Origin of the sequence: Cupriavidus sp. UGS-1 (genome assembly GCF_021213615.1) — a bacterium.
GTDB lineage: Bacteria > Pseudomonadota > Gammaproteobacteria > Burkholderiales > Burkholderiaceae > Cupriavidus.
Genome location: NZ_JAJQJF010000003.1, coordinates 223990 through 281660 on the forward strand (window position 1 = coordinate 223990; position 57671 = coordinate 281660).

45 protein-coding genes and 2 pseudogenes (2 of these 47 only partly in view) are annotated in these 57671 nt (G+C 68.0%); 21 read left to right on the top strand and 26 right to left on the bottom strand.

Annotated elements, in window-relative coordinates:
- The 5 genes from LRR16_RS05905 to LRR16_RS05925 all read right to left on the bottom strand — a co-directional run.
- Positions 1–453 carry the 5' portion of an MFS transporter gene (locus LRR16_RS05905; protein ID WP_232205151.1) on the bottom strand. It extends 1176 nt beyond the left edge of the window, so 453 of the gene's 1629 nt are visible here — the first part of the coding sequence; it begins with the start codon at positions 451–453; its stop codon lies beyond the left edge, outside the window.
- On the bottom strand, positions 450–881 hold the full coding sequence (locus LRR16_RS05910; protein WP_232205279.1) for a DoxX family protein: 432 nt from the start codon (positions 879–881) through the stop codon (positions 450–452). The genes LRR16_RS05905 and LRR16_RS05910 overlap by 4 nt, the downstream gene beginning before the upstream one ends.
- Positions 882–948: 67 nt before the next feature.
- Positions 949–2895 (bottom strand): amidohydrolase, encoded by a 1947-nt coding sequence (locus LRR16_RS05915; protein WP_370646759.1) that lies wholly within the window; start codon positions 2893–2895, stop codon positions 949–951.
- Positions 2896–2912: 17 nt separating this feature from the next.
- Positions 2913–3734 (bottom strand): alpha/beta fold hydrolase, encoded by an 822-nt coding sequence (locus LRR16_RS05920; RefSeq protein WP_232205152.1) that lies wholly within the window; start codon positions 3732–3734, stop codon positions 2913–2915.
- Positions 3735–3781: 47 nt separating this feature from the next.
- Positions 3782–4468: a hydrolase gene (locus LRR16_RS05925; RefSeq protein WP_006577525.1), complete on the bottom strand. Its 687-nt coding sequence runs from the start codon at positions 4466–4468 to the stop codon at positions 3782–3784.
- A gap of 460 nt (positions 4469–4928) precedes the next feature.
- Between LRR16_RS05925 and LRR16_RS05930 the strand changes: the two genes are divergently transcribed.
- From LRR16_RS05930 to LRR16_RS05940, 3 genes are all read left to right on the top strand, one after another.
- Positions 4929–5543, top strand: coding sequence for a response regulator transcription factor (locus tag LRR16_RS05930; RefSeq protein WP_023264666.1), 615 nt, complete (start codon positions 4929–4931; stop codon positions 5541–5543).
- 190 nt (positions 5544–5733) lie between these two features.
- Positions 5734–6117 carry a hypothetical protein gene (locus LRR16_RS05935; protein WP_232205153.1) on the top strand — a complete coding sequence of 128 codons (384 nt, stop codon included), beginning with the start codon at positions 5734–5736 and terminating at the stop codon, positions 6115–6117.
- A gap of 163 nt (positions 6118–6280) precedes the next feature.
- Positions 6281–11632, top strand: a complete 5352-nt coding sequence (locus LRR16_RS05940; RefSeq protein ID WP_232205154.1) for an ATP-binding sensor histidine kinase — start codon at positions 6281–6283, stop codon at positions 11630–11632.
- 97 nt (positions 11633–11729) lie between these two features.
- Here LRR16_RS05940 and LRR16_RS05945 read toward each other — a convergent pair whose 3' ends face one another.
- The 8 genes and pseudogenes from LRR16_RS05945 to LRR16_RS05980 all read right to left on the bottom strand — a co-directional run bounded on the left by LRR16_RS05945 (position 11730) and on the right by LRR16_RS05980 (position 22091).
- Positions 11730–14039 (bottom strand): xanthine dehydrogenase family protein molybdopterin-binding subunit, encoded by a 2310-nt coding sequence (locus tag LRR16_RS05945; protein ID WP_232205155.1) that lies wholly within the window; start codon positions 14037–14039, stop codon positions 11730–11732.
- 20 nt (positions 14040–14059) lie between these two features.
- Positions 14060–14530 carry a (2Fe-2S)-binding protein gene (locus LRR16_RS05950; protein ID WP_232205281.1) on the bottom strand — a complete coding sequence of 157 codons (471 nt, stop codon included), beginning with the start codon at positions 14528–14530 and terminating at the stop codon, positions 14060–14062.
- 442 nt (positions 14531–14972) lie between these two features.
- Positions 14973–15434, bottom strand: a complete 462-nt coding sequence (locus LRR16_RS05955) for a RidA family protein (RefSeq protein ID WP_232205156.1) — start codon at positions 15432–15434, stop codon at positions 14973–14975.
- 33 nt (positions 15435–15467) lie between these two features.
- The gene (locus tag LRR16_RS05960; RefSeq protein WP_232205157.1) at positions 15468–16919 is read right to left on the bottom strand and encodes an aminotransferase class V-fold PLP-dependent enzyme; all 1452 of its coding nucleotides are present in this window, start codon (positions 16917–16919) and stop codon (positions 15468–15470) included.
- 304 nt (positions 16920–17223) lie between these two features.
- Entirely contained in the window at positions 17224–17895 is a 672-nt protein-coding gene (locus LRR16_RS05965; RefSeq protein WP_053823934.1) for a response regulator transcription factor, read from the bottom strand.
- Positions 17861–19408, bottom strand: a complete 1548-nt coding sequence (locus LRR16_RS05970; protein ID WP_232205158.1) for a cache domain-containing protein — start codon at positions 19406–19408, stop codon at positions 17861–17863. Before LRR16_RS05970 ends, LRR16_RS05965 begins: the two co-directional genes overlap by 35 nt.
- Before the next feature lie 471 nt (positions 19409–19879).
- Positions 19880–20887 (bottom strand): tripartite tricarboxylate transporter substrate binding protein, encoded by a 1008-nt coding sequence (locus LRR16_RS05975; RefSeq protein ID WP_232205159.1) that lies wholly within the window; start codon positions 20885–20887, stop codon positions 19880–19882.
- Between the two features lie 23 nt (positions 20888–20910).
- A pseudogene (locus tag LRR16_RS05980) lies at positions 20911–22091 on the bottom strand (M20 aminoacylase family protein).
- Between the two features lie 164 nt (positions 22092–22255).
- Here LRR16_RS05980 and LRR16_RS05985 point away from each other — a divergent pair.
- From LRR16_RS05985 to LRR16_RS24490, 3 genes and pseudogenes are all read left to right on the top strand, one after another.
- Positions 22256–23164 carry a LysR family transcriptional regulator gene (locus tag LRR16_RS05985; RefSeq protein WP_023264301.1) on the top strand — a complete coding sequence of 303 codons (909 nt, stop codon included), beginning with the start codon at positions 22256–22258 and terminating at the stop codon, positions 23162–23164.
- 151 nt (positions 23165–23315) lie between these two features.
- Complete coding sequence (locus LRR16_RS05990; RefSeq protein WP_232205160.1) at positions 23316–23981, top strand: response regulator transcription factor; 666 nt, start codon at positions 23316–23318, stop codon at positions 23979–23981.
- A gap of 536 nt (positions 23982–24517) precedes the next feature.
- Positions 24518–25324, top strand: a pseudogene (locus tag LRR16_RS24490) (sensor histidine kinase); the annotation flags it as partial.
- 69 nt (positions 25325–25393) lie between these two features.
- Here LRR16_RS24490 and LRR16_RS06000 read toward each other — a convergent pair.
- Complete coding sequence (locus tag LRR16_RS06000) at positions 25394–26191, bottom strand: MipA/OmpV family protein (protein WP_232205161.1); 798 nt, start codon at positions 26189–26191, stop codon at positions 25394–25396.
- Positions 26192–26612: 421 nt separating this feature from the next.
- On the opposite strand from LRR16_RS06000, the gene LRR16_RS06005 reads away from it, so the two are divergent.
- Complete coding sequence (locus LRR16_RS06005) at positions 26613–27872, top strand: phosphatidylserine decarboxylase family protein (protein WP_232205162.1); 1260 nt, start codon at positions 26613–26615, stop codon at positions 27870–27872.
- Here the strand turns inward: LRR16_RS06005 and LRR16_RS06010 are convergent.
- A complete protein-coding gene (locus LRR16_RS06010) occupies positions 27844–28065 on the bottom strand; it encodes a hypothetical protein (protein WP_174780218.1) in 222 nt (73 codons plus the stop codon). The two genes, LRR16_RS06005 and LRR16_RS06010, sit on opposite strands and share 29 nt — an antisense overlap.
- Before the next feature lie 282 nt (positions 28066–28347).
- Between LRR16_RS06010 and LRR16_RS06015 the strand changes: the two genes are divergently transcribed.
- Positions 28348–29022: a heavy metal response regulator transcription factor gene (locus LRR16_RS06015; protein WP_006576095.1), complete on the top strand. Its 675-nt coding sequence runs from the start codon at positions 28348–28350 to the stop codon at positions 29020–29022.
- Between the two features lie 4 nt (positions 29023–29026).
- Positions 29027–30457: a heavy metal sensor histidine kinase gene (locus LRR16_RS06020; protein WP_232205163.1), complete on the top strand. Its 1431-nt coding sequence runs from the start codon at positions 29027–29029 to the stop codon at positions 30455–30457.
- Positions 30458–30578: 121 nt separating this feature from the next.
- On the opposite strand, the gene LRR16_RS06025 is transcribed toward LRR16_RS06020, so the two are convergent.
- The 3 genes from LRR16_RS06025 to LRR16_RS06035 all read right to left on the bottom strand — a co-directional run bounded on the left by LRR16_RS06025 (position 30579) and on the right by LRR16_RS06035 (position 33621).
- Positions 30579–31277 carry a ProQ/FinO family protein gene (locus tag LRR16_RS06025; RefSeq protein WP_064575238.1) on the bottom strand — a complete coding sequence of 233 codons (699 nt, stop codon included), beginning with the start codon at positions 31275–31277 and terminating at the stop codon, positions 30579–30581.
- Positions 31278–31361: 84 nt separating this feature from the next.
- Positions 31362–32360, bottom strand: a complete 999-nt coding sequence (locus tag LRR16_RS06030) for a tripartite tricarboxylate transporter substrate binding protein (protein WP_232205164.1) — start codon at positions 32358–32360, stop codon at positions 31362–31364.
- 46 nt (positions 32361–32406) lie between these two features.
- Positions 32407–33621: a CaiB/BaiF CoA-transferase family protein gene (locus tag LRR16_RS06035; protein ID WP_232205165.1), complete on the bottom strand. Its 1215-nt coding sequence runs from the start codon at positions 33619–33621 to the stop codon at positions 32407–32409.
- Between the two features lie 120 nt (positions 33622–33741).
- Between LRR16_RS06035 and LRR16_RS06040 the strand changes: the two genes are divergently transcribed.
- The gene (locus LRR16_RS06040) at positions 33742–34653 is read left to right on the top strand and encodes a LysR family transcriptional regulator (protein ID WP_064575243.1); all 912 of its coding nucleotides are present in this window, start codon (positions 33742–33744) and stop codon (positions 34651–34653) included.
- On the opposite strand, the gene LRR16_RS06045 is transcribed toward LRR16_RS06040, so the two are convergent.
- Together LRR16_RS06045 and LRR16_RS06050 are read right to left on the bottom strand one after the other, a co-directional pair.
- On the bottom strand, positions 34598–36172 hold the full coding sequence (locus LRR16_RS06045; RefSeq protein ID WP_232205166.1) for a UdgX family uracil-DNA binding protein: 1575 nt from the start codon (positions 36170–36172) through the stop codon (positions 34598–34600). The two genes, LRR16_RS06040 and LRR16_RS06045, sit on opposite strands and share 56 nt — an antisense overlap.
- The gene (locus tag LRR16_RS06050) at positions 36169–37380 is read right to left on the bottom strand and encodes a putative DNA modification/repair radical SAM protein (protein ID WP_232205167.1); all 1212 of its coding nucleotides are present in this window, start codon (positions 37378–37380) and stop codon (positions 36169–36171) included. Before LRR16_RS06050 ends, LRR16_RS06045 begins: the two co-directional genes overlap by 4 nt.
- A gap of 128 nt (positions 37381–37508) precedes the next feature.
- Here LRR16_RS06050 and LRR16_RS06055 point away from each other — a divergent pair, with 128 nt between their 5' ends.
- A complete protein-coding gene (locus tag LRR16_RS06055) occupies positions 37509–38492 on the top strand; it encodes an SOS response-associated peptidase family protein (protein ID WP_232205168.1) in 984 nt (327 codons plus the stop codon).
- 42 nt (positions 38493–38534) lie between these two features.
- Here LRR16_RS06055 and LRR16_RS06060 read toward each other — a convergent pair whose 3' ends face one another.
- Complete coding sequence (locus LRR16_RS06060; protein WP_232205169.1) at positions 38535–40061, bottom strand: Fic family protein; 1527 nt, start codon at positions 40059–40061, stop codon at positions 38535–38537.
- Positions 40062–40311: 250 nt separating this feature from the next.
- On the bottom strand, positions 40312–41391 hold the full coding sequence (locus LRR16_RS06065) for a VWA domain-containing protein (protein WP_232205170.1): 1080 nt from the start codon (positions 41389–41391) through the stop codon (positions 40312–40314).
- Positions 41392–41460: 69 nt separating this feature from the next.
- Here LRR16_RS06065 and LRR16_RS06070 point away from each other — a divergent pair, with 69 nt between their 5' ends.
- From LRR16_RS06070 to LRR16_RS06085, 4 genes are read left to right on the top strand one after another with little or no spacing between them, the layout of a single operon-like run.
- Positions 41461–42420: a S1C family serine protease gene (locus LRR16_RS06070; RefSeq protein ID WP_232205171.1), complete on the top strand. Its 960-nt coding sequence runs from the start codon at positions 41461–41463 to the stop codon at positions 42418–42420.
- Positions 42421–42454: 34 nt separating this feature from the next.
- Positions 42455–43468 carry a MoxR family ATPase gene (locus LRR16_RS06075; RefSeq protein ID WP_023264310.1) on the top strand — a complete coding sequence of 338 codons (1014 nt, stop codon included), beginning with the start codon at positions 42455–42457 and terminating at the stop codon, positions 43466–43468.
- On the top strand, positions 43446–44501 hold the full coding sequence (locus LRR16_RS06080) for a DUF58 domain-containing protein (RefSeq protein WP_232205172.1): 1056 nt from the start codon (positions 43446–43448) through the stop codon (positions 44499–44501). The genes LRR16_RS06075 and LRR16_RS06080 overlap by 23 nt, the downstream gene beginning before the upstream one ends.
- On the top strand, positions 44489–45607 hold the full coding sequence (locus LRR16_RS06085) for a VWA domain-containing protein (protein WP_064575256.1): 1119 nt from the start codon (positions 44489–44491) through the stop codon (positions 45605–45607). The genes LRR16_RS06080 and LRR16_RS06085 overlap by 13 nt, the downstream gene beginning before the upstream one ends.
- Positions 45608–45634: 27 nt before the next feature.
- On the opposite strand, the gene LRR16_RS06090 is transcribed toward LRR16_RS06085, so the two are convergent.
- Positions 45635–46303 (bottom strand): GntR family transcriptional regulator, encoded by a 669-nt coding sequence (locus tag LRR16_RS06090; RefSeq protein ID WP_006578164.1) that lies wholly within the window; start codon positions 46301–46303, stop codon positions 45635–45637.
- Positions 46304–46695: 392 nt separating this feature from the next.
- Here LRR16_RS06090 and LRR16_RS06095 point away from each other — a divergent pair, with 392 nt between their 5' ends.
- Genes LRR16_RS06095 through LRR16_RS06110 form a run of 4 tightly spaced genes read left to right on the top strand, consistent with a single transcriptional unit; the run spans position 46696 to position 52136 of the window.
- Complete coding sequence (locus LRR16_RS06095; protein ID WP_232205173.1) at positions 46696–47943, top strand: MFS transporter; 1248 nt, start codon at positions 46696–46698, stop codon at positions 47941–47943.
- Positions 47944–47954: 11 nt separating this feature from the next.
- Entirely contained in the window at positions 47955–48710 is a 756-nt protein-coding gene (locus LRR16_RS06100) for a LamB/YcsF family protein (RefSeq protein WP_232205174.1), read from the top strand.
- Positions 48711–48735: 25 nt separating this feature from the next.
- Positions 48736–50373, top strand: coding sequence for an urea amidolyase family protein (locus LRR16_RS06105; RefSeq protein WP_232205175.1), 1638 nt, complete (start codon positions 48736–48738; stop codon positions 50371–50373).
- A 26-nt stretch (positions 50374–50399) separates the two neighbouring features.
- Positions 50400–52136: a biotin carboxylase N-terminal domain-containing protein gene (locus LRR16_RS06110; RefSeq protein WP_232205176.1), complete on the top strand. Its 1737-nt coding sequence runs from the start codon at positions 50400–50402 to the stop codon at positions 52134–52136.
- A 30-nt stretch (positions 52137–52166) separates the two neighbouring features.
- Here LRR16_RS06110 and LRR16_RS06115 read toward each other — a convergent pair whose 3' ends face one another.
- Positions 52167–53120 carry a TIGR03571 family LLM class oxidoreductase gene (locus LRR16_RS06115; RefSeq protein WP_232205177.1) on the bottom strand — a complete coding sequence of 318 codons (954 nt, stop codon included), beginning with the start codon at positions 53118–53120 and terminating at the stop codon, positions 52167–52169.
- 64 nt (positions 53121–53184) lie between these two features.
- The gene (locus LRR16_RS06120) at positions 53185–54318 is read right to left on the bottom strand and encodes an alkene reductase (protein WP_232205178.1); all 1134 of its coding nucleotides are present in this window, start codon (positions 54316–54318) and stop codon (positions 53185–53187) included.
- Positions 54319–54561: 243 nt separating this feature from the next.
- Here LRR16_RS06120 and LRR16_RS06125 point away from each other — a divergent pair, with 243 nt between their 5' ends.
- Positions 54562–56304, top strand: coding sequence for an ABC transporter ATP-binding protein (locus LRR16_RS06125; protein ID WP_232205179.1), 1743 nt, complete (start codon positions 54562–54564; stop codon positions 56302–56304).
- A gap of 6 nt (positions 56305–56310) precedes the next feature.
- Here LRR16_RS06125 and LRR16_RS06130 read toward each other — a convergent pair whose 3' ends face one another.
- Positions 56311–56835, bottom strand: coding sequence for a helix-turn-helix domain-containing protein (locus LRR16_RS06130; RefSeq protein WP_232205180.1), 525 nt, complete (start codon positions 56833–56835; stop codon positions 56311–56313).
- Between the two features lie 67 nt (positions 56836–56902).
- Between LRR16_RS06130 and LRR16_RS06135 the strand changes: the two genes are divergently transcribed.
- Positions 56903–57671, top strand: partial view of a class I SAM-dependent methyltransferase gene (locus tag LRR16_RS06135; protein WP_232205181.1) — the 5' portion only. 101 nt of this gene lie beyond the right edge of the window; 769 of the gene's 870 nt are visible here — the first part of the coding sequence; it begins with the start codon at positions 56903–56905; its stop codon lies off the right edge, out of view.

Below are 57671 nucleotides of genomic sequence, written 5' to 3' on the forward strand. Positions count from 1 at the left end.
GCTGGGCGGCACCAGCTCGGGGACGATCGACTGCCAGGTCGGGCCCATCATCGCCGCGCCGATGCCGCCGACGAAGGCGAGAGCGATCAGGATCTCGATGGTCAGCGCCTGCCGCCAGGCCAGCAGCATCAGCGTGCCGCTGACCAGCGCCAGGCCGATCTGGATCACGATCAGGAAGCGGCGGCGATCGAGGATGTCGGACAGCACGCCGGCGGGAATCGCCAACAGGAATACCGGCAGCGTGGCCGCGGCCTGGATCGTCGCGACGGCAGCGGGCGAACTCGACAGGTCGGTGGCCAGCCAGGCGCTGGCGACGTCGCGCATGAAGCTGCCGATATTGCCGAGGATGGTCGCGACCCACAGCACCGCGAAGGTCGGCTTGGCCAGCGGCGCGAAGGTGCCGGCCGGGGCCGGTGCGGCCGCTGTCGTGTCGGGTGGCACGCTGGTGCTCATGCCGGCCTCCGCGTACGCCAGTCGTGCCAGGCCACCAGCAGGAAGCCCCCGACCAGGCCCAGATGCTCGAAGAAGGCGTTGGCCATCATGAACTGCGCCTCGGGCGGGGCGCTCCAGAAGCGGTTGGCCAGGAACGTCGCGGCCAGCGTGAAGGCCGCCAGGGCCAGCGCGCCTAACCAGCGTCCAATACCGGTCAGGATCATCGCGGCGGCCACGAGTTCGAGCGCGATGGTGGCGACGGCCATCGGCACCGCCGGGCTCAGACCGAAATGCTGCATCTCGGCGACGGCGCCGGGGAAGTCGAACAGCTTGACCAGCCCGCCCTGCAGATACGCCGCGCACAGCAGCAACAGCGCGATCCAGCGCATCCAGCGCGGCAGCGTGCCCGCATCGTCATCGGCCGGGGAAGGCCGGGAGCTCGACAGCATCATGTTGGTTCTCCGGTTGGCAGCTTGCGGGCCGGCTTGCACGTCGGCTTGCAGGTGGGACTACCCATCAGAACGCCCAGCACGAGCACCCCAGCGCGCCCCAGAACCCGCTTTCATCGCTGGTCGGCACGTTGGACGTCCACGCCTTCGCGTGCGCGTGCCCATGCACGCCGCACGAGGACGCGCAGCCGCAGGCGGTGTTCAGCGCCAGCGTGCGAGCCTGCGCCTGCGGACGCGGCTGGTAGCGGCTGCCGTGGCGGGCAGGGGACCAGTCCGGCATCGGCGGCGGCAGCTCCGGCGCATGCCTGCCGAATTCGGCATCGCCGTAGACCACCTTGCCGCCGAGCACGGTCATCACCGACGTGATGTCCTGGATGTCGTCGCCGGGCACCGAGAAGTAGTCGGCCGACAGCACCGCCACGTCGGCAAGCTGGCCCACCTGGATCTGCCCTTTCTTGCCGACCTCGGACGAGAACCAGGTATTGGCCTCGGTCCACAGCCGCAATGCGGTCTCGCGGTCCAGCAGATTGGCCTGCGGATACATCGCCATGCCGCCGACGGTCTTGCCGGTGGTCAGCCAGTACAACGATACCCATGGGTTGTACGAGGCGACCCGCGTGGCGTCCGTACCGGCGCCGACCTTGACGCCGCGCTCGAGCATCTTCTTGACCGGCGGCGTGGCCTCGGCCGCCTTGGCGCCGTAGCGCTCGACGAAGTACTCGCCCTGGTAGGCCATGCGGTGCTGCACCGCGATGCCGCCGCCGAGCGCCGCGATGCGGTCGATATTGCGGTCCGAGATGGTCTCGGCGTGGTCGAAGAACCAGTTCAGGCCCTGGAACGACACGTCGCGCGCGACCTTCTCGTAGACGTCGAGTGCGCGCGTGATGGTCTCGTCGTAGGTCGCGTGCAGGCGCCACGGCCAGCGTTTCTCGGCCAGCAGGCGGATCACCGGCTCCAGATCGGCCTCCATCGACGGCGGCATGTCCGGGCGTTCGACGCGGAAGTCCTCGAAGTCGGCCGCGGTGTAGACCAGCATCTCGCCGGCGCCGTTGTGGCGATACAGATCGTCGCCCTGGCCCGGCCGCACCGACGAGGTCCAGTTCTGGAAGTCGCGCAGCTCTTCCTTGGGCTTCTGCGTGAACAGGTTGTAGGCCAGCCGCACGGTCAGATGGCCCTCGCGGTGCAGCTCCTCGATGATCTGGTAGTCATCCGGGTAATTCTGATAGCCGCCGCCGGCATCGATCACGCCGGTGACGCCGAGCCGATTGACCTCGCGCATGAAATGCCGCGTCGAATTCTTCTGGTACTCGGGCGGCAGCTTCGGGCCCTTGGCGAGCGTCGCATAGAGGATGGTGGCATTGGGCTTGGCCAGCAGCAGGCCGGTCGGATTGCCGCTGCCGTCGCGCACGATTTCGCCGCCCGGGGGATTGGGTGTGTCCTTGTTGTAGCCGACGGCGCGCAGCGCGGCGCCGTTCAGCATCGCGCGGTCGTACAGATGCAGGATGAACACCGGCGTGTCCGGTGCCACGGCGTTCAGCTCCTCGATGGTCGGCAGGCGCTTCTCGGCGAACTGGTGCTCGGTGAAGCCGCCGACCACGCGCACCCATTGCGGCGCCGGCGTGCGGTCGACCTGCGCCCTGAGCATGCGCATCGCGTCGGCCAGCGAGCGTACGCCATCCCAGCGCAGCTCCATGTTGTAGTTCAGGCCGCCGCGAATGATGTGCATATGGCTGTCGATCAGCCCGGGAATGGCCCGCCGGCCATTCAGGTCGATCACGCGGGTGCCCGATGCAGCGAGCTTCATCACGTCCTGGCGCTCGCCGACGGCAATGAAGCGGCCGTCCGCGATGGCAACGGCATCGGCTTGCGGATTGGCGCGATCGAGCGTGGCGAACTTGCCGTTGACGAGAATCAGGTCGGGTGTCGGGTTCGGTGACATGGCGAAGAGTTCCGAAGAGGCGGCCGCGCCGAGCGCGGCGGCCGAGGCGATGAATTGCCGGCGGGTGACTGACATGGGCTCGTGCGTCCGGATCAGGCGTTCAGGAAGGCCAGCAGGTCGGCATTGACCTCGTCGGCATTGATCACGCACATGCCATGCGACGCGCCCGGGTAGACCTTCAGCGTGGCGTTCGGCGCGATCTCGACGGACAGCCGCGCCGCGTTGTCGATCGGCACGATCTGGTCGTCGTCGCCATGCAGGATCAGCGTCGGCACCGTCATCTTCTTCAGGTCCTCGGTGTAGTCGACCTCCGAGAACTCCTTGATGCAGGCGTACTGACCGACAATGCCGCCGGCCATGCCCTGCGCCCAGAACGCGTCGATCGTGCCCTGCGAAACCTTGGCATTGGGCCGGTTGAAGCCGAAGAACGGCATCGCCAGGTCCTGGTAGAACTGCGACCGATTGTCGGCCACGCCCTTGCGGATGCCGTCGAACACCTCCAGCGGCAGGCCATTCGGATAGGCAGCGCTCCTGGCCATGGTCGGCGGCACCGCGCCGATCAGCACCGCCTTGGCGACGCGTTTGGTGCCATGGCGGCCGATGTAGTGCGCCACTTCGCCGCCGCCGGTGGAATGGCCGACCAGCGTGGCGCCCTGGATGTCGAGCGCGTCGAGCAGCGCGGCCAGGTCGTCCGCGTAGGTGTCCATGTCGTTGCCGTGGGCCGGCTGATCGGAGCGGCCGTGGCCGCGCCGGTCGTGCGCGATCACGCGAAAGCCCTTTTGCACCAGAAACAGCATCTGGGCATCCCAGGCGTCGGCGTTCAACGGCCAGCCATGCGAGAAGACGACCGGCCGGCCGGTGCCCCAGTCCTTGTAGAAGATGCGGGTACCATCCTTGGTGGTGATCGTGTTCATCGGTTCAATCCTCGAGTTGGGTGGGTGCGGAGCAAGGCGACGGGCGTTCAGCGTGCCGCGACCGGCGCGATCGACTGGTGCGGAGTGGCCGTGCGCTGCTCGGCCTTGTGCACCATCGTGTAGGCGTAGTCCACGCCCATGCCGTAGGCGCCGGAGTGTTCCTTGACCAGCTTCATCACCGCGTCATAGGTGTCGCGGTGCGCCCAGTCGCGCTGCCATTCGAGCAGTACCTGCTGCCAGGTCACCGGCACCACGCCGGCCTGCACCATGCGTTGCATCGCGTAGTCGTGCGCGTCCTTGCTGGTGCCGCCCGAGGCATCGGCCACCATGTAGATCTCGTAGTCGCCCTCGAGCATCGCGCACAGCGCGAACGTGGTATTGCAGACCTCGGTCCACAGGCCGGACACCACGACCTTCTTGCGGCCGTTGGCCTTCAGCGCGTCGCGCACCTTCTGGTCGTCCCAGGAATTCATCGAGGTGCGCTCGAGCGTCTTTGCCTCGGGGAACACGTCCAGGATCTCGGGGAAGGTGTAGCCCGAGAACGACTCGCTCTCGACCGTGGTGATGGTCGTGGGCACGTTGAAGATCTTCGCGGCCTTGGCCAGGCCGACGACGTTGTTCTTCAGCGTCTGCCGATCGATCGACTGCACGCCGAACGCCATCTGCGGCTGCTGGTCGATGATGATCAGCTGGCTGTTCTGCGGGGTCAGGACTTCTAGCTTCGGGTTGGCCATCGGAGGCTCCTTGGAAACGAGGTTAGGACGAAGTGGGACGAGCGGGACGAGTGGGACGAAAAAGGCGGTGCCCGCATTCGCGGTACGCGAAGCGGGGTGGGCGGCACCGAACCGGTGCGCGATCGGCGGGCGCCGGCGATGCAGCCGACAGAAGACTAGACGGCCCAGGCGATGGCCGCCATTGACCGATCGTATTAGTTGCCAGTGGCGCGATGGCGGCAGCGCAGTGCGCGTACCGCGGCCGTCTGCGCGTTCACGGGGACGATGGCGGCGGCACGGGGACCGGTCTGCGGCACTAACACAAAGGTATGGGTGGCCCGCCCGGCGCCGCTATGCTGAAATCGGCCGGTCCACGGGCCGCCTCAACGGCCCTGTCTATAATTCCCGAGATCTGTTCGAGCACACTGGAGGACCGACCGTGACATCCCACAGCGAGGCGCATGCTGCCGGCGGCGAGTCGATGGTGCTGATCGTCGACGACGATGCTGGGTTGCGCAATGCACTGGGCAACCTGTTCCGGTCCGTCGGCATCCGAGTGGCGCTGTTTGGCTCGGCAGCCGAGCTACTCGAGTTCGAGCTTCCCGACCTGCCATGCTGCCTGGTGCTGGATGTTCGCCTGCGCGGCCCCAGCGGCCTGGAACTGCAATCGCGCCTGGTGCAGATGGGCGTTCCCATTCCGATCATCTTCATGACGGGGCATGGCGACATCCCCATGACAGTCGCGGCAATGAAGGCGGGCGCGGTGGATTTCATGTCCAAGCCGTTTCGCGATCAGGATCTGCTCGATGCCGTCACGGCAGCGCTGGACAAGGACCGCGCGCGACGGCAAGGCATGCGCCAGATCGAAGCGATCCGCCGTTACTACGCCACGCTGACACCGCGCGAGGCCGAAGTCATGGGGCTGGCCGTCACTGGGCTGCTGAACAAGCAGATCGCGGCCGAGATCGGCATCAGCGAGGTCACCGTCAAGATCCATCGCGGGCAGGCCATGCGCAAGATGAAGGCCCGGACCTTCGCCGACCTGGTGTTGATGGCCCAGCAACTGGGCATCCGGCAGAGCCTGCCGGTCGGCTGAAGCCGCGCAACGCGTGGCTCCACAGAGGGCGAGACATCAAAATATTTGAATAAAAAGGCCAAACCGCGGTGCTTCTCCCGCCGCGGCCTCCCTCTATAGTTCAGCACATGGACGACGCGACGGCGCAACAAGCCCAAGTGCGGCAGCGTCCGAACCGATTCAAATTCGCTGACTAATGAAGGAGAAAGCCATGCCCAAGAACACCGCCCTGAAGATCGCTTCCGCTCTGCTGCTGTCGTTTGCCGGTGCCGGCATCGCGCAGGCCGCGACGGTCCCCGCCGACAAGTACGGCTACGAGTTCCGCACGCCGCAGGCCTACACCGATGGCGCGCGCACCTTCGATGTGCATAGCGATGGCGCCCGCGGCTTCGACCCGTACACCCAGGGCGCGCGCAAGGCCGACCCGTTTGTCGACGGGGCGCGCAAGGTGGCTGGCCTGGATCGCGTGGGCGTCTCCGCAACGCCGGGCCGTGCGGCCGATGCGTATTCCGACGGTGCCCGCGGCTTCGACGCCTTCAGCGAAGGCGCACGCAGCGTCAATCCCTACCTCGATGGCGCCCGGGCCCAGGCCTGAACCGATGCGGCGGGCCGCGTAAATCGCGGCCGTCGCACACGCTGTCTATAATGGCCGCCCACTCGCAAGCAACGGACGGGAGAAGGGCGGTGATGGATCCAGTGCAGGCAGCCCCGATCGCCCCGGCTGGGGGCGGCGCGGGTCAGTCCAGGAGCGCCGCGCCATGACCTCGCCGAACCGTCCCGAGCGACATTCATCGATCGTGTTCGATGCCGCATGGCTTGCCGCCACGACAGCCCACCGGTTGAGCATGGCGGACGGCGTGGTCAGCGAGCGCCTGTTCGATCCTCGTACCCGGACATACTGGCTGTCCCGCAGCGCCTTGCTGGCATCGGCCGGCGCGCATCGGCAGCTGCAGAACGAACTGCGGCTGGCCCCGCGCCTGCATCCGTCGTGGGCCACCGTACCGATTGCCACCGTCTGGACCGCCGACCGGATGGTGCTGCTATCGGAGGCGCAGCCGTCTTCTCGCACCGCCGCAGCGCGGATCGGTCCCCAACTTTCCATTGCCGCGGTGTTCGAGATCGCCATCGCCGCCGCCCGCGCGTTGGCGGCCATGCACGGGCAGGGGCTGTTGCATGGCGATATCCGCCCGCACAATCTGTTGATCGACGACAGCGGCGCGCTGCGCCTGACAGGCTTCGGCCATGCCGTTCCCGTCGACTTCGGCGGGCAATGGGCGTCCCTAACGGTACCGCAACCGGGCCCCGCCGCGCTGCCGTATCTTGCCCCCGAGCTGGCCCGCGGCGACGCCGCCCGCATCGGCGTGCGCGCCGACTTGTACGCGCTGGGCGTTGCACTGTACGAGTTGCTGATCGGCGCGACCCCGTTCCAGGGGGATTCGCCGGCCGCATGGCATCACGCCCATCTCGCCATCGAACCGGTGCCGCCACAATTTCGCCGCAACGATGTGCCCGGCATGCTGGGCCGCATCGTGCTGAAGCTGCTGGCAAAGGACCCCGCCGACCGCTACGCCAGCGCCGCTTCGTTGGTGTCGGATCTGCTGCGGTTGCGGACCGAATGGGAATCGGCAGGGCGTATTGCGCCGTTCCAGCCCGACGCCACCGTTCCGCCGCCGATCCCGATGCTGCCCGGCCAGCTGTTCGGCCGCGATACCGAGAAGGCACTGCTGACCGAGGCATGGTCGCGCGTGCGCGACAGCGGCAAGTCCGAGCTCGTATTGATCGCGGGCGCCGCGGGTTCGGGCAAATCGGCGCTGGTCGATTGGCTCGGCCGCGAGGCGGGCCTGGATGCGCTGCACTTTGCCAGCGGCAAGAGCGATCAATTGCAGCGCGAGACGCCGTATGCGCCGGTGGTGCAGGCGCTGCGCGCGTTGACGATGGCCTTGCTCGGCGAGGATGAGGCCGTGCTGGCGCCGCTGCGGCAGCGCTGGCTCGACGGGCTCGCGGGCCAGGGCCGCGCGATCGCGCAACTGGTGCCCGAGGCCGAGCACGTGATCGGCGCCACCGCGCCGCTGTCCGAGGTGCCGGCCGCGCAGGCGAGGGCGCGCGTGGACACCGCGATGCTGCGTACCTTCGCAGCCTTCGGCGAGGCTGGCAAACCGCTGGTGCTGTTCATCGACGATCTGCAATGGGCCGACGCCTCGACGGTCAGTCTGCTGGAGGCCTTCACCGCGCAGCCCCCCGACCACGTGCTGCTGATCGGCGCCTGTCGCGAGTCCCCCGCCGGGCCGGGTGCCGGCACCATCGAGCGGCTCGCGGGCCTGCTGCAGCCGGCGCGGCCGGGGATGACGGCGGCAGCGCCGGCAACGCCGATATCCGACGCAACGACGGCCGCAACGACGGCCGCAACGAGCGCCCCGATGGCCGTCAGCCGCATCCAGATCAAGCCGCTGGCGCTTGCCGAGCTGACCGAGCTGGTGGCGGCTGCGCTGGACGAAGCGCCGGCCCGGGTCGCGGAGCTCGCCCGCGCCGTGCGTGCCAAGACCGGTGGCAACCCGTTCTTTACCTACCAGCTGCTGCGCACGCTGATCGACGAAGGGGTGCTGGCCTACGACGGTGCGGCTTCGCTGTGGCAGTGGAACGCGGCCGACCTGGTGCGCCTGCGTTATACCGACAGTGTGATCGACCTGATGATCCGGCGCTTTGCGCGGCTGCCGACCGCCGGCACGCTGCTGCTGCAGCAACTGGCGTGCGTCGGCATACGCTGCGGCGAGGGGCTGCTGGCGCGCATTGCCGGCATCTGTCCGCTGCAGATCGGCCAGCGGCTGCGGCCCTTCGTCGACGCGGGCTTGCTGGACCGGCTGCCCGAGGGCTATGCGTTCCGGCACGATCGCGTGCTGGAGTCGGCGTACTCGATGATCGCGCCGGACCGGCGGCCGGCGATGCACGCGCACATCGCGGCAAGCATGATCGAGCACTGGCAGGATGAGCTGCCTGACTACGCCTTCGAGATCTGCAACCAGATCGAGCGCGCGGGCGACCATCCGCTGACCGGGCAGCAGCGCGCCGCGTTCGTCCATGTCGCGATCGTCGCGGGCCGGCGCGCCAAGCGCGCGGCCGCGATCGAACAGGCCACGCGCTATACCGATGCGGCGTTCCGGCTGATGCCGGCGTCGTGGCGGTCACTGGAAGACCGCTTGCATGACGGTCCGCCTGAGGGTCCGCATGACGCCTCCCATGCGCGGCCCGACGATCGTTCCCCCTACGCGCTGGCCTACGCGGCCAGCGTGCTGCGCTGCGAATGCCTGCTGGCGCAGGCCGATCTCGACGGCGCCCGGCGGGAGATCGATGCGCTGCTGATGCGCGAGCTGCGGCCGATCGACCGGGCCGCCGTGCACCGCGTCGAGGCCGTCCTGCTGACCGTGCGCTGCGATTACGAAGGCGCGATCAATGCGGCGCTGTCCGGGCTCGCGCTGCTCGACGTGCGGTTGCAGCGGGATCCGGCGCGGATTCACCATCGCGCGGCGTACGACGCCGTCGTGGCCGCGCTGGGCGACCGCGCGATCGCGGATCTCGGCGCCTTGCCGGCGACCGACGATCCGCGCATCCGCACGGCGATGGGTCTGTTGTCGACGCTGATCTCGTCGCTGTTCGTGTCCGACGGCATCAGCTTCCTGCATGTGGCCAAGATGGTCGAGCTGACGCTGGAACACGGCGCGACGCCCGAATCGGCCTACGGCCTGTCGTGGTTCGGCGTGTTCGTCGCCAGTCTCTACGATGAATACGACGACGGCCTGGCCTATGGGCTCGCCGCGCTGGCGCTGATCGACCGCCATGGCTACGAGGCAGAGCGCATCGCCACGCTGGTCGCGCTCGACCAGGTCAGCGCCTGGACCCGGCCGCTTCCGTACGCGCTGGAACACGCGCAGCGCGCGGTCGCGCTGGGGCGCGCGTCCGGCGACATCGGCATGGCGTGCTACGCCTGCAACCATATCGCCTCCGACCTGCTGGCGATGGGCGAGCATCTGCGGCTGGTCAAGGAGGAGATCGAGCGCGGTCTCGAACTGACGAGGCTGGTTCAGTACCGCGACATCGAACTGATCCTGCACGCGCAGAGCCACTTCGCGCAGCGCCTGTGCGCCGGCGACGATGCAATGGCCGAGGACGGACCGATGGCGGCGGTGCGGACCAGTGTCAAGGAGCGGCTGCGCCTGAGCAACTCGTTGCCGACGCGCTTCTGGATCTGGCTGTATGACGGCATGGCGGCGGCATACCTGCACGACTGGGAGCACGCGAGCCGCAGCCTGGCGCAGGCTGAAACGTTGATCTGGTCCGCTCCCGCGCATATCAACGTGGCGGATTGCCGCCTGTTTCTGGCGCTGTCGTATGCCCGCGGTCCGGCGGCCGCACTGGATCCCGACGAGGCCATCGCCGCGCTGCAGGGCCAGCGCGAGCGCTTTGCGCAATGGGCTTCGCTCAATGCGCTGACGTTCCAGAGCAAGCTGTCGCTGCTCGATGGCGAGATCGCGCGGCTGCGCGGCGACCCGCTTGCCGCGCTGGTCTGCTACGAGCGCGCCGCCCACGCCGCGCAGGCCGCCGGCTTCGTGCATGAGCAGGCGCTGGCCAACGAACTGGCCGCGATGCTGTGCGAGAGCCACGGTCTGCATACCGCGGCCCGTCAGCACTACCGCGGCGCGCACGACGGCTACAGGCGCTGGGGCGCCGACCACAAGGCGGCACGGTTGCTGGCGCGCTATCCCGATCTCGACGCCGGTTCCGACGGCAAGGCAAGCCCCGTGGTGCGTTCCGGTGCGGCGCTGCCCGCGGCGACGCGCTCTCTCGGTATAGAGGCCGCGCAGGCGCTGTCGGGCGAGGTCGTGATGGACCGGTTGATCGAGACGCTGATGACCAATGTCGTGATGCATGCCGGCGCGCAGTACGGCGTGCTGCTGCTGATGCATGGCGACCGGCCGATGATCGAGGCAACGGCGCGGGTCGCCGATGGACGCGTCGCGGTGACGCTCGCCACCGCCGCGCCGACCCAGTGGGCGTTGCCGCTGACCGTGCTCAATACCGTGCTCAGGACGCAGCGGACGCTGGCGCTGGCCGACGCGGCCGTCGAGGCGCCGTCGATCCGCGAGCGCGCCGGCACCGTCGGGCCGTTGCGGTCGGTGCTGTGCGTGCCGCTGATCCGGGGCGGCGGCTTGATCGGCGCCTTCTATCTGGAGAACAACCTGTCGCCGGGCGTGTTCCATGCCGACTGCATCGCGGAACTGGAGGTACTGGCGCCGCAGGTCGCCATCTCGCTCGAGACCGCGCGGCTCTACGAACAGTTGATCGACGAGAACACGCGCCGGTTGACCGCCGAGATGAACCTGCGCACGGCCCGCGCGGAGCTGGCCCGCACCTCGCACCTGACCGTGATGGGCACCCTCGCCGCGTCCATCGCGCACGAGGTCAATCAGCCGTTGACCGCGATCGTGGCATCGGTCGATGCGAGCCTGCGCTGGCTGAACCGGCCGGCGCCGGAGCTCGGCGAGGTCACCGAAGGGCTCGTCCAGATCAAGCAGAACGGGCTGCGCGCGGCCGACATCATTCGCGCGCTGCGGTCGCTGGCGAAGCAGGCGCCGCCGGTGCTGGCCCACCTGCGGCCGGACGACGTGGTGCGAGAAGTGCTCGAGATGGTGCGGATGGATATCGACGAACGAGATGCCCGCGTCACCGTGCGGCTCGAGGCCGGTGCGGCGACGGTCGAAGGCGACCGGGTGCAGCTGCAGCAGGTCGTGCTGAACCTGATTACCAACGCGCTGGATGCGATCGATGGCACGCCGGCCGAACGGCGCGAACTGATCGTCGCGTCGCGGCGGGAGCGGGGGCAGCAGGGGCAGCAGGATCAGGTGGTGGTCAGCGTGCAGGACCGCGGCGAGGGCATCGCCGCGGACGCCGCCGAACGGATCTTCGATCCGTTCTTCACGACCAAGGCGAACGGCATGGGCATGGGCCTGGCGATCTGCCGCTCGATCGTCGAGGCGCATGGCGGCACGCTGGAGGCGAGGCGGGTCGAGCAGGGCGGCAGCGTATTCGAGTTCCGCCTGCCATTGGTGGCGGGTTAGCGGCGCGGCAGCTGCCGGTCACGCAGCGGCAAAAAAACGCGCGCAAGGCGATCGGCCCTGCGCGCGTTCGTGCTGGTCAGGCGGCAAGCGCCCGGTGCTAGGCGACCGTGCGCACAGGCAGCGAACGGATCCGCTTGCCGGTGGCGGCAAAGATCGCGTTGCACAGCGCCGGTGCGACCGGCGGCACCGGCGGCTCGCCGACGCCGCCCGGCGGCACGTCGTGGCTGCCGTTGACCAGATGGGTGCGCATCACCCGCGGCGAGGCGTGGTGGCGCAGCACCTCGTAGTCGTGGAAATTGCTCTGCTTGACGCGTCCCTTCTCGAAGCTGATCTCGCTGGACAGCGCGAGGCTCAGCCCCATGATCGCGCCGCCTTCGAGCTGCGAGCGGATCCGTTCCGGGTTGATCTGCGGGCCGCAGTCCATCGCCATGTCGACGGCGACGACCTGCACCTCGCCCTTGTCATTGACGGCGACCTCGATCACCGCGGCCGTATAGCTCATGAAGCTGTAGCAGAAGGCCAGGCCCAGGCCATGCCCGCGCGGCAGCTTGCGGCCCCAGCGCGCGCCGCGCGTGGCGGCCTCGATCACGTCGCGCAGCCTGCCCGTGTCATAGGGATAGCGCTCCGGCGATTCGGTGTAGTTCCAGCTGTCCGCCATCGTGCGCGGATCGATCTTGCGCGCCGGGCCGATCAGGTCCAGCGCGAACTGCTTGTGATCCTTGCCGGCGCGATGGGCGAGCTCGGCGATGAAGCACTGCGCCGCAAATGCGTGCGGGATATTGGACACCGAGCGGAACCAGCCGATGCGCGCGTGGGCCTCGACTTCGGCGGTCTCGACGCGGACGTTCGGAATCCGGTACGGCATGTTGATGGCCGACATCCCCAGCTCGAACGGCTGCTGGCCCTTGGCCCCCGCCGTAAACAGCGAGCCGATGGTCGGCGCGGCGCTGCGGTGCAGCCAGGTCTGCGGGCGCCCGTCCTTGCCGACCACCGCCTCGAGCCGCTCCACCGACACGGTGTGCAGGTAGTCGTGATGGATGTCGTCCTCGCGTGTCCATACCAGCTTGACCGGCGTGCCGGGCATGGCCTGGGCCACGACCGCGGCCTCGTCGACGAAGTCGGGCTTGGACTTGCGGCCGAAGCCGCCGCCCAGCAGCACCACGTTGACGCGCACGTCCTTGGGCTCGAGCTTGAGCCGCTTGGCGACGCCGGTCTGGGCGGCGACTGGATTCTGGACCGACGTCCATACCTCGGCGGTCTTGCCGCTGACGCGCACCGTCGCCACCGGCGGTTCCATCGAAGCATGGGCCAGGTGAGGCACGTAGTACTCGGCCGCGTAGCGCTCGGTCTCGGCGCTCTTGTTCCAGGCGGCCGGCGCATCGCCCTGGTTGCGCACCACCTTGCCGGGTTGCCGCGCCGCGGCCTCCAGCGTGCGGCGATAGGCGACCGAGTCGTAACCGGCATTGGGGCCGTCGTCCCACTCGATCTCGAGCGCGGCCCGGCCCTGCATCGCGGCCCAGGTATTGCGCGCGACCACGGCGACGCCGCCGAGCGGCTGAAACGCGGGCGCGCCGCTGAACGGCGGAATCTCCACGACCTTAAGCACGCCCGGTACGGCCAGCGCCTTGTCGGCACGAACCGCGCGCGCCTTGCCGCCGACCACCGGCGGCCGGGCGACCACGGCGTAGACCATACCGGGCAGGCGCACGTCCATGCCATAGGTGGCCTGGCCCTTGCCGATCGCTTCCAGATCGACCATGCGCACGCGGTCCTTGCCGATGTAGCGGAACTGGTCGGGGGTCTTCAGCTTGAGCGTGCCTTGCGCGGGGACCGGCTGCTTCGCGGCGCCGGCAGCGAGCTCGCCATAGGGCAGGCGCCGGCCCGTCGGCAGGTGGACCACCTCATGCCGTTGCGCGCGGACCTCGCCGACCGGCACCGACCAGCGCGCCGCGGCGGCGGCCTCCAGCATCTGCCGCGCCGCCGCACCGACACGCCGCATCGGCATCAGGAAATGCCGCACGCTGCGCGAACCGTCGACGTTCTGGTTGCCGTAGCGCGTCTCGTTGGCCTCGGCCTGGACGATCTTCACGCGGTCCCAGTTCGCCTCCATCTCGTCGGCGACCACCATCGGCAGGCTGGTCCGCACGCCGGTGCCCATCTCGGCGCGATGCGCGACGATGGTCACCGTGCCATCGGCGGCGATCGAGACGAATACCAGCGGATCGGACACCGTGCCGCCCGGCATCGAGTCCGCGCCATATTTCTTTGGCGCGTCGTCGTCGGCGCGGGCCAGGCCGATGACGCCATTGGCGCCGACGACCAGCGACAGCGTGCCGAGCGCGGTCCCTTGCAGGAAGCCGCGGCGCGAAAGGTTCGGGGTCACGGTCGAGGTCATCGTCGAGGTCATGGTCCGCTCGTTCGCGCGCATCACTTGCCTCCCTTGGCCAGTTCGCCGGCCGCCTGCTTGATCGCCGCGCGGATCCGTGGATAGGTGCCGCAGCGGCAGATGTTGCCGCTCATCGCTTCGTCGATCTGGCGTTCGTTCGGCGCGGGCGTCGTCTTCAGCAGGCTGACCGCCGACATGATCTGGCCGGCCTGGCAATAGCCGCACTGAGCTACATTGTTCTCTACCCAGGCCTTCTGCACGGCGCGGCCGACGCGATCGGCTTCCACGCCTTCGATCGTTGTGATAGCGTGCCCGTCCGCGGCGGAGACCGCGGTAATGCAGGCGCGAATCGGCGAGCCGTCCATATGCACCGTGCAGGCGCCGCACAGTGCCATGCCGCAGCCGAATTTGGTGCCGGTCATGCCGAGCTCGTCGCGCAATACCCATAGCAGCGGGGTGTCGCCCGGAACGTCGATTTCCTTGATCTGGCCATTGAGTTGGAGGCGTGCCATGGCGGAATAGAGGTCGGTGGGGTAGGGTTCGAGGAATGATTGTCGGAGCCCGGGCAGCGACGGCATGCGCCCGGATTGCGCTCCGGCGCAATGATATTCGCATATGGCGTTTCCCGCATCGTGCGCAATCGGCAAGCACTGATGCGTCGGCTCGCCGGACTACTTCGAAGCGCACGGCCTGCCGACCTCGGCCGAAGACCTGCTGCGGCACAACCTTGCCGAACCCTATCTGCGCGACGGGCGCCTGCGCAGCGTGATGGCGGCCCATTGCCCCAGGTTTCCGGGGCTGTTCGCCTACTATCCGAACCGCCGCAATGCGTCGAAGGCGTTGACGCTCGTGATCGACGCGATCCGGTGGCGGGATGGAAACGGATCGCGGCAACGCGGAAAGCGGGGCCGGCTGGTGCCGTGCCCCGCTTTCAATACCACGGACGGGACCCGCTCAGGGCTTGACCGCGATCGCGCCGATCTCCACCGCCACATCGCGCGGCAGCCGGGCCACCTGCACCGTCGCGCGCGCCGGCGTGACGCCGGTGAAGTAGGTCCCGTAGACCTCGTTCATCTTGGCGAAGTCGTTCAGGTCCTTCATATAGACCGTGGTCGAGACGACGTTGGCCATCGTCATTCCGTCGGCCGCCAGCACTGCCTTCAGGTTGTCGAGCACCAGCCGGGTCTGCGCCTCGATCGGCGCGTCCTTCATCAATTCTCCGGTCTTCGGATGAATCGGGATCTGCCCGGCCAGGTACAGCACATTGCCGGCGCGGACCGCCTGCGAATAGGGCCCGATGGCCTTGGGCGCATCGGGCGACGAGACGGCGCGCAATGCGCCGCCTTGCTGGGCGCAGGCGGACAGCGATGCCACGCCGCAAAGCGCGGCGGCAATCAAAGCGATCGATCGTTTCATGGGCTGACTCTTGTTGGAAAGGAGGGAGGTCGGTTATGCCATGGCGCCGGACAGATTCCACATCGAGTCCACCAGCCGGTCGATGTCGTTCGCGTCGTGCCACAGATGCGTCGAGATGCGAATGCCGTAGTGCTGCGCGGGCGCGCCGATGACTTCGAAATTGACCGAGCGGATCACGAAGCCCGGCGAGAAGTCGCTCAGCATCCGGTTGACGAACGTCGTGGCCTTCTGCTGGTTCATCGCATCGTCGCGATTGCGGAACGGGTTGAAGCAGGTCAGCGCCGACACCAGCTTCGGATCGTCCTTCGGCGAGTACAGCGAATCGATACCCCAGCGCTCGACGATCTTTTCCTTCAGATAGGCCGACAGCGTCAGATCGTAGGTCTCGATCTTTTTCCTGCCGATCGAATCCCACATTTCGCAGGCCCGTGCCAGCGCACGGAACATCGGCACATGCAGGCTGCCGCAGGAGGTCACCGTGGCGGCGATATCGTAGGCGCCGCGCGGCTGCTGCCTGGCGTAGGAACTGGTATGGATCGGGAACCAGTCGGGCAGCGGCAGCGGGTTCGATGCGCGCATCTTGTTGCGGATGACCAGGATGCCGGTCGAGCCGGGGCCGCACTGCCACTTGTGGCCGGCGCCGGACATGAAATCCATGCCGAGGGCGCCGTAGTCGTACGCCATCATGCCGGGCAGGTGCGCGCCGTCGACGATGCTGATCAGCCCGTGCGCCTTGACCACCTCCATCAGGTCGGCGATCGGCAGCATGGTGCCGGTCTTGTAGGTCGGCGACGACCACATCATCGCGCGCACCCGCTTGCCCTGGCCCTTCAGGGCACGGATCCGTTCGTCGAACAGCTGCACATAGGTGCTGGCGCTCTGGCGGTTGCCGGTCGGCAGCTGGATCATCGACACCTCGATGCCATAGCGGTCGACCGCGATATTGAGCGGCGTCAGGCCGCCGCCGTGCTCGTGGTTGGTGGTCACCACCACATCGCCCGGCTCCCACTTGATGCCGAGAATCGCATGGCACATGCCCGACGAGGTGTTGGCCGAGAAGGCGAGCTCGTCGCGATCGACGCCGAAGCCCTTGGCCACCGCCTCGCGCAGGTCGGCGAGGTTGCCGTAGCCGCTGGAGGAATCGGCCGCCTTGGCGAAGTTCTCCTGCTCGAAGGTATCGAGCACGACCTGCGGCATCGAGCCGCCGGTGCCGATGTTCATGTAGACCTTCTCGGGCTTGAGCACGAACATGCCCTGAACCTGTGCCCAGAAGGCTTCGTCCTGCGTCAGCTGCGAGCGCAGGTCCGATGCCTGCGCCGATGCATCGTTCGAGCAGGCGCTGATCAGCGGCCCCAGCGCCAGCGAGCCGGCGCCATAGGCCAGCATCCGAAGAAATTCGCGCCGCTTCGGTGTCCACGTCACCAGGTCCTCCGCCTGCCATTGCGTCGCGACTGCCGGTCTCTGCGTTTGCTTCAGCTCGTCCATGGTGCTCTCCCGTTTTGGTCCAACGATCTCGGTCCAACGATCGGCGCATCGGCGCATTGCGTATTTGAATATTCGACCATTCGAACATTTGAACGCATGGCGCCTGTCCGAAAAAAGTCTACGCAAACTACGGTCCAAGCATCAGGACGACTTTCCCCTACGCAGTAATACCGAGAGCGCGATGTGAAGGCACGCAGAAGGGCAATGCGCAAGCGAGGCGCGCCTGCGCGTTGCGCCGCGACAGTGCGCTCGCACCGTGCGGCGGCACCATCGCGGGGATGGTGCCCCAGGAAGGAGAAAAGCCTCAGCAGTCCGTCGCCAATGCCTCGTCGGCCAATCCGACGGCATGCAGATCGGAGAAGTGAACCGCGTACTTGACGAGCTCCGCGCGCCCGCCGACCTGCAGCTTGCGACGGACATGTAGGCGATGCGTCTCAACCGTCCGCACCGAGGTGCCGAGCCGCTCGGCGATTTCCTTGTTGGAGTAGCCCTCGGCCACCAGCTTCAGCACCGTGGCTTCCTTGGGCGTCAGCGTCCGCCGCGATGACGGCGGCGGCTCGTCGGTCCGCAGGTACGCCTGCAGTTCGGTATTGAGATAGGTGCCGCCCGCGGCGACCGTGCGGATCGCGGTCACCAGCTCGTGTGCCGGCGCTTCCTTCAGGACATAGGCCGCGATGCCGAGCGCGAAGGCGCGGCGCACGTACTCGGGGTCCTTGTGCATCGACAGCGCGACGACCCGTATCGACGGAAACCGCTCGGCAAACCGCGTGGCGAGCTGCAGGCCGTTGGCGTCGGGCATGTGAATGTCCGATACAACCAGGTCGGGACGACGCTGCTCGGCCACCGCGATGGCATCCTCGACGTTGGACGCCTCGCCGACCACCGTCATTTCGCCGGTGGCCTCCAGACGCAGGCGGACGCCGTCCAGCACGAACGGATGGTCATCGACGAGCAGCACACGCAGGTTCGAGGTCATGCAGCAGGGCTCCTTGCAGGGGGACGGCGGGCTGGATAGCGGGCGGGGTATCGGCCTGAACGGCGGGCGGAACGGCGGGCTCGGGCGGGCGCAGCGCCAGGCGTACCTCGACACGTGTGCCGTCCGCTCCGGTATGGATCGCGAAGTCGCTGCCCTCCAGGCTTTCGATGCGCTCGCGCATATTGCGCAGGCCGATGCCGCCCTGGCGGTCGGCGCGCACCTTCTTCAGATCGAAGCCCCGGCCGTTGTCCTCGATCGTCAGCTCGACATGGCGGTCGGTACCGCTCAGCGCGATCTGGACCCAGCCGGCATGGGCGTGGGACAGGGCGTTGTTCAGCGCCTCCTGTGCGACGCGGAACAGCGCCGTGGCCTGCGCCTCGGACAGCGCCGGTATCGCACCGTGTTCGGCGAAGCGCAGATCGACCGGGCACTGTGGCCGCAACTGTTCGACCAGCATGCGCAGCGCGGCGGCCAGACCCAGGTCGCTCAGCAGGGCCGGATGCAGGCCGTGCGAGACGCGCCGGATCTCGACCAGCGCCTCCTGCAGGCGGCCCAACCCCTGCGCCAGCAGTTCGTGCGGGGCGTGGCGGCGTGCCGGCGGCGCGACCTGTTTCTGGTCTTGTCCTTGCCCTTGTTCCTGTTCCTGCTCGAGATGGACCTGGGCGGTCTCCAGCAGGTACTTGGAGGACACCAGCACCTGCACCACGCCGTCGTGCAGCTCGCGCGCGACGCGGGCGCGTTCCTCCTCCTGCGAGCTGACCACGCGCCGAGCCAGCCGGCGCAGCTTCTCGCCGGAGATCCGCGAGTTGTGCAGATTCAGCGCGAGACCGCCCAGGCTGATCAGCATGATCGAGCCGAGCGCGAACGCGCTGATCCGGATCTGCGTATCGCGCAGCGTGCGGGCCGCATTGGCGTCGAAAGCAGCGAGTTCGCGCTCGATGTCGTCCATATAGAGGCCGGCGCCGAGGATCCAGCCCCATTGGTCGGCGGCGCGGACATAGGACATCTTGGGCGCTTCGGTACGCGACGAAGGCTTGATCCAGTTGTATCGAACAATACCGCCGCCGGCGCGCGCCTTGTTGATCAGCATCATCGCCTGGTCGCTGCCGGTATCGGCCGGATCGCAGAAATCGACGCCGTCGATCCCCATGCTGCCCGGGTTCAGCAGCACATTGCCGAGCCGGTCGTAGACGAAGAAGTAGCCGTCGTTGCCGAAGTGCATGCGGGACAGCGCGGCCAGCGCCTGCTGCTGCAGGTCCGCCTCCTCGCCGCTGCCGTGGGCGATGCGCACGAGCGTGGCATGCCCGAGTTCGACGTAGTGGCGCAGCTCCTTTTCCTTGCTGGCCACATAGACCGCCTGCACCTGCTGGCGGTCCTGCCGCGAATGGCTGACCATCTGGTACGAGACTGCCCAGGTCACCAAGACGAAGACCACCAGCATCAAGGCCGCGAACAGCGCGACCGTCCGCATGCGGATCGTCAGGCTTTGCACACGTGGGGGCAAATGGATCATCGAGGGGCGCCCAAGAGCCGGTCGTATTCGGATTCGGCAAGCCGTGGGGATGGCCGCCGACGAAACACCGAGGCGGCGCCGAGCAAATGCCGACGCCGCCGAACAAATCGATTCCTCCCAGTTCGATTTATCGAATCAGCCCGCTGCGCGATTTCAGTATCCGCGCTTTGTCAGGCTGATTCTCGACCCCTCGCGCCGATCGACGAACAAGGACTGTTTGGTCGATTGGCATGACGAAAGCTATGACGTTTTGTGGCAAAAGGCAAGCGGTGTGCCAATGCCGGCCAGGCCTTGCCGCACAAGCGAATGGGCGCCTGGAAAGGGAGTGCGCATCGATCCCAAATGTCAATGCGGGTAGGCACGAAGAACATTGCAGACATACGCGTCAATGGGCGCGGCACGCGGATACCAGAGACCCCCGTGCTCGACTGCCGCACTGCACGAATGCCTGTTGCTGGCCGCTGTCATGGCCTACGCGCCGTTGGTCTTGCGCCCCACGCTTCGCACCAGTTGCGTGACCCGCGTCAGGTAGCGCTCGAAGACCTGATTCGCCTGCGCCTGGCTGTCGATCGGCTGCGCGACGGTGCGGCCCTCCGCTTCGAGCCGGGCGCGGATGTCCGGCTTGGCCAGCGCCTCGCCGATCGCCCTGCGCAGCACCGCCACGCGGCTCTCGGGCGTGCCGGTCTTGACGAAATAGCCGCCGCTGATCGTGTACTCGAAGTCCGGCACCAGCCGGCTCTGCGTGATCAGCGGAATGTGCTTGAGCGCCGGCGGCAGGGCCTTCGAGAAGCTGGTCAGGATCCGCAGCCGCCCTTGCTGCTGCATGCTGTCGAAACTGGACTGGTAGGGCAGGATGGCGAAGTCCACCTCGCCGCCTGCGAGGCCCTGCAGCGCGGGCGCGCCACCCTTGTATGGCACATGCAGGAAGGTCGTGCCGAGTTTTGCCGCCAGCGCGTCCCCCATCAGGTGGTAGATCGAATCGATGCCGACGGTGGCATAGGTCAGCGGCTTGTCCTTGCCCTGTCTGGCCTGTTCCAGAAACCGGTCGAAGGTCTCGGCCGAAATGCCGCTGCGCACCATCAGCACGATCGCGGCGTCGCTGATCGGCGCGGCCAGCATGAAGTCCTGCGGCTTGTAGCGGGCGGCCGGATTGAGCATCGGCGCCAGAAAGACCTCGTTGATCGAGCCGTGGAAGAAGGTGTAGCCGTCGGCGGGCGCGCTCAGCACCTTGTTCGCGCCGATCAGGCCGGTACCGCCGCCGTAGTTCTCGACCACGACCTGCTGCCGGACGGTCTTGCCGATCGATTCTCCGAAGATGCGCGCCGACGTGTCGCTGGCACCGCCGGCCGGATAGGGCACCACCAGGGCGAGAGGCTTGACCGGAAAGCTGTCCGCGAACGCGGGCAGCGCGCCCAGCGCAGAGGTCCCGGCGACAGAGCCGGCATATTGAAGGAAACGGCGGCGATTCAGAGATGGCATCGATGTCCCCCGGGGAACGTTGGTCAAACCAGGTAGCTTTGCGCGAGGTGGGCCCAGAACGCGGCGCCAACCGGCAGCGCCCTGTCGTTGAAGTCGTACAGCGGGTTGTGGACCATGCAGCCGCCGTCTTCGCCCAGGCCGTTGCCGAGCCGGACATAGGCGCCGGGCCGGTGCTCGAGCATGTAGGCGAAGTCCTCGCTGCCCATCACCGGCGGCCGCTCGACCACGTTGTCGGCCCCGACCAGGCGGATCGCCGCCTGACGTGCGAACTCGGTCTGGACGGCATGGTTGACCAGCACCGGATACTTGCGCTCGTAGACCACCTCGCTTTGCAGGCGGAAGCTGTCCGCCTGCGCGGCCACGAACCTCCGGATGCGTTCCTCGACGAGGTCGCGCACCTTCGGGTCCAGCGTGCGCACGCCGATCTTGATCGTCGCGGTTTCCGGCACGACGTTGTAGGTGCTGCCGGCCTGGATGGAGCCGACGGTGATGACGGCCGGCTTCAGCGCATCGATCTCCCGGCTGACGATCGATTGCAGCCCGAGCACGATGCTGGCGGCGCACTGCATCGCGTCGATGCCATGGTGCGGCATTGCGCCGTGCGCGCCGCGGCCGCGCAGCGTCACCGTCGCGCGGTCGAACGAGGCCATGGCCGGCCCGGTGATGACGCCGATCTGCCCGACCGGCAGGCCGGGCGAGTTGTGCAGCGCGTAAATTTCATCGCAAGGGAACCTGTCGAACAGCCCTTCCTCGACCATGCGCAGCGCGCCGCCTTCGTTCTCCTCCGCCGGCTGGAAGATCAGGTTCAGCGTGCCGTTGAAGTCGACCGACTCGGCCAGGTACCTGGCCGCGCATAGCAGGATGGCGGTGTGGCCATCATGGCCGCACGCGTGCATCTTGCCGGCGACGGTGCTGGCGTAGGGCAGGCCGGTCTTTTCCTGGATCGGCAGTGCGTCCATGTCCGCGCGGATGCCGAGCGACCGCTGTCCGCGTCCCTTGGCCATTGTCCGACGACGCCGGTGGTTCCCAGTCCACGATGCACCTGGTAGCCCCATGCGGCGAGCCGTTCGGCGACGAGCTCGCTGGTCTGGCGTTCCTCGAAGGCCAGCTCGGGATGGGCGTGGATGCGCCGGCGGATCGCGACGAATTCGGTCGACAGCATGGCGATGGACTGCCGCAGGGCATCCAGGTTCGAGGCGTTCATGGCGGTAGGCGATTCGAATGGTGCGCACCATTCTGCTTCCGCGGCCTTCCCGCATCCATGACAATGATGGCGGTAAATCGTTGTATAAATGGCAACAGTAAAAAAACCGGTGCCCGCGCGTCCGAATGGGAGTGGGGCGGCGGACAACACGGGGGAGAGACGTCATGGAGCATGTGCTGGACCGCAAGCGGGCGCTGTGCCTGCTGCAGATCATCGAGACGGGCACGGTGCGCGGCGCCGCCGACGTGCTGGAAGTCGATCCGTCGGTGGTGAGCCGGGCCGTGGCCCGGCTGGAGCAGGACCTGGGCGTGACGCTGCTGGAGCGCAGAGGGCGCGGCGTCGTGGCCACCGATGCCGGACGGCTGCTGGCGCTGTTCGCGCGGCGCCAGCAGGATCTGAGCGATACCTTCCTGGCCGAGATCAACAATCTGAAGAACGCGCAGCAAGGCCATGTGGAACTGGTATTCGGCGAGGGCTTCGTCGACCTGGTGCTCGAGCCCGTGCTGCAAGGATTCCTGCGCAAGCATCCCGACGTGACCTACAGCATCCAGGTGGCCGGCACCGATGAAACGGTACGGCATATCCTCGAAGACCTCGCGCATATCGGCTTTGCCTTCCAGCCGCCGAACGATGTCAGGCTGCGCTCGCATTATTCGCGGGTCTCGCCGATCCGCGCCCATGTCCGCAAGGACCATCCGCTCGCGCGCCGGCGCCGTGCGCTGACGCTCGCCGACCTTGCACCCCATCAGGGCGCCGCGCTGGCCGAATCGTTCGGCGTGCGCAAGCACGTGCAGGCTGCCGAACTGGAAGAACACATCACGCTCAAGCCGATGCTGGTGACCAACTCGTTCAAGGTGCTGTGGGAATTCGCGGCGATGGGCCTGGGCTATATCCTGACGCCACGTTCGGTGCCGCTGAAGGGGCCGCAGTTCAAGCAGCTGGTGTCGCTGCCGCTCGCCAGCCCGATTCTCAACAACAGCCGCATCCACGTGATCACCCGTGCCGGCCGGCCGCTGTCGCCGGTGGCCGACAGCCTGCTGCGGCATGTGGTCAAGGCCTTCCCGCTGATCTGAGGGCCCGCGCCGCCGGAACGAATGTTGCTCCCGACGCAACGTTCTTCCACGTCTTAATCAACGCTTAATGTCGCGCTGGCATCCTCGCGTGCCCGCGACCCCATTCCAACTCTCCATTCCGACTCTCCATACGTTCCCAATGACAAGCGCCATGGATTTGCTGCTGGTCGAAGACGATCCCATGCTGGCCGAGGTCATCTGCGATGGCGCCCGGCAGAACGCCTGGCGGATCGACCATGCGGATTGCGCTGCCGCGGCCCGCGCCGCGCTGGTCGACCATGCCTATTCGGCGGTGCTGCTCGATATCGGCCTGCCGGGCGAGTCAGGCCTGACGGTGCTGCGGGCCATGCGGGCCGGCTACGACGTCACGCCGGTGCTGATGCTGACGGCGCGCGGCCAGCTGAGCGAGCGGATCGAAGGGCTGGATGCCGGCGCCGACGACTATCTGGTCAAGCCATTCCAGGTCGACGAACTGTGGGCGCGGGTGCGCGCGGTGATCCGGCGCAGTCAGGGCAGGGTGGTTCCCGTGTTCAGCTGGGGCGAAATCGAGCTCGATCGCAGCCGCCGGGTGGTCACGCGGGCGGGGGCCCGCGTTCCGCTGAGCGCCCAGGAGTACCGGACACTGCTGGCGCTGCTGGAGCGCCCGGGCCGCGTCATCACGCGGGAACACCTGGAGCGCGTGGTATACGGCAACGCCAGCGCGATCGAGAGCAATACCATCGCGGTGTTCATCCATCAGTTGCGCCGCAAGCTCGGCGAGGGCCTGATCACCACGGTGCACGGCCATGGCTACATGATCGGGGAGTCCGGCGCATGAAGTCGCTGCAGGGCAGGCTGCTCGCGGTGATGGTCGGCGTCATCGTGCTGTGCTGGGTCGTGTCGCTGGCCGCGCTGATGGTGTATCTGCAGCACAGCCGCTCCAGCATCTGGGACGACAAGCTGCAGGCTTTCGCCGCCCGCATCGTCCGCGCGCTGCCGGCCAACAAGAAGGCGTTCAATCTGGTCGGGCCGGGCCGCGAGGTGCGCGACGACGACGGATCCCCCGAGTTCGACCTGGTGATCCAGATCTGGTCGCAGCGCAAGCTGCTGACCGTGCAGAGCCCGCGGCCGCGTGCCCAGGCCACTTCGCCGGCGGCCGCGCTGAAGCCGGACTTCGTCGACGGGTTTGCCACGCGTGTCATCGACGGCGAACGCTGGCGCGTGTATGCCATCTCCGATAGCACCGGCACCATGCAGGCACAGGTGGGGATTCCGCATGCCATCATCGACGCCGAGGTACGCGAGGCCACGATGCACGCGCTGATTGCCAACAGCGTGCTGCTGGCGCTGGTCGGCGTGCTGTTGTGGCACACGATGCGCCGATCGCTGAAGCCGGTCGCGGTGCTGGAGCGGCTGGTGCGCGATCGCACGACGTTCGACCTGACACCGCTCCCATCGACGTCCTTGCCGACCGAATTGCAGCCGCTGGTGCAGTCGTTCAACCGCGTGCTGGCGCAGCTCGATCAGGCGGTGGAGAGCGAGCGGCGTTTCATCGGAGACGCGGCACATGAACTGCGCACGCCGTTGTCCGCGCTGCAGGCTCAGGTGGAGGTCGCCATGCGCGCCCCCAGCGGGAAGGAGAAGGACACCGCGCTGGAAAAGCTGCTGGCCACGGCCAAGCGGACGACGCGGCTGGCGGAACAATTGCTCGATCTGGCCCGCCTCAATGCCTGTGGCCAGGCGCCGCACGAACCCGCCGACCTCGGCAATCTGGTACTGCATGTCGCCAGCGAGTTCGAGGTGCAGGCCGAACTGCAGGCGCGCCAGCTGTCGGTGGAGACCGGGGGCGGGTGGATCGCCTGCAATGTCGACGAGATCGGCATCCTGCTGCGCAATCTCGTCGACAACGCGCTGCGGTATACGCCGCCGGGCGGCCGCATCCATGTCGCCTGCGGGACCGCGAATGGCGGCGCAGGCGGTGCGGTCTATCTGGAGGTCGCCGACGACGGGCCGGGCGTGCCGGCCGCCGAGCGGCAGGCGATCTTCCGGCGCTTTCACCGCGCCAGCGGAAATCGGGTCCGCGGCAGCGGCATCGGCCTGTCGCTGGTCGCCACCATTGCGCAATCGCACGGGGCGCGCATCGAGACGGGCCCCGGCCTGGACGGCCGGGGCTTTCGCGTACGGGTCGTCTTCACGCCGGCCGAGCCGATGCCGCCATCGGCATCGGCTGCGGTGTCGTTCCCCGGCGGCTCAGAACCGGTACAGGTAGCCAACCTGCACGGTGGTCGTGTTGGAGCGGTCGACGATCGGGCTGTCCTTGATTCCCGAACCCAGCCGCGTGGCGCTGACGTCCAGGAACAGCCCGTGATGGCGCGCCAGGCGGTAATCCACGCGCAAGCCCGCGGTGAAGTTGACGGTTGAATCGCCCTGATATTGCGGCCGGCCGATGCGCGCCTCCGACGCCCTGACGCCGTAGTAGTAGTCGACGTTCTGGCTGCTGAGCCATTGCGCCGAGACATGCGGCGTCAGCCGGAAATTGCCATATTGGAAGCCGCGGCTGACCTGCAGCGTGGCCCGGTTGCCATCGGCCGAGCCGAGCCATTCGGCCGAGACATTGGCGATGGGGTTGTGCCAGATCGCCGCACCGCCGAACCAGAGCCTGGCGTTGCGGTCGGCCATGCCTTCCAGCGCTCCAGAGTCCGAGGCCTCATAGCCGTCGCTCAGGCCGTAGCGCGTGCGCAGCCGGAACGAGACCGGGCCCAGCGAAGGCAGCTTCAGGTCCGCAGTGAGGCCGAACACATGCACCCACCGGTTCTCGTACGACAGCACCGGAATCACGCTGTAGTCGGTGCCGATATCGCGATAGGGCTTGCGCCGGGCCGCGGCGCCGACCCCGAGGCCCCACTGCGATTCGCCGGGCTGCAGGGCGGCATCGGCAACCTGCGCCCAGCCCTGTGGCGTCCACAGGCTGGCCAGCAAGGCAATGGCCGCCACAGCGGCCGGATAGCGAATGGGTGTCGCGCGGCGACGAGATCTGGTTCGGTTCATTCTGGATGGGTAAGGCGAGGGTGGATCGGGAGGTCAGCAGGGCGGGCGATCGGCTGCGCCTGCTCCACGCGGGCACGCGCAAGCGCCAGTGCCCGGCACCGCAGGCACAGGCATGGGCCGTCGATGGCGGACGCAGGCGAGCCAGCCGGCGCCGCGGGTGCAGTCGTGGCGGAGCGGGGAGGAAGCATGGGAATCGGCACGGGACACCTTGCTGTTGCCGGGGCCGCCAAGGGCTGGCGTCCCACGGTGCGAATCGTGCCGATGCGGGTTTAAGAAGTTATTAGCGACGGCGCCGCTGCCGACGAGGCACTGCCCATGTCAGACGCGCACCGATGACACGCGCAGGTCCGGCTGCGCATACTGGTCGGCATCACCATGACCTTGCCCGCGGAATATGAATCGACCGCGGCGTTGCGACGCCATGCCATCACGGAACGCGCCTTCTTCCCCTGCCAGCGAGCGCAAGCGCCTCGGCAACTGGCTTCCCGCCGACGAGTCCGCCGTGGCCGAATTCAGGCTGCGGCTTTGCCGGCAGGCCAGCGAGCACGCAAGCAGCAGTGGTCCCCGCTCAGAAGCGGTAGCTGCGCTGCATACCTTGTTGCGCGACGACGCTACGCTGCGGATGGGCCTGACGCGAGCGATCGGCGAGGCGACCGATGCGGGCTACGCGCTCGGATATCGCGACATCGACGAGCTGATGCTGGTGGTCGACTATCTGATGTCGTACGCGCCGCCGTTCAGCGACAGCAGCCTGGTGGTGTGCCCGCTCAATGCCGTGTTGGACTGGCCGATGTGCATGCCGTCGGGCTACGCGGTGTTCCGGCATCCGGTGTTCAACAAGCAGATCCGGCGCGTGCTGACGGCGTGGTCGGCGTTCCTCGGCGGGCCGCACTCGCGGGCGCACCTGAATACCGGATCGCCCGATGGCTGGTTCAGTGCCGAGGCGGACGCCAAGATCGGGCTCTCCCAATTCGTTACGCATCGCGAGCTGCCGTACTGGGGCTTCCTGTCCTGGAATGACTTCTTCACGCGGCGTTTCCGCGACGGCGTCAGACCGGTCGAAGGCGCCGACGACGGCAAGATCGTCGTCAGCCCATGCGAGGCAAAGCCGTACGCGCTGCGCCGCGAGGTCAAGCTGGTGGACGACTTCTGGGTCAAGTCCCAGCCGTACTCGCTGCGCGACATGGTGGGCGCGCACGAGGAAGACCTGGCGCGCCGCTTCGTCGGCGGCACGGTCTACCAGGCCTTCCTCAACGCGTACAGCTATCACCGCTGGCACGCGCCCGTCGGCGGCACCATCGTCAAGGCGTACAACCTGGCCGGCACCTACTACTCGTGCGCCGAGGCGCAGGGCCCCGATCCCGAGGGCCTGAACGATTCGCAGGGCTATACCAGCGCGATGGCCGCCCGCGCGGTGATCGTCGTCGAGGCCGACGACCCAGCCGTCGGGCAGATCGCCTGCGTGTTCATCGGCATGGGCGAGGTGTCGTCATGCAGGGTCGAGGTGGTGCCGGGCCAGCGGGTCAGCAAGGGCGAGGAACTCGGCTGCTTCCAATACGGCGGATCGACGATCTGCATGCTGTTCGAGCCGGGCAAGGTCGACGAGATCGTCTGGGACCCGACGCGCATCCACGATCCGCCGATCGTCAAGGTCAACGCGCATCTGGCGACGGCGCGGTAGCGGCGCCGTCGGTAAACACATCGCGCGTTCCCGCGCGCGCGCCGTCGGTGAACGGATCGACGCGGCCCTGATGGGCACCATCCAGATAGACGTTGCGTGCGCGGATATCGGCGGCGCTGCCCGCGCTCGCAAAGGCGGGCAGTGCGGCCAGGGCCAGCGTGGTGGTGAGCAGGGCGTGCTTGAGCATCTTCATCGTCAGCGTTCTCCGAAAGGGTTGGCCGGTTGCGACCGGTGAAGACAGTCTAGGGAGCGCTCCGCCACCACAGCATGACGGCGACATGACAATGCTGTCATGCGCGTCGGAGATGCCATCGGCGATGCGATCCCGGCGTGGACCCCGGCCATCGGGTCGACGGTTGTCACCGGCCGCTGCAGTCTGACGACGACATGACAAATTTGTCATGTTCGGCCGTGAGCGCCAGGATTGCGGTACCGTTACCGTCTTGCCGGCGGTCCGGCGATTCGTTGAATGTCGATGCGTGTATTGATTGTCGAGGATGAACCGAAGGCGGGGGCCTATCTGCACAAGGGCCTGACCGAGTCCGGCTTCGTCGTGGACCTTGCCCGCGATGGCGTCGATGGCCTGTCGCACGCCCGCGCGCACCCCTACGACCTGATCGTGCTGGACGTGATGCTGCCGGGCATGGACGGCTGGCAGATGCTGCGGGAGCTGCGGCGCGACCAGGACACGCCGGTGCTGTTCCTGACCGCCCGCGACGATCTGGCCGACCGGCTCAAGGGGCTCGAGCTCGGCGCCGACGACTACATCATCAAGCCGTTCGCCTTTGCCGAGCTGGTCGCCCGGATCCGCACGATCCTGCGCCGCGGCCCCGTGCGCGAGAACGAGTGGATCGAGGTGGCGGACCTGCGCATCGATGCCGTTCGCCGGCGCGTCACGCGTTCGGGACAGAAGATCGAGCTGACCTCCAAGGAGTTTGCGCTGCTGCATCTGCTGGCGCGCCGGCGCGGCGAGGTGCTGTCGCGCTCGCTGATCGCCTCGCAGGTGTGGGACATGAACTTCGACAGCAACACGAACGTCGTCGACGTATCGATCCGGCGGCTGCGCGCCAAGGTCGACGATCCGTTCCCGGCCAAGCTGATCCACACGCGGCGCGGCATGGGCTACGTGCTGGACGATATCGCGCGGTAGCGCCATGGTGGCCATCGCGAAGTCGCTGGGCACGCGCCTGCTTCCGCAATCGCTGACGGCGCGGATGGCGCTGGCCTTCGGCGCGCTGGCCGCCGCGATCATGGCGGCGATGGGCACCTATCTCGCCTCAGCGCTGTCGACCCAGCTGCAGGAACGGGACGAGGCCGAGCTCGTCGGCGAGGTGGTGCTGGTCCGCCATCTGTTGTCGGAGGTGGACTCGGAGCGGGCCGTGCGCGAGGGGACGCACCGGTTTGCCGATATCGCGCTCGGCCACGAGGGCCTGATCCTGCTGGTCCGTAGCCGCCAGGGCGAACCGCTGGTGACACTGAATCCTCGCCACGAGGTGGTGCCGCCGCTGACGGCCGTGCCAGCCGACGTGCATCCCGAACCTTCGATGCTGCAGACCTGGTATCCGCGCAATGGCGTGCCGTCGCGCGCGATCGCCGCGCTCGGCCGGCTCGGCGACAGCGACGAGACCGTGGAGATCGTCGTGCTGCGTGACGCGGGCTATCGCGCGGTGCTGATGCGCGACTACCAGTTCCATGTGTTCTGGGCGACGGTCTGCGCGAGCGGTGCCGCCGCCGCGCTCGGCTATCTGCTGGCGCGCCGCGGACTGCGCGGCCTGCGCAGGATGGCGGAGGAAGCGTCGGCCGTCACGACGAGCCGGCTGGCGACGCGGCTCGATGCGGGCACCGCGCCGAGCGAGTTGCGCGAGCTGGCGGACGCCTTCAACGGCATGCTGGCCAGATTGCAGGACAGCTTCTCGCGGCTGTCCGAGTTCTCCGCCGACCTGGCGCACGATTTCCGCACGCCGCTGAGCAATCTGATCGGGCAGACCGAAGTCACGCTGGCCCAGGCGCGCAATGTCGAAGAATACGAGGCGCTGCTCGAATCGAACCTCGAAGAGTACGACCGCCTGTCCCGCATGATCGAGAACATGCTGTTCCTCGCCCGTGCCGATCACGCGCAGGTCGCGCTGGCGCCGCGCACGCTCGATGCGCGCGCCGAGGTCGAGGCCGTGGCGGAGTACTTCGAGGCGGTGGCCGCCGAGCGCGCGATCTCGCTGTCGCTGCAAGGGCATGCGCCGGTGCGCGCGGACCAGACCCTGCTGCGCCGCGCGCTGACCAATCTGCTGGACAACGCGCTGCGCCATGCGCCGCAGGGCAGCCGGGTCTCGGTCATCGTCAGCGCCGAGCGCGAAGCGACCCGCATCCGCGTCGCCAACGGCGGCGCCGGCATCCCGCCCGAACGGCTGGCGCATATCTTCGGCCGCTTCTACCGCGGCGATCCGGCGCGCAGCAATTCGGCGCAGTCGACCGGCCTGGGCCTGGCCATCGTCGATTCGATCATGCGGCTGCACGACGGGCGGGCCACGGTTTCGAGCCGGCCGGGGCTGACGGTGCTGGAGCTGGCGTTTCCGCTGCCGGCCGCATGAGCGGTTCCGGGATTGACGGTGAACCGGGGGGAATGTTTGCGGCGCTCAGCTGCGAGGTGAATCGAGGTAATGAACAGCGATGGCTGCGGCAAACATCCGTGCGAGACAGCGACCGTCGCGGTCAGGCAGGGTCTGTCCGCTCGCCGTCCGCGACGGGTGGCGTGCCTTCCGTGGCGTCCGCTGGCGAAGCCTGGGCAGGTGCCGGGGAAGATGGCTTCGCGCGCCGGCTGCGCAGCTGCTCCAGATGCCGCGCGCGAGCGGCATCGCGCGCCGACACCTGGCCCGCTTCCGCGCCGGCCAGGTCGATCCGCGGCGCGCCTTCGGCCAGGCACGCCCAGTAGCGGCTGCCGCGGCACCATTGCTTCAGGGCGTCGCGCAGCTCCTGCTCTGTCATCTGCAATGCCGCGGCATGCGGCAGCAGATCGTCGTAGATGCCGATCTTCAACGGCAGCTTGGCGGCCGGCGCCTTGGGGAACGCGAGCGGGAACTGCTTCTGCAGCTTCCAGATGTTGCGCACGGTCGGATCGACCGGCTCTTCGGTGCGCCGGGCGGCTGCCGGCTCCCGGCGCGCCTTGCGCTGCGGCTTGCCGGCGCCGGTGCCAACGCCACCAGGCTTGGTGCCGCCATGTACCGCCTTGTCGCGTGCCGGTGCCTTGCCCTGACGATGTTGTCCCTCGTCTTGCGACTTGGCCTTGCCCTGAGGGGCCGTCGCCTCCTTGGCGGGGCGGCGTGCGTCGGATCGTCGTTCGGCGGGACGGCGCGAGCCCTCCCGTTGCCTGGCGAGTTCGGCTTTCAGTGCGGCGAGTTTTTCAAAGCCCATTTACGGTTCGGATAGCGAGTCCGGATAGCAAGTTCGGAGCGATTCTATCAGCGCGAGGCCATCCGCCGACGGGCCGGGGCGCAATTACGTCGCGCTGATGCCCTTCGCCTTGACGATGGCGCTCCAGCGATCGTAGTCCTTGTTCAGCCGCGCCTGCATCTGCTTGCCGTCCTGGAACGAGGCAATGGCACCGGCCGTCACCAGCTTCTGCTGCAGTTCCTTGTCGTTGGACAGGATGTCGCGCGTTTCGCTGGCGATCCGGTCGACGATCGGTTGCGGCGTATTGAGCGGCGCGATCAGGCCGCCCCACGAATCGAAGTCGAAGCCGCGGAAGCCCTGCTCGGACACCGTCTTCACGCCGGGCAGCAGCACCTTGGCATTGGGCGAGCTCAGGGCGATCGCCTTGAGCTTGCCGGCCCGGATATGCGGCAGCGCGGCTACGACGTCGGCAAACATGGTGCCGACCTGGCCGCCGAGCAGATCGGCGACGGCCGGCGCGCTGCCGCGGTAGGGCACGTGCATCATGTCGAAGCCGCCCAGGTCCTTCAGTTGCTCCATCGCCAGATGGCCGAAGCTGCCGGTGCCCGAACTGGTGTAGTTCAGCGGCGTCTTGCTGGCCTTGGCAAAGCGGATCAGGTCCGCCAGCGTCTCCACGCCCGGTACCACGTTCGGGTTGATGACGATGGCCATCGGCAGCACGTAGACGGTCGCAACCGACTGGAAGTCCTTCTTCACGTCGTACGCGCTGTTGTTGTACATCAACGGGGCCAGCAGCGCCGGCATGCCGAACATCGACAGGTTGTAGCCATCGGGCGCGCTCTTGATGAAGCCGGCGGTGCCGATCGAGCCGGAGGCGCCGGGCTTGTTCTCGATGATGACCTGCTGCCCCAGCCGTTCGGACAGCTTCTGCGCGACGATGCGCGCGGCGGTGTCCGTCGGGCCGCCGGCGGGGAAGGCCACCACCATCTTGATGATCTTGTCCGGCCAGCCGTTGCGCGCGAACGCGGCGGGCATCATCGCTGCCATCGAGGCGGCGGCCCCGGCCTTGAGCATCTGGCGGCGGCTGAGGGTCAGCTTGGTCATGTTGTTGTCTCCGTCTATTGAGAGCGTCGATTGGGAATTTCGATCGTCAGATGACGCCGCGCGATCGCAGATCCGCGATTGCGCCGTCGTCGAGCTGCAGCAGTTCCTTGAATACCTGCTCGGTGTGTTCGCCCATGTGCGGCGGCGGCATCCGCACCGGCATGCGCCGGCCGTCGATGGCGTACGGCGGCGCCAGCACCGACTGGGTACCCGCCTCGCTGTCCTCGTAGCGATGCAGCAGGCCGGCCTGGGCGGTGCGCTCGGACTGCAGCGCGTCGAACATGCCGAGCACCTCGCCGCAGGGGATCTGCGCGACGGTCAGGCGCTGCAGCAGTTCGGCCCGCGTGAATTGCCGCAGCGCCTCGCGCAGCTGCGGCAGCAGCGTATCGCGATGCCGCGAGCGCGCGGTGTTGGTGGCGAAGCGCTCGTCCTCGGCCCATTCGGGCCGGCCGATCACGTCGCGACAGAACCGCTGGAATTGGCCGTTGTTGCCGACGGTGATCACCAGCGGGCCATCGGCGGCATCGAACACGCCATAAGGCACGATCGACGGATGCGCATTGCCGAACTTGGCCGGATCCCCGCCCTGCAGCAGGGCCTCCATGCCGTAGTACGAGGTAATCATCAGGCCGCAGTCGTACAGGGCCATCTGCACATGGCGTCCGCGTCCGCTCGACTGGCGCGCATACAGCGCGGCGAGGATCGCCTGCGCCGAATACATGCCGGTGAACATGTCGACCGCGGCCACGCCGAACTTCAGCGGTCCCTGGCCGGCTTCGCCGTTGGTGGCCATCACGCCGGCCTCTCCCTGCACGACCAGGTCGTAGCCTGGCCGTTCGGCCTCGGGCGTGAAGCGGGCGTAGCCGGAGATCGAGCAGTACACCAGCCGGGGATTGCGCTCGGCCAGTTGTTCGTAGCCCAGGCCCAGCTTTTCCGCGCCGCCGACCTTGAAGTTCTGGATCACGACGTCGCTACGCGCGGCCAGCTCGCGGGCCAGCTTCAAGCCCGCTTCGCTTTGCAGGTCCAGCGTGATCGAGCGCTTGTTGCGGTTGGCGCTGTTGAAGTACGAGGTATTGCGCGTGCCGATGCGCAGGCCCCAGTCGCGGGTGTCATCGCCGCGGGCCGGGTGTTCGACCTTGATGACGTCGGCGCCGAGGTCGGCCAGCGCCATCGCGCACATCGGCCCCGCCAGCACGCGCGACAGGTCCAGTACCCGCACGCCGGCCAGCGGCAGCGATGCGGCATTGTTTTCATGATGCATGGTCAGCGTCCCCTCCCCGGGGACGATCCGGTGTTCTTGGTCAGCGCAGATTGTCTATATGTTGATAAAGTTTGACAATTGCAACGGGTAATCACCATACCTGACACCTCGGAGTTGACAATGGATTTGAGCGCGCTGTCTCTGCTGGTCGATATCATCGACGCCGGCAACCTGAGCCGGGCCGCCCGGCAACTGGGGATGAGCCGGGCGAACGTCAGCAAGCGCCTGAACCATTTCGAGCGGCAGCTGGGCGCGGAACTGCTCAGGCGCAGTACCCGCCAGCTCGAGCCCACCGAGCTGGGCCGCCAACTCTACGAACACGGCCGCGCGATCCGGCGCGAGCTGTTGGCGGCGCGGGAATCCGTACAGAGCCTGGGCAAGCGGCTCAGCGGCACGGTGCGACTCGCCGTGCCGAGCGGCTTCGGCCAGCACACGATGTCAGCCTGGTTCATCGAGTTCATGCGGAGGTATCCGGCCATCACGCTGAACGTGATCTTCGACAACGACATCGAGGACCTGATCAAGGGCGCGGTCGACTTTTCGATCCGCGTGATGGGCGAGACGCCGACCAATGCGGTGGCGCACAGCCTGGGGGACATCGAGTATGTCGCCTGCGCGACGCCGGAGCTGGCCCGCGAGGTCGGCATGCCGGGCTCGCTCGCGCAGTTCCGCGACCTGCCGCTGATCACCTCGGAGCTGACCGGCGAGCGGCTGCAACTGGCCGGACTGGGCGGAACCGCCGGCGCCCGGCCGCATATCCGCCCCCGGCTGATGTCGGCCAACTTCTTCTTTTTGCGCGACGCGATCCTGCAGGGGATCGGCGTCGGCCTGGTGCCGCAATACATGGTGGCCACGGATCTGGCGGCCGGGACGCTGGTTCGCCTGCCGCTGCCGCCGCGGGACCTGGCCTTCCTGCGGACCACGATGTATCTGCTGTATATGCCGGCCCGCTACCAGACGCGGGCCGTGACGACCCTCATCGCCTTCCTGCGGGAGAAGGCGACGGCGGCGATGGCGGCGATGGCGGAGTAACCGCGGCGGCGGCGAGTTCGCGGCCTTTCGCGATGGCCTGGGCGATCGCCGAGACGATGTCCTCGCGCTTGCCGGCGTCATCGACCCGCAACGCATAGGACGGGTGCCAGGTGGCGACCAGCCAGGCGTCGCCGAGCCGCACCGGCGCGTTCAGGTGGTCGCGCAGACTGGCCTTGGGGCCCAGCATCGCGCCGAGCGCGGTCGCGCCCAACGTGACGATGACCGAGGGCCGTACCCGCGCCCGTTCCTCGTCAAGCCAATGGGCGCAGGCCTCGACCTCGCGCTGCGCCGGCGTCTTGTGCAGGCGCCGCTTGCCCCGGGCGATCCACTTGAAATGCTTGACCGCATTGGTCACGTAAACCGAATCGGGCGGCACGCCGGCCCGGCGCATCGCCTCGTCCAGCACCTTGCCCGCCGGCCCGACGAAGGCGCGCCCGGCGAGATCTTCCTGATCGCCCGGTTGTTCGCCGACCAGCATGATGCGGGCCGTCTGGGGACCGTGGCCCGGCACGGCCTGGGTCGCATGGCGCCACAGCTCGCAGCGGCGGCATTGGTCCAGCGAAGAGGGCGCCGGGCGCAGCGGCTGCGCGTCCTCGGGATTCACCGCGACCGGCTTGCCCCTCATCGTGCCGACCGCGCCAGCCTGTGCGACGCGGCGGGCGCCGTTGCGGGCGTCGGCGATCATCGCCGGTATCAGGCGGCCCTCCGGCAGCCCCTTCCAGAAACGCACCGGCATGTGCTGCTCGAGCGCGGCTTCGTTCAGGCGGGCCGGATTGAAAATGCTGCGGTAATAGGCCAGCCACAGCGGCTCGATGTCGTCGGCGCTGGCGCCTTCGCGCAGCGCGTCGACATCGATGCCGGCCACCGCACCGGCCACCCCGCTGGCCGGTGTCTCGGACAACTGCAGCGTATGCCCGTCCCAGAGCGCCGCGCCCTGCGGCGTGCCGATCCACCACGACGAGCCGCCCATGCGGCGCGCGAAGTGGTCGGCGGCGTCGGCCAGCACGTCGTGCTCGGGCTCGTACCAGGCCAGGTATTCCGGGCTCCCGCCATTGCTGCGCCGATGAAACCGCACGTAGGCAATCATGTCGTGGTGGGCGCGCCGCACCGACTTGGCCATCGCGTGCAGCCTCGCGCCGTCTTCGTCGGCGGGCGAGGCCACCGCGCGATCGCCCTGGCACCATCGCCACAGCACCCGATAGAGGAAGGCCCAGCGTTGCGGCGAGCGGTAGCGCGCGGCTTGCTGCAGCAGGGCGGCCAACGCCTTCGATACGCGGATCGCCGGGGCGGCGCCGGCGGTGTCCTGGCGCTGCGCCGACGGCTCGCCATCGCCGGAAGGTGGCGCGGCGTCGGCATCGAGCAGCCTCAGCTGTTCCGTTCCCGTGCACGCTGCAGAACCGCGCTCCACCCAGGTGACGGCCTCTGGCGGCCAACCGGCCGCCAGCGCGCGCAAGGCTTGCGCACGCCAACCCGCGTAGCCGCCGTTGACCACCAGTACCGGCGAGCTGGCGCCGCTCATAGCAGCGCCAGCTGCACGGGCGGCGCGGCCAGCGCCCGCCGCAACTGCTCCGACGGCCGGTCCGCCTGCGCCGGCCGGTAGTCCTGCACCACGATGAACGGTTTGATCTTGTCCATCGCGCAGCGCAACCGCACCAGGTCCTGATAACGGATCGCGCGCGAGCGGCGCAGCTCCACCAGCCGCTTCGCATTGCGCATGCCGATGCCGGGCACGCGGGCGATCAAGGCCTGCGGCGCACGGTTCAGGTCGACCGGAAACGACTCGCGATGCGCCAGCGCCCAGGCCAGCTTCGGGTCGATGTCGAGCGGGAGGTCGCCGGCGGACTGGAACAGCTCCTCGGCCTGAAAGCCGTAGCCGCGCATCAGGAAGTCCGCCTGATACAGGCGATGCTCGCGCAGCAGCGGCGGCGCCTGCGCGGGAAGGCCGGAGGGACTGTCGGGAATCGGGCTGAACGCCGAGTAATACACGCGCTTCAGCTTGTAGGCGCCATAAAGCGTCTGCGCGGTCTGCAGGATCGTGCGGTCATCGGCCTCGTCCGCGCCGACGATCATCTGCGTGCTTTGGCCGGCCGGCGCGCGGCCCGGCGCGGACTTGTCGCTCTCCGCCTCTTCCTGGGCGAGCCGGATCGACCCCATGGCGCGCTTGATCGTATGCGCATTCTTCTCCGGCGCCAGCCGCTGCAGGCCGCCGTCGGTGGGCAGCTCGATGTTGACGCTGAGCCGGTCCGCATACTGGCCCGCCTGCGTGATCAGCCGGGGATCGGCGTCCGGAATCGTCTTCAGGTGGATATAGCCGCGGAACTGGTGTTCCTCGCGCAGCGAGCGCGCCACCTGGACCAGCTGCTCCATCGTGTAGTCGGCGCTGCGGATGATGCCGGAGCTGAGGAAGAGGCCGTCGATATAGTTGCGCCGGTAGAAGTCCAGCGTCAGATCGACGACCTCGCGCGGCGAAAAGCGGGCCCGCGGGACGTTGCTCGAGCGCCGGTTGACGCAGTACTGGCAGTCGTACTGGCAGAAGTTGGTCAGCAGGATCTTGAGCAGCCAAACACAGCGCCCATCGGGCGTGAAGCTGTGGCAGATGCCGGCCCCGGTACTGGCGCCCAGCCCGCCCTTGCCGAGCGAATCCCGTTTCGGCGCGCCGCTGCTGGCGCAGGAGGCGTCGTATTTGGCCGCGTCCGCCAGGATCTCCAGCTTGGTGAGCAGTTCCATCGGGAAACCATACTGTATGAATGTACAGTATTATAGGCGGGATCGAGCTGCCTCGGCTCAATACCGATGTCCGCTCCCTGCGATGGCTGCGACGATGGTGTACTCGTGAGCGCCAAAGGGAGAGTCCGATGTGCTACGCCGCGCAGATCAAGGCCGACTTCAGGAAGTTCACGCGCCAGTACGGCGCGGTGATGGGCCTTCGCCAGTTCTTCGAACTGTTCTGGCAAAAGCGCAAGGACCAGGAGTGGCAGAAGCTGCCCAAGGCGATGCGAGTCGCCTTCGCGCAGGGCGGCGGGGGAGGCGAGGAGGGCGACCCCGAAGAGCGCGAGCTGGCCGCGCTGATCGCCGCCGGCGACCGCGAACAGGCCAACGCGCTCGAAGCGGAGCTGTTCCGCCAGCGGACCCGCCTGGCGGAGGCCGAGCGCGCGCTTGCCGGGCGGCCGACCCGCAAGGCGGAGAACGAGCAGCGCATCGCCGCCGACAAGATCGCCCGGCTGCAGCAGAACCTGGCCGACCTGCAACGCGCCACGCCCGCCCCGGAGGACGCGATGATTTTCCCGGGCTATTACGCGCCGGTGATGATCGAGGTGGACGGCCGGCGCACGATCGTGCCGATGCGCTACCGCTGCCGGCTGCCCGGCTGGGACGTGTCGATGGAAAGAAAAAAGCCCGGGACGTACAACGCACGCCGCGACAATCTCGAGACGGCATGGCGCCAACTGTTCGGCTACCGCCACGGCATCCTGCCGATCCGCGCCTTTCACGAACACGTGGCCCGGCATCGGCTCGAGCACCGCGAACTCGGTCCGGACGAGAAGGAGCAGAGCGTCGTGCTGGAGTTCCGTCCCGATCCGCCGCAGGATCTGCTGATCGCCTGCCTGTGGTCGCGACACAAGGGCGAGGCCGGCGAACCGGACCTCTATTCGTTCGCGGCGATCACCGACGAGCCGCCGCCCGAAGTCGCCGCGGCCGGCCACGACCGTTGCGTCATTCCGATCAAGCCGCAGCACGTCGACGCGTGGCTCAACCCGGACCCTGCCAATCTGGCCGCGCTGTACGCGATCCTGGATGACCGCGAGCGGCCGTTCTTCGAGTATCGGCTGGCGGCTTAGCGGGGAGCGCCGTGGCCGCATGGCCGACGGGGATGGTGCGTATCAGCCTGACTGCCCGAAGGTGTTGAGGTATTCGTCGAACTCGTCCCGGACGATGCTTTCTATCCGTTCGACTTCATCGTGGGTCAGGTCTTCGAACAGCTTGCGCTTTCGCTTCGACAATTCTCCGTGGTTCTGCACGATGAGATCGATCAGGTTGGAAAGCCGCGACTGTGGCAGATCAAGCCAGCCTTCTATGCGCTCTAGACTGGCGTCGTAGGCTCGCAGGTATTGGATTTCCTGCGCCAGATCGTGCTCGACGCATTGCTCGATACACCTGAACACAAACTCGCACAACGCAGTCGCGTCGAACGACGCATACAGCCAATACGGTTGAGGCGACTTGATCAGAATCGTGTCGCTGTCGGCGTCCAATGCGTAATTGAGCAGTGCGGTGCGCGGTGCCGAGTACGCCTTCAGCAAGCCGGCATAGGTGTCGATCTCCTTGAGCATGCGTGCAGATATGGGCAGGACGACGCCTTCCGGGGTGACCCCGGCCTGCCGGAGCAGGTGATGGATCAGGAAGCGGTGCAGACGCCCATTGCCATCGTAGAAGGGGTGAGCGAACACGAAGCCGAAAGATGCGCAGGCAGCCACAACGATGGGATGGACAGTCCCTGTCTGAATCAGGCTGGCCACCTGCGAAATGCCTTCCATCATTGCGTCAAGTTGCTCGGGATTCGGAGGAATATAGTCCGCCATATTCCGCATGCGGCCACCGCGCGAAAGCCAGTTTTGCCTGTCGCGATACGAATACTCGCTACGCGGGCCCGAGATGATTTCGTTTTGCCATTCGCATAGCTGGTCCTCGGTCAAAGGTCCAGGTGCGCCGGCAAACTGAAGCAATCGACGGAATTTCGCCACGCGCTGGTTATCGGGCACCTCTCTCTCGATCGAGTATGTCGAACGGGTTTCGGCGAGATACAGATAGTCGACGGCCCGGGCCAGCACCTCTGGCTCAAGGCGCTCAATCGCCGCGGCGACCTTGTCTGGCAGGTCAGACGCGATCCAGGCCGCGAGTTCGTCGGTGCGTCGCACCACCGGACAGAATGCAGGCGGTCCGAGATGGTTGTTCTGGACGCCGAACTGGGTATCGTTCTTGACGGGGCCGGTGATATACGCGCGTTCGTCGAGCGCCGGAATGCGGGGCGCGCCGGAAGGCACGTTGTAGTCGAACTGGGCTCCAGCCAACCATTTGGCGTAGAAACCGCTCAATCGGGCATAGCGCGACGTGGGCGCGGCTCGGAGCCATTCCTGCACGGCCTCGATGGCCTCCGGGTGCTCGAACAGTGCCGCCAGGACAGTCAGGTCCAACTGTTCCTTCTTCAGCGCAAAGAAAAGGTGATCGACGATCGAGTCGCCGCCGCGGTACCTGTTTCGCGGGTAAATCACACGAGTGGTGCCATAGGGGCCAGTGTGCCGAGTCAACACGCCTGTCTTGTCGGCCAGCTCGTACGTCGAGCGCAGCGGCGGCACGCGCAGATCGAACTTCTGGACCAGCGCCATGTAACCGAGTGATGTAAGTGCCATATTTTGCGATGCAACTTTGGGCGGTTTGCTCGCGGCAGCTTACCAAACCTTCTACTCGACTTACCAGAATATCTATTTTTTGCCCTCGGACTTACCGTTTCATCTATGGGGCGTCGTGCCCTCGAAGGTATCGGGCTTGACAAGACCTGATGGGACGGTGCCGTGCCAACTTACCAATTTCTCTACTCCCTTTACCAATTCATCTACAAAAGGTCCCGAGTCTTACCATTTCGTCTACACGACCCAGGCTTCAGCGCCGGAACCACAGCACCGACAGCACGCTCGCCGCCACCAGCAGCAGCACCGCGGCCCCAGCAAACAGCGCGCCGATCTCGGTCTCCCTGCGCTCCAGCGCAAACCGCGTGCTGAGCTGGCGATAGACCTGGCTCAGGTCCGCCTCGGAGCCTGCGTGGAAGTATTCGCCGCCGGTGATCTTTGCCACCGCCCGCAAGGCCGGTTCGTCCAGCTGCATGTAGTAAGACATGGTCGAACCGCTGGCGGCCCCGCCATCCTGCGAGCCGAAGCCGACCGTATAGACGCGCACGCCGCGCTCGGCGGCCATGCGGGCCGCGATGACCGGATCGGGGCCGGTGGTGCGGCGGCCGTCGCTGAGCAATATCACCGCGCCGTGCCGATAGGAGCCGGGCTCCGCCGCAGGCCGGTCGTCGCGCCTCGCGCGCTTTTCGCGATTGCGGGCGGCCTCGGCGGCCGCCGATTCGTCCAGCGATCGGCCCTGGTTCTCCATCAGCTCCGATGCGCTGCCGAACAACACGGACTCCAGGTCGATGCCATCGTCCGGGAACAGCACGGCAAGCGCTTCGATCAGGCCGCTTCCGGTCGCGGTGCCGCGCTGGAGCTGGAAGCGCTCGATCGCCTCGAGCATGTCCTGCCGGTTGTCGGTCGGGCTGAGCACCACCGAGGCCGTCGCCGCGAATGACACGATGCCAAGCCGCACGTTGGCCGGCAGCCCGGTGACCAGATTGGTGGCGGCCTGCTGCGCCGCGCTGAGGCGGGTCGGTGCGACGTCTGTCGCCTCCATGCTGCGCGAGACGTCCATCGCGAGCACCAGCGTGATGGTGTCGGCCGGCAGCGTGATGGTCGCGCTGGGACGCGCGCAGGCGAGCAACGCGGTACCGAGCGACAGCAGGAAGAGCAGGGGAGGGAGGTGGCGCCTAAGCCATTGCCTCGGACCGAGCGCCGCGCGCGGCAGCGCGAGACTGGCGTACAGCAGGGCGGCCTTTCTGCGCCGGGCGAGCACGTAGAAGTAAGCCGCTGCCAGCACGGGAAGCACGAGCAGCAGCCAGAGCATTTGAGGCCAGAGAAACTGCATGCCCTGCTCCTTGGCGCGTGGTTAAGAACGATGGTACTGTAGTTTCCGACGCGTGAACTCGAGGCAGCGATGAAACGGGTGACGATCTACGGAACAGCCTTGGCGGCGATCGCACTCGTCTTCGCCGCGGGCGTCGGCTCCGCCTGGCTGCTGCAGCCGAAACAGCGGGCGCTGACGCAATCCGACATCGATTCCGCCGTGCTCCACACGCTGCACAACAAGGATCTGCCGTCGCGCGCCGCGCGCGCCGCCGAGGCGATCCGCCAGTCGGTGGTCGAGGTCCGCAGCTATCCGGCCGCCGAAGCCCCCGCGGCAAAATCGCGTGCCGACAAGGCCGGGCGCGATCGTCCCGGCAAGCCGCCCGAATCGTCCGCCCCCGCCAAACGCCCGCCCCGCGACGAAACCGCCAAGGGCAAATCGCCAGGAACGCCCGGCACGCCCGGCACCCCGGGTCCCCACGCAGAGAAGGGCGCGCCGGAAGCCTTGCCCGACGGCCGGCACATCGGCACCGGCGTCGTCGTCACCGAGAGCGGCGTGATCCTGACCAACTACCACGTGGTCGCCGGCGCCCGCCGCGTCGAGGTCCGATTCCACGACGGGCATACGGCCGAGGCCACCGTGCTGCAGGCCGTGCCGGAAAAGGACCTCGCGATCCTGCAGCCCAGATCGATTCCCGACGACCTGCCGCCGGCGACGCTCGGCTCCAGCCGCGAACTGGCGCCGGGCAGCGAAGTGGTGGCGGTCGGCTTTCCGTTCGGCATCGGCCCGTCGGTGACGGCCGGCGTGGTGTCGGGGCTCGACCGCCAGTTCGTATCTCCCGACGAGAAGCAGCAGCTGGACAAGCTGATCCAGTTCGACGCCGCCGCCAATCCAGGCAACTCGGGCGGGCCGCTGGTCAACATGAAGGGCGAGGTGGTCGGCATCGTTACCGCCATCCTCAATCCCAACCAGAGCGGCAATTTCCTCGGCATCGGTTTTGCCATCACGATCGAAAGCGCGGGCGGTTCCGTCGGCGCTTCGCCCTTCTAGCCTTCCAGACCTTCCAGATCGGAGCGACAGGCCCATGAACGACCAAGCCCGGGACGCCATCGAGACCGCCAACCTGATGGAACGCCTGCTGTACGAGGTCAAGCGCGTGGTGGTGGGACAGGACCACTTTCTCGAACGGGTGCTGGTGGCGATTCTTGCCGGCGGCCATCTGCTGGTGGAGGGCGTGCCCGGGCTGGCGAAGACGCTGACCGTCAACACGCTGGCCAGAACCATGCGGGGAACGTTCAAGCGGATCCAGTTCACGCCGGACTTGCTGCCCGCCGATCTGGTCGGCACGCGGATGTATCACCAGGGCACCGGCGAGTTCTCCACGGTGCGCGGGCCGGTCTTCGCGAACCTGCTGCTGGCCGACGAGATCAACCGCGCGCCGGCCAAGGTGCAGAGCGCCCTGCTCGAGGTGATGCAGGAAAAACAGGTGACCATCGCCGGCGAGACCCACCGGGTGCCGATGCCCTTCCTCGTCATGGCCACGCAGAACCCGATCGAGACCGAGGGCACCTATCCGCTGCCGGAGGCGCAGGTCGACCGCTTCATGATGAAGGTGCTGGTCGGCTATCCGAGCGAGGACGAGGAGGTCGTGATCGTCAATCGCGTCACCGGTCCGCGGATCGACGTAAGCCCGGTCGCCACGCCCGAGCAGCTGGCCGAGCTGCAGCAGGAATGCCGCAACGTCTATGTCGATCCGGGACTGATCCAGTACGCGGTGCGCGTGGTGTCGGCCACGCGCCGGCCGGCCAGCTACGGGCTCGACGATCTGGACCGCTACGTGACCTTCGGTGCCAGTCCGCGCGCGACCATCGGCCTGATCGAAGGCGCGCGTGCGCTGGCGCTGCTGCGCGGCCGGCACTATGCGGTGCCGGAAGACGTCATCGACCTGGTGCCGGACGTGTTGCGCCACCGGCTGTCGCTGTCCTACGAGGCCATGTCCGACGGCGTCACCGCCGATGCGTTGATCGGCCGCATCGTGCAGGCGATGCCGGTGCCCGAGCGTCCGCTGGAATCCCATGTTCGGGCGGCTGCGCGCTAGGCGCCGGTCCGGCCCGGACCCCGCCTCCGACAAGGCCACCACGCGGGGCGCGCCGCGCGGGGTCGCCGCCAGCCGTACCGACGCCTTGCTGCGCCGGATGGAGTGGACCGTCGTGCGGCGCCTCGACGGCATGCTGCAGGGCGACTACCGGACGCTGTTTCGCGGCTTCGGACTGGACCTGGCCGACCTGCGCGAGTACCAGGCCGGCGACGACGTCCGCCACATCGACTGGAACGTGACCGCGCGGCTGCAGACGCCGCATGTGCGCATGTTCCAGGAGGATCGCGAGATCGCGGTCTGGTTTCTGCTCGATCTGAGCGGCTCCGTCGAGTTCGGCTCGGGCGAGGTCCGCAAGCGCGATCTGCTGAGCGACTTCACCACCGTGATGGCGCTGCTGCTGACGCGCTATGGCAACCGCGTCGGCGCCGTGCTCTACAACGGCGCGGCCGACATGACGGCGTCGGTGGTGCCGGCGCGCGCCGGTCGCCGGCAGCTGCTGCATCTGCTCGACCGCATGCATGCGACGCCCGCCGCCTCGCCCGGCCACACCCGGCTGCGCGGGCTGCTCGACCATGCGCGGGCGGTGGCCCGGCGCCGTTCGGTTCTGTTCGTCGTCTCGGATTTCATCAGCGACCCGGGCTGGCAGGCTTCGCTGGCGATGCTGGCCAGGCGTCATGAGGTCATCGCTGTACGGCTGGTCGATCCACTGGAGCAAGCCTTGCCCGACCTGGGTTTGCTGGTGCTGCAGGACGCCGAGACCGGCGAGCAGATGTTCGTCGATACGCATGATCCGGCCTTTCGCAAGCGCTTCCTGGCGGCCGCGCAGGCGCGCGAGGAAGAACTGCGGCTGGGGTTCGCACGCGCCGGCGTCGATTGCCTGACGCTGTCGACCGACGCGCGCCTGGACCTGGCGCTGCTGGATTTTTCCCGGCAGCGCCGTCACCGGCGGGGCACGGCGAAGGGCACGGCGAAGGGGACGGTGAAGGGTGCATCGAAGGCGGCAGTGAAGCAGGGGGCCGCATGGACGGCGTAAGCGACGCGATCAGCCGGCTGCCCGCTATCAGCTTCCTGTGGCCCAGGATGCTGTGGTTGCTCGCGCTGATTCCATTGCTGGCCCTGGCCTACCTGTGGCTGGACGCGCGCCGGCGGCGAACGGCGGTCCACTATCCGGCGCTGAAGACGGTCGGCTTCGCCAACCGCAGTGTCGCGGGCTGGCGCCGGCACGTGTCCCCGGTGCTGATCCTGCTTGCGCTGACGGCATTGATCGTTGCGATCTCCCGCCCGCATGCGCTGATGGTGCTGCCGTCCCGCATCGAGACTGTGATGCTGATCATCGACCTGTCGGGCAGCATGCGCGCGAAGGACGTTCAGCCGAACCGGTTGCGCGCCGCTCAGCACGCCGCCAAAGGGCTGCTGGAGGCCAAGCCTGCGGGCGTCAGCGTTGGCCTTGTCGCGATGGCGGGGACATCGGCCGTCGCCCAGGCGCCGAGCCGCAGGAAGCAGGACGTGGCCACGGCGATCGACCGCTTGCAGCCGCAGGGCGGCACCGCGCTGGGCAACGGGCTGCTGATCGCGCTGACGGCGCTGCGCCCGCAGGCGACCGAGGATGCCGCGCGCCTGATGGAGGGCGACGCCTCGCCGCTGAAAAAGGGCGGCCCACCGGGCAGCCCGTTCGGCGCGCCGGGTCCTGCGCAGGGGGCGGCGAATTCCGCCGACCCCGAGGCCCCCGCTGGTCCGGGGTCCTATGCGGCCGGCGCGATCGTCGTGTTCTCCGATGGGGAAAGCAACGCCGGCCCGACCGCGGTGCAGGCCGCCGAGCTGGCGGCCACCTACGGCGTGCGCGTCTTTACCGTGGGCGTGGGCACGACCCAGGGCGTCGTACTGTCCGCCGACGGCTGGTCGGCACGCGTCAAGCTGGACGAGGCGGTACTGAAGGAGGTCGCCAATATCACCGGGGCCGAATACTTCCGGCTCGAGGATGCCGCCAGGCTGAAGCAGGTCTATCGCGCGATCAACGCGAAGCTGACGCTCGGCAAGACCGAGCAGGCGGAAATCACCGCGCTGTTCGCCGCGCTCGGCGCGGTGCTGGCCGCCGGCGCGGCGCTGCTGTCGCTGTGGTGGTTCGGGCGCGTGATGTAGCGGCGCGGCTGCGCCATCGGCGCACCTTCAGCGCCCCTTGAAGATCGGATGCCGGGCGCAGGCCGACAGCACGATGCGCTCGGACTGCACCAGATAGTCGTTCAGCGCCGTCGCGCACTCGGCAAGCTTGCCCGACTCGAACAGCTGCAGGATCTGCTGGTTCATCTCGACGTAAGGGCCGTGCAGGAATTCCGGATCTTGCAGCATGCCGAACGCCAGCCGCAGCTCCGCCAGCAGGTGGGAGAACATCACGTTCAGCCGTTCGCTGTCGGCCAGTTCCACGATGGCCATGTGGAACTCCATGTTGGCGGTGCCTGCCCCCTGCCAGTCGCCGCGGTCGCGGCATTGCAACCCCGTTTCGACCGCTTGCCGCATGTGCTTGCGCGCCGGATGGCTGGGGTAGGCCTGCGCGATTGCCTGGCATTCGATCAGGCGGCGAACCCGGTAGATGTCGATGATCGCCGCGATGCTCGGAATGGCCACCGCGACGCCGCGGTTCGGCTCGTGCTTGAGCAGGCCTTCCTTGGTCAGCACGCGGAACGTCTCGCGCAGCGTGTTGCGGGAGATCTGCAGGCTTTCGCTCAGCGCGGCCTCGGACAGCCGCTGCCCCGGCGCGAAGTCGCCATGCAGGATGCGCTGGCGAATCTGCTCGGTGACCCGCTCGGCCAGGTTTTTTACGTCGGAACTGGTTGTCATGTTGGCTGCAAGGGACCGGTCGTCCGGCTGGGGAATCGGGAGGCGCGGCGGGGCGCGCCCGCACCCCGCCGCACGCGTGGCCGGGATTTCGCGCGATGTTACCCCACCTTTGTTCAACAAAATGCCCCTGATTGGTGCTGCGCCGCGGGCTTGCGTGCGGCTAGGTGTATACCAGAATCGATCCTGTTGGATGATTGTTGAACAATCTATCCACGGTGGTTGAGTAATACGTGCATATATATCAACATGGCACGTGCCTTCCTAAACAGCGCTGCGGTGGAGGGGCGGCTGTTTCGATGGTCCGCTCACTGCCTCGACGCCGTCGCGGCAGGGTCGTGAAGACAGCGCGACGAGCATCCCACGTTTCGCCGTTATCCCGAGTGAGCGCAACCATGTGGCTTAAAGAAACAACGCAGGCAGAGCGCAAGACGCTCTTTGCCGCCTTCGTCGGCTATGGGGTCGATGCCTTCGACTACATGATCTACACGTTCATGATCCCCACCTTCATCCTGGTGTGGGGCATGACCAAGGCCGAGGCCGGCTATATCGCGACCGGCGCGCTGATCAGTTCGGCGATCGGCGGCTGGCTGGCCGGCATCCTGGCCGACAAGTACGGCCGCGTGCGCGTGCTGCAGCTGACCGTGCTGTGGTTCAGCTTCTTCACCTTCCTCAGCGGCTTCACGCAGTCGTCCGAGCAGCTGTTCGTGACCCGGATGCTGCAGGGCCTGGGCTTTGGCGGCGAATGGTCGGTCGGCTCGGTGCTGATCGCCGAGATGATCCGCGCCCGCCATCGCGGCAAGGCCGTCGGTCTGGTGCAGAGCAGCTGGGCGGTCGGCTGGGGCCTGTCGGCCATCGCCTTCTGGGCGGTCTACGCGGTCTTCGAGCAGCAATACGCCTGGCGCGTGCTGTTCTGGATCGGCGTGCTGCCGGCGGTCTTCATCCTCTATATCCGCCGCAATATCAGCGAGCCCGAGGTGTATCGCGAGACCAAGGCGAAGCTCGCCGCCACCGGACAGAGCAACAACTTCATGCTGATCTTCAAGCCGGGCGTGCTGCGCGTGACCGTGCTGGCGAGCCTGCTGGCCACCGGCATGCAGGGCGCCTACTACTCGGTGACGACCTGGCTGCCGACTTACCTGAAGATGGAGCGCAACCTGTCGGTGCTGAACACCAGCGGCTACCTGATGGTGCTGATCGCCGGCTCCTTCGCCGGTTACCTGACCAGCGCCTGGCTGTCCGATCACCTGGGCCGCCGCCGGTGCTTCATGCTGTTCGCGGTCAGCGCGGCCATCCTGGTGATCTGCTACACGCAGTTGCCGATTACCGATGCGGCGATGCTGTTGCTGGGCTTTCCGCTGGGCTTCTTCCTGTCGGGCATCTTCTCCGGCATGGGCGCTTACCTGACGGAGCTCTATCCGAGCCATATCCGCGGTTCCGGACAGGGCTTCTGCTACAACTTCGGGCGTGCGGTCGGCTCCGTGTTCCCGGCGCTGATCGGACATATGGGGGCCACGATGTCGCTCGGTGTCGCGATCGGCTATCTGGCGGCCGGCGCCTATGGACTGGTCGTGCTCGCCTGCCTGCTGCTGCCCGAGACGCAAGGACGCGAACTGGTCGGCGAAGCCGAGCCCGCGCATTGAGGTCCGACGCCATGCAAATCGATCTGAACAGCGATCTCGGCGAGAGCTTCGGCGCCTGGCGCATGGGCAACGATGCGGCGATGCTCGACATCGTCAGCAGCGCCAACGTGGCCTGCGGCTTCCACGCCGGCGATCCGGCCGGCATCCTGCGCACGCTGAAGGCCGCCGCGGCGCGCGGTGTCGCGGTGGGCGCGCATGTCTCGTATCCCGACCTGCAGGGCTTCGGCCGCCGCAACATGGACGTGGCGAGCGAGGACCTGATTGCCGACGTCATCTATCAGATCGGTGCGCTGGCGGGCATGGCGGCGACGGTCGGCACGACGGTGCGCTACGTCAAGCCGCATGGCGCGCTGTACAACACCATCGCCAGCGACGAGCGCCAGGCGCGCGACGTGATCGCAGCCATCCGCGCGGTCGACCCCGAACTGGTGCTGGTCGCGCTGGCCGGCTCGCCGCTGGTGGGCTGGGCGCGCGATGCCGGCCTGCGCGTCGTCGCGGAGGCCTTCGCCGATCGCGCCTATACGCCGCAGGGCACGTTGGTCTCCCGCCGGGAACCGGGCGCGGTGCTGCACGATGCCGGCGAGGTCGCACAGCGGATGTTGCGCCTGGTGCGGGAAGGCACGGTGGTCGCCATCGACGGCAGCGTGGCGCGCGTCGAGGCGCAGTCGATCTGCGTGCATGGCGACAGCGAGGGCGCGCTGGAGATGGCACGCGCCGTGCGCGAGGCGCTGGAACGCGATGGCGTGAAGGTGTCCGCGTTCGCCTGAGCGCGGATCGCATCCGGAGATCATCTTGCGTTTCCTGCCCGTTTCCACGAATGCGCTGCTGGTCGAGCTGGCCGGCCTGGAGCAGACGCTGGCGCTGCTGGCCTCGCTGCAGCGCGATCCGTTGCAAGGCGTGGCCGAGCTGGTGCCGGCCGCGCGCACGATTCTCGTGCACTACCGCCCCTGGGCCACCAACGCCGCCGCGCTGGTCCGCGCGATCGCCGCGCGCGACCTGTCGCGGCGCGTCGCGCGCAGCCGTACGCTGATCGAGATCCCGGTCCGCTATGACGGCGAGGACCTGGCCGAGGTCGCGCAGCGGCTTGGCATCACCACCGACGAGGTCGTGCGCCGCCATACCGGCAGCGAATACACGGTCGCGTTCACCGGCTTCGCGCCGGGCTTCGCCTACCTGAGCGGCGGCCATCCGTCGCTGGACGTGCCGCGCCGCCATACGCCGCGCACGTGGATTCCGGCCGGGGCCGTGGGTCTGGCCGGGACCTTCAGCGGCGTCTACCCGAAGGCCAGTCCCGGCGGCTGGCAGATCATCGGCACCACGCCGGTGGCGATGTGGAATCTTGATCGAGAGCCGCCCGCGCTGCTGCAGCCCGGATATCGGGTGCGCTTTGTCGATATCGCGACGCTGGACGATGCCGCGCAGAGCCGCATGACGTCCCTGCACGACCCCGCACCCGCTTCAGGGGCGCAGGGCCCGGAGGGCTTGCAGGGCTCGCAACGCGAATGCGCTCGCGCCGCGGCGCTGAAGGTCAAGGGCACCGGATTGCAGACCGTATTCCAGGACCTCGGCCGCCCCGGCCAGGCCGGGCAGGGCGTGTCGGCCTCGGGCGCATTGGACCAGACCGCACTGAGGATGGCCAACCGTCTGGTCGGCAATCGCAGCGACGTCGCCGCGCTGGAAACCGTCGGCGGCGGCCTGCAGCTGCAGAGCCAGGGCGAGACCGTGCTGGCCGTGACCGGTGCCGATGCGCCGCTGACCGTGCGGGCGGCCGATGGCCGCCAGTGGCGGGTGCCGACGCATCAGGCCGTGGCCCTGGCCGATGGCGACACGTTGAGCGTCGGCCAGCCGGTCGCCGGCGCCCGCTGTTATGTGGCGGTACGTGGTGGCTTTGCCATGGCGCCGGTGCTTGGCAGCTGCGCGACCGACACGTTGGCCGGCATCGGTCCCGCGCCGTTGGCCGTCGGCGATCGGCTGGGTGTCCTGCCCGCGCCGCCGGGCGCCGTGGTCGGCATGCCGGAAGAGCCCGCGGCCGATCTGCCGACGGTCGAACACGACGTGGTGCTCGACGTCGTGCTGGGCCCGCGCACCGACTGGTTCACCCCCGAGTCCGTCGCGCGGCTGGCCGCGCAGCGTTGGCAGGTCACGCCGCAGTCCAACCGCGTCGGCCTGCGGCTGGCCGGCGAGGTGCCGCTCGAGCGCGCCATCACCGGCGAACTGCCCAGCGAAGGCACCGCCCTGGGCGCGCTGCAGGTGCCGCCCAGCGGGCAGCCGATCCTGTTCCTGGCCGACCATCCGCTGACCGGCGGCTATCCGGTGATCGGCGCCGTGGCGCCTCACCATCTGGACCGTGCCGGTCAGATTCCGGTCGGCGCCTGGCTGCGCTTCAACCCGATCGGCCCGTTCCAGGAACTGCCACCATCCGCCGACTGAGCCGGCGCCTTTTACCGAAACTCGCGATGAAGAAAGTCCTGATTGCCAACCGTGGCGAGATTGCCGTCCGCATCATCCGCGCCTGCGCCGACTACGGTGTCGGCTCGGTGGCGGTGTATGCCAACGCCGATATCGACGCGATGCACGCGCGCCTGGCCGACGAGGCTTACGGCCTCGACGGCGACCGTCCCGCCGATACCTATCTGAACATCGCCAAGCTGCTCGACATCGCGCGCCGCAGCGGCGCCGATGCCGTGCATCCCGGCTACGGCTTCCTGTCGGAAAGCGAGGCCTTCGCGCAGGCCGTCATCGATGCCGGCCTGACCTGGATCGGCCCGTCGCCGGCCACGATTGCGCGGCTCGGCGACAAGGTCGAAGCGCGCAAGATCGCGCTGCGCGTCGGCGCACCGCTGGTCGCCGGCACGCCCGAGCCGGTCGCCGACGCCAACGAGGTGCTGGCGTTTGCCGAGCAGCACGGCCTGCCGATCATCATCAAGGCGGCGTTCGGCGGCGGTGGCCGCGGCATGAAGATCGCCTGGCGCATGGACGAGGTCGAGGAACTCTATGCCTCAGCGGTGCGCGAGGCGGTCACCGCCTTCGGCCGCGGCGAGTGTTTCGTCGAGCAGTTCCTCGACAGGCCGCGCCATATCGAGGCGCAGGTCCTCGCCGATCGGCATGGCAATGTGGTCGTGCTCGGCACGCGCGACTGCTCGCTGCAGCGCCGGAACCAGAAGCTGGTTGAGGAGGCCCCGGCGCCGTTCCTCAGCGATGAGCAACGCGAGCGCATCCACGCCGCGGCGCGCGACATCTGCGCGGCCGCGGAATACACCAGCGCCGGTACGGTGGAATTCCTGCTCAGCGCCAGCGGCGCGATCTCGTTCCTCGAGGTCAACACGCGGCTGCAGGTCGAACACCCGGTGACCGAACAGACCACCGGCGTCGACCTGGTGGTCGAGCAATTGCGCGTGGCCGATGGCCTGCCGCTGTCGATCACCGCAACGCCCGCGCCGCTCGGCCATGCGATCGAGTTCCGCATCAATGCCGAGGACGTGGGCCGCGGCTTCCTGCCCACGCCTGGGCCGGTGCGGCGCTTCGACGCGCCGTCCGGCCCGGGCGTGCGCGTCGATTCCGGCGTGCAGGCCGGCTCGGTGGTGCCGGGGACCTTCGATTCGCTGATGGCCAAGCTGATCGTGACCGGTGCCACGCGCGAACAGGCGCTGGCGCGTGCCCGCCGCGCGCTGCGCGAATTCCGCATCGAGGGCGTGGCATCGGTGCTGCCGTTCCATCGCGCCGTGATCGATCATGCCGATTTCGTCGGCAGCGACGGCTTCAACGTCCATACGCGCTGGATCGAGTCGGACTTCGCCGAGCCGCTGGCCGCGGCGGCGCGTGCCGAACCGCAGCAGGACGACGGCCTGCTGCGCACGGCTATCGAGGTCGACGGCCGCCGCATGGTGCTGGGCTTGCCGGCCCAACTGCTGCGCGGTCTGGCAGACGCGCCAGCCGGCTCCGCTGCCGAAGGTACCGCGGGGGCCCAGGTGTCCGCGAGCAACCCCGCCGAACTGCCATCGCCCATCGCCGGCACGGTGCAGGCGTGGAAGGTCGCGCTCGGCGACGAGGTCAAGGAAGGCGATCTGATCGCCGTGATGGAAGCGATGAAGATGGAGATGCAGGTCCACGCGCATCGCGACGGACGTGTCGTGTGGCAGGCGGACGCCGGGACGTTCCTGGCCGCGGGCGCGCGGCTGGCCGAGATTGCCTGAGCGGGCTTGCACGGCCCGGCTGCGGTCGCGTCATGCCGCCTTTGCGTCGGTGACCGGCCGCTCGGCGTCCGCATGGAAATGCGGCAGCACGTAGGCGGCAATTTCCTCCATCGCGTCGCGTACCGGCCGCTGGTTGCGCCGGAAATGCAGGCCGACATGGTGGACGCCGGCCTCGCGCATCGCGTGCAGCTCCTCGATCAGGCCATGGCGGCCGACCGCACCGCCAAAGCGGTGCCGCTGCATCGGGGCATCCGGGTCGGCCAGCAGATCCAGATGGATGAAGCTGATGTACGGCTTGTCGCCGGCAACCTCGCGCCATCGCGCGCTGCGGCGGACATGGTCCTGCGGCGTCCCGGGATAGGCCAGCCAGCCGTCCATATGCTCTCCGGCCCAGCTCGGCGTCTGCTGCGCGAGTCCGGCGACCAGCAAGGGCAGCGGACCGGTGGCGCGCGGCAATAACGCGATGCCGTTCGGCAGTCCGGCGGCGCCGTCGCGCAGCAGCGCCACGTGCTCGCGGAAGTGTTCGCCGCGCTGATCGAAGTCGCGGCCGAAGATCGGATACTCCACGGGCCGATCGCCGCTGGCCACGCCGAGCAGCAGCCGGCCGTTGCTCAGCCGGTCGATCGTCGTCGCGGACTTCAGCGTCAGATGCGGGTCTCGCAGCGGCAGCACGATGGCCGCCGTGCCGAGCAGGATGCGCTCGGTGATGCCGGCCAGGTAGCCGAGATAGGAGAAGGCCTCGAAGACCTGCGCGGCGTCGCCGAAGTGGGGATCGTACAGCGGCACGTCGCGCACCCACAGCGCGCGAAAGCCGGCGCGATCCGCCAGTTGGGCCAGCGCGCGGTGCTCCGACAGATCGGGTTCACCCGGCAGACGTCCGTCGCGCTGGCGCGCCACCTGGCCCGCCGGCGACCAGTCGTTGTCCAGGGGCAGCTCCACGCCGATGCTGAAGCCGCCTGCGGTCAGTGTGTGCAATGCCGACATGGCAGATCCTCCAGGCGGGCATGCGGGCCCGCCTTCCATGCTGAGTCGAAGAAGGGCCGCCGGGTCAGGTGGCCGCGCTGACCGTGCTGACCGCGCTGACCTCGTATTTCGGGTAATCGGTATAGCCCGCGGCGCCACCGCCGAAGTAGTGGGCCCGATTGCCCGGGTTGAGCGGCAGGTCGTGGCGCAGGCGGTAGGGCAGGTCGGGATTGCCGATAAAGCTGCGGCCAAACCCGATCAGGTCGGCCCAGCCCCTGGCAAGCGCTTCCTCGGCGCGCGCCTTGTCGTAGTTGCCCGAATAGATCAGCGTGCCGGGATAGACCTCGCGCAGCGCCTCCTTGAACGCGGCAGGCATCACAGGCGCGTCTTCCCAGTCGGCCTCGGCGATGTGGATGTACGCGACGCCGATTTTGCCGAGCGCGTGGGCGGCCGCCAGATAGGTGGCCTCGGGCGTATCGTCGACCGCGCCCTGCAGCGTCGTCAGCGGGGCCAGGCGCACGCCGATGCGGTCCTTGCCGACGACATCGGTGACGGCCTGCGCGACCTCCTTCAGAAAGCGCAGCCGGTTGTGCAGCGAGCCGCCGTATTCGTCGGTGCGCGCGTTGGCCTGCGAATCGATGAACTGATTGATCAGGTAGCCATTGGCCCCGTGCAGCTCGACGCCGTCGAAGCCAGCCTCCAGCGCGTTTCGCGCAGCTTGCGCGTAGTCGGCAACGATGCCGTGGATCTCGGGGACCGTCAGCGCGCGCGGCGCGGAGTGCTGCACCATCTCGCCGGCGCCGCCGGCCGGCCCCTTGCCTTCCACATCGACGAATACCTTGACCCCTTCGGCCACCAGCGCGGACGAGGACACGGGAGCCGCATTGCCAGGCTGCAGCGAGGTGTGCGACACGCGGCCGACGTGCCAGAGCTGGGCGAACATGATGCCGCCGGCGGCGTGCACCGCGTCGGTGACCTTGCGCCAGCCGGCCACCTGTTCCGGCGTGTGGACGCCCGGCGTCCACGCGTAGCCCTGGCCCTGCTGGCTGATCTGCGTGCCTTCGGAAATGATCAGGCCGGCCGAGGCGCGCTGCCGGTAGTACTCGGCCATCAGGTCGGTCGCCACGCCGCCATCGCCGGCGCGCGAACGCGTCATCGGCGGCATCACGATACGGTTTTCGGTGGTCAGCTTGCCAAGGCGATAGGGTGTAAACAGCATGGGTTCCTCTCGGTTACGGTTGCGGATCGGCGTGGCGGTGGGCCATGCCTATGCCGCGATGAGGCCATTGTGGGCAACGCGTCCGTTCGGAAAAACCCGGTGACCGGCAAATGATTCTTGCGCCGGGGTCAAGGGTCATGCGTGCTTCGGCAAATGCGCGGCGGTATCCTTCGTCCGGGCCGCCGATCAGGCGGCGTCGCATCTGAAGACGTTGAAGACACCGAACAAGACGATGAGGACTGCATGACGGAGTCGAACTCCACCTCCCGACCACCGGCCATCGGCCTCGCAGGCGCGGCGCGCGACCTGTATCGCGCGCTGTGGCGTCATGCGCGCGGCGTGCGGCTTCATTTGATCGGCGCGACGGCGCTGCTCGCCGCCGCGCAGCTGCTGCGGCTGACGATGCCATGGCTGGCCGCCCAGGCGATCAACGCGCTGCAGCAGGACAGCCTCGCCACGGCCGGCCGCTGGATCCTTTATCTGATCGGCGTCTATCTGCTTTCCTGGCTGCTGCACGGCCCGGGCCGCGTGCTCGAGCGCAACGTCGGGGTGCGCGTACGCGAGCGGCTGGGCGATCAACTCTATGCGCGCATCGCCGCGGCGCCGCTGGCCTGGCGCGATGGCCGGCATTCGGGCGAGTTGCAGCACCGCGTGGTGCAATCCAGCCGCGCGTTGTCGGACTTCGCGCAGAACCAGTTCGTCTACCTGCAGAACGCCTTCAATTTCGTCGGTCCGCTGGTCGCGCTGACGTTGCTCTCGCGCACCAGCGGCCTGATCGCCGTCACCGGCTACGTGGTGATCGCGCTGATCATCCTGCGCTTCGACCGCACGCTGATGCAGCTGGCCCGCGCCGAGAACGATGCCGAGCGCCGCTATGCCGCGGCGTTGCTCGACTTTGTCGGCAACGCCGGCACGGTGATCGGGCTGCGCCTGCAGGCGGCCTCGCGCAAGTTGCTCGGCCGCAGGATGGCGGCCGTGATGGCGCCGCTGCGTCGTGCGGTCATGGTCAACGAAGGCAAGTGGTTCGCCGTGGACCTGCTCGGCATGGGACTGACCTGGATCCTGGTGGTGATGTACGTGCTGCAGGAGCGCTCGCCGGGGCAGGCGGTGGCGCTGGGCACCGTCTTCATGATCTACCAGTACGCGCAGCAGGCCGCCTCGGTCGTCGGTTCGATGGCCGCGAACTTCCAGAGCTTCGCGCGGATGCACACCGACTACGGCAGCGCCGAGCCGATCTGGGACGCCCCCGGCGATCCGGACGCCGTGGTGCCGGCCGTGGTGCCCGATGCGCCGTGGCAGACGCTGGAATTGCGCGGCGCCACCGTGCACTATGCCGACGGTTCCCGCGGTGGACTGCACGGCATCGACCTGGTGCTGCGGCGTGGCGCGCGCGTGGCCCTGATCGGCCCAAGCGGCGGAGGCAAGAGCACGCTGCTGCGGACGCTCGCCGGTCTCTATCAACCGCAGCACGGCGAACTGCGGCGCGACGGCGCGGCAGTCGGCTGGACCGAGCTGCGTACGCTGGCCACGCTGATTCCGCAGGAGGCCGAGGTATTCGAGGCGAGCGTCGAGGAGAATCTGACCTTCGGCCTGCCGGTCGATGCGTCGGCGCTGGGCGGCGCCGTGCATACGGGCGGATTCGACGAGGTATTGCACCGCCTTCCCGATGGCCTCGCCAGCGCCATCAACGAGCGCGGCGGCAACCTGTCGGGCGGTCAGCGGCAGCGGCTGGCGCTCGCCCGCGGCGCGCTCGCGGCGCAGGGAAGCTCGCTGCTGCTGCTTGACGAGCCGACCAGCGCGCTCGACCCGCAGGCCGAGGCTCGCGTGTTCGACCGCATGCACGCCGCCTTTCCGTCGGCCTGCATCGTCGCCTCGGTCCATCGGCCGAGCCTGCTGGCGCGGTTCGATTCCGTCGTCGTAATGGAGGGCGGAAAGGTCGTCGATGCCGGCCCGCGCGACGAGGTGCTGGCCAGGCGGGCGCATTGAATCGATTCAAGCATCCTTCCGGCGCCCGGATGTCCGGGGTTTAGCGATCCCGGTTCGCATGGCGGCGGCCCGCCCGCGCGCCGGACCTTCCGCTGTGCTGCCCCCCAGCGCACCGGCCGCCGCCGCGCGCAGCATGCGCCGGAACGTCGGACACTCCAGGTGGCTCGGCGCCGGGCACACCGCGGCATGCCGCAGCCCGTCGCGCATCGCGGTCAGCCGGCGGATCGTGCGATCCAGCTCGTCCGCCTTGGCGGCGAGCCGCGCGCGGTCGATCCGTGGCCGGCCGTCGCTGGCGAACATCAGCGAAATCTCATCCAGCGAGAACCCGGCGGCACGGCCCAGCGCGATCAGCGCCAGCCGATCCAGCACGGCCGGCTCGAACAGCCGGCGCAATCCGCGCCTGCCGACCGACGCGATCAGTCCCTTTTCCTCATAGAAGCGCAGCGTGGAGGCGGGAACGCCAGATCGTTGCGCCACTTCTGCAATGTCCATGTCGGCAGCCCTTGACTTCAAGTTGACTTGAAGTGCCATGATGGCTCGCATGGACGATCAATGCAACGATCGATGCAACGGTCAATGCAACTGCGAGGAGCCGACGATGGACGGAAAACGGCAGGCTTACGACGAACAGGCTGCACTATGGAACGGTGCGGCCGGACAGGGATGGGTAACGGCGCAGCACGTGCTGGACCGGATGTTCGAGCCGATGGAGGCGCTGCTCGTGCAGGCCGTCCGCGACAGCGGCGGCACCGAGGTGCTGGACGTCGGCTGCGGCACCGGCGCCACCACGCTGGCCGTCGCGCGCGACCTGGGCGAGCGCGGGCGGTGCACCGGCATCGACCTGTCGGAGCCGATGATCGAAGCGGCCCGGCATCGCGCCAAGCGGGAGGGCGCCACGGCGCGCTTCCTCTGCGCGGATGCGCAGCGATACGCGTTCCCGCGGGCGAGCTTCGATACGGTGATCTCGCGGATCGGTGTGATGTTCTTCGACGATCCCGTCGCCGCCTTCGCCAATCTGCGCCGCGCCGCGCGCGACGGTGCCACACTGCGCTTCATTGCCTGGCGCGGCGCTGACGAGAACCGATTCATGACGACCGCGGAGAAGGCGGCCGCGCCGTTGCTGCCCGCGCTGCCGGCGCGCGCGTCCGACGGGCCCGGGCAATTCGCGTTTGCCGATGCCGACAAGGTCGGCGGCATCCTGTCGGCCGCCGGATGGGCCGGTATCGGCATCCGTCCGGTCGATCTGGCATGCACCTTTGCCGCGAGCGAACTGCAGCGATACGTAACCAGCGTGGGGCCGCTGGGGCGAGTGTTCGGGACGCTGGATGCCAACGTGCGGGACACCGTCGTCGCGACGGTGCTGCGGG

Bases quoted from the DNA above. Each gene is read 5' to 3' on its own strand.
- LRR16_RS05915 (WP_370646759.1), bottom strand. From the start codon at position 2,895: ATGTCAGTCACCCGCCGGCAATTCATCGCCTCGGCCGCCGCGCTCGGC.
- LRR16_RS06080 (WP_232205172.1), top strand. From the start codon at position 43,446: ATGTTCGGGCGGCTGCGCGCTAGGCGCCGGTCCGGCCCGGACCCCGCC.
- LRR16_RS06060 (WP_232205169.1), bottom strand. From the start codon at position 40,061: ATGGCACTTACATCACTCGGTTACATGGCGCTGGTCCAGAAGTTCGAT.
- LRR16_RS06030 (WP_232205164.1), bottom strand. From the start codon at position 32,360: ATGACCAAGCTGACCCTCAGCCGCCGCCAGATGCTCAAGGCCGGGGCC.
- LRR16_RS06010 (WP_174780218.1), bottom strand. From the start codon at position 28,065: ATGAAGATGCTCAAGCACGCCCTGCTCACCACCACGCTGGCCCTGGCC.
- LRR16_RS05955 (WP_232205156.1), bottom strand. From the start codon at position 15,434: ATGAAACGATCGATCGCTTTGATTGCCGCCGCGCTTTGCGGCGTGGCA.
- LRR16_RS06090 (WP_006578164.1), bottom strand. From the start codon at position 46,303: ATGACAACCAGTTCCGACGTAAAAAACCTGGCCGAGCGGGTCACCGAG.
- LRR16_RS05935 (WP_232205153.1), top strand. From the start codon at position 5,734: ATGCCCAAGAACACCGCCCTGAAGATCGCTTCCGCTCTGCTGCTGTCG.
- LRR16_RS06130 (WP_232205180.1), bottom strand. From the start codon at position 56,835: ATGGCACTTCAAGTCAACTTGAAGTCAAGGGCTGCCGACATGGACATT.
- LRR16_RS06075 (WP_023264310.1), top strand. From the start codon at position 42,455: ATGAACGACCAAGCCCGGGACGCCATCGAGACCGCCAACCTGATGGAA.
- LRR16_RS05985 (WP_023264301.1), top strand. From the start codon at position 22,256: ATGGAGCATGTGCTGGACCGCAAGCGGGCGCTGTGCCTGCTGCAGATC.
- LRR16_RS05950 (WP_232205281.1), bottom strand. From the start codon at position 14,530: ATGGCACGCCTCCAACTCAATGGCCAGATCAAGGAAATCGACGTTCCG.
- LRR16_RS05975 (WP_232205159.1), bottom strand. From the start codon at position 20,887: ATGCCATCTCTGAATCGCCGCCGTTTCCTTCAATATGCCGGCTCTGTC.
- LRR16_RS05960 (WP_232205157.1), bottom strand. From the start codon at position 16,919: ATGGACGAGCTGAAGCAAACGCAGAGACCGGCAGTCGCGACGCAATGG.
- LRR16_RS06115 (WP_232205177.1), bottom strand. From the start codon at position 53,120: ATGTCGGCATTGCACACACTGACCGCAGGCGGCTTCAGCATCGGCGTG.
- LRR16_RS06050 (WP_232205167.1), bottom strand. From the start codon at position 37,380: ATGGAACTGCTCACCAAGCTGGAGATCCTGGCGGACGCGGCCAAATAC.
- LRR16_RS05970 (WP_232205158.1), bottom strand. From the start codon at position 19,408: ATGATCCATTTGCCCCCACGTGTGCAAAGCCTGACGATCCGCATGCGG.
- LRR16_RS06045 (WP_232205166.1), bottom strand. From the start codon at position 36,172: ATGAGCGGCGCCAGCTCGCCGGTACTGGTGGTCAACGGCGGCTACGCG.
- LRR16_RS05940 (WP_232205154.1), top strand. From the start codon at position 6,281: ATGACCTCGCCGAACCGTCCCGAGCGACATTCATCGATCGTGTTCGAT.
- LRR16_RS06110 (WP_232205176.1), top strand. From the start codon at position 50,400: ATGAAGAAAGTCCTGATTGCCAACCGTGGCGAGATTGCCGTCCGCATC.
- LRR16_RS06040 (WP_064575243.1), top strand. From the start codon at position 33,742: ATGGATTTGAGCGCGCTGTCTCTGCTGGTCGATATCATCGACGCCGGC.
- LRR16_RS06065 (WP_232205170.1), bottom strand. From the start codon at position 41,391: ATGCAGTTTCTCTGGCCTCAAATGCTCTGGCTGCTGCTCGTGCTTCCC.
- LRR16_RS05910 (WP_232205279.1), bottom strand. From the start codon at position 881: ATGCTGTCGAGCTCCCGGCCTTCCCCGGCCGATGACGATGCGGGCACG.
- LRR16_RS06120 (WP_232205178.1), bottom strand. From the start codon at position 54,318: ATGCTGTTTACACCCTATCGCCTTGGCAAGCTGACCACCGAAAACCGT.
- LRR16_RS05945 (WP_232205155.1), bottom strand. From the start codon at position 14,039: ATGACCTCGACGATGACCTCGACCGTGACCCCGAACCTTTCGCGCCGC.
- LRR16_RS06000 (WP_232205161.1), bottom strand. From the start codon at position 26,191: ATGAACCGAACCAGATCTCGTCGCCGCGCGACACCCATTCGCTATCCG.
- LRR16_RS05920 (WP_232205152.1), bottom strand. From the start codon at position 3,734: ATGAACACGATCACCACCAAGGATGGTACCCGCATCTTCTACAAGGAC.
- LRR16_RS05930 (WP_023264666.1), top strand. From the start codon at position 4,929: ATGGTGCTGATCGTCGACGACGATGCTGGGTTGCGCAATGCACTGGGC.
- LRR16_RS06015 (WP_006576095.1), top strand. From the start codon at position 28,348: ATGCGTGTATTGATTGTCGAGGATGAACCGAAGGCGGGGGCCTATCTG.
- LRR16_RS06095 (WP_232205173.1), top strand. From the start codon at position 46,696: ATGTGGCTTAAAGAAACAACGCAGGCAGAGCGCAAGACGCTCTTTGCC.
- LRR16_RS05925 (WP_006577525.1), bottom strand. From the start codon at position 4,468: ATGGCCAACCCGAAGCTAGAAGTCCTGACCCCGCAGAACAGCCAGCTG.
- LRR16_RS06005 (WP_232205162.1), top strand. From the start codon at position 26,613: ATGCCATCACGGAACGCGCCTTCTTCCCCTGCCAGCGAGCGCAAGCGC.
- LRR16_RS06055 (WP_232205168.1), top strand. From the start codon at position 37,509: ATGTGCTACGCCGCGCAGATCAAGGCCGACTTCAGGAAGTTCACGCGC.
- LRR16_RS06085 (WP_064575256.1), top strand. From the start codon at position 44,489: ATGGACGGCGTAAGCGACGCGATCAGCCGGCTGCCCGCTATCAGCTTC.
- LRR16_RS06025 (WP_064575238.1), bottom strand. From the start codon at position 31,277: ATGGGCTTTGAAAAACTCGCCGCACTGAAAGCCGAACTCGCCAGGCAA.
- LRR16_RS06070 (WP_232205171.1), top strand. From the start codon at position 41,461: ATGAAACGGGTGACGATCTACGGAACAGCCTTGGCGGCGATCGCACTC.
- LRR16_RS05990 (WP_232205160.1), top strand. From the start codon at position 23,316: ATGGATTTGCTGCTGGTCGAAGACGATCCCATGCTGGCCGAGGTCATC.
- LRR16_RS05965 (WP_053823934.1), bottom strand. From the start codon at position 17,895: ATGACCTCGAACCTGCGTGTGCTGCTCGTCGATGACCATCCGTTCGTG.
- LRR16_RS06020 (WP_232205163.1), top strand. From the start codon at position 29,027: ATGGTGGCCATCGCGAAGTCGCTGGGCACGCGCCTGCTTCCGCAATCG.
- LRR16_RS06125 (WP_232205179.1), top strand. From the start codon at position 54,562: ATGACGGAGTCGAACTCCACCTCCCGACCACCGGCCATCGGCCTCGCA.
- LRR16_RS06100 (WP_232205174.1), top strand. From the start codon at position 47,955: ATGCAAATCGATCTGAACAGCGATCTCGGCGAGAGCTTCGGCGCCTGG.
- LRR16_RS06035 (WP_232205165.1), bottom strand. From the start codon at position 33,621: ATGCATCATGAAAACAATGCCGCATCGCTGCCGCTGGCCGGCGTGCGG.